Origin of the sequence: Alicyclobacillus sacchari (genome assembly GCF_004366795.1) — a bacterium.
Classification (GTDB): Bacteria; Bacillota; Bacilli; order Alicyclobacillales; family Alicyclobacillaceae; genus Alicyclobacillus; species Alicyclobacillus sacchari.
Genome location: NZ_SORF01000011.1, coordinates 1 through 55,753 on the forward strand (window position 1 = coordinate 1; position 55,753 = coordinate 55,753).

Consider the following 55,753-nt stretch of genomic DNA (forward strand, 5'->3'; position numbering starts at 1 on the left):
CGAGGGCCATGGTTCATGGCGAAGAACCTGAACAACGCCATGGACAAGGCGTACTTTGAGGCACTTGGTCTGAAGAGTCTTCAGGAAAGGTACTTGCAGCTTCGTAGTGTTTCATGAACCGCCGTATGCGGACCCGCATGTACGGTGGTGTGAGAGGTCGGGGGCTAGGCGCCCCCTCCTACTCGATTAGCCGATGATGAAATATCGGTTATTTGCATCCTGCTGATCATGGACGAACCTATTTGACCTGATTGGATTATAGACTTCCAACAATTGAATTGAACGGCGGGGCTGATTGTACCGTCCTTGCATACGAGTGTCGACTCGGCTGCCGCGATGTCGAATGTGGTGAGCATATCAACTATCTGTCGCTCATAGACTGGTTGCGAGATATGCGCCAGTTCTAAGGAGGCGGTGGACGTTGAACGATACGCGCTTTCATCGCAGCTACACACCAACGAGGCCTTCGTCATCTTCGATTTTAGTCCGTGTCGGCGAGCGTAGTTGGCAGACTGCGCCGAGCGGGTCTGAAACTGTCACTGAACATCAAGCGCAGCGCGTGTTAACGATTGAGAAGTCAGCCACCGCGCCGATCACGCTGCGGGCTATGCGCGAGCGGATTGCCAATGCACAGCGGGAACAACAGGACAGAGAGCGTGCGAATCGCTGGCGCCAATTCGTGCATCTGTGCAGGGAATTGCTGTTTCCAGCAGACGAGGGACGCCTGTGGCCTGGACTTCGTGGGGGGCTGTCCATCGGTATGGCTTTGGGCTGCATCTTCATGGTCCTATTTCATCAAGTCCCCGTCTCTGCAGCTTCTGCGGCGGGACAAGCGGTTGGCGCAAATTCGGGCGTTGTGGCAATGCCAACGAGCACCGAAGCATTGCCTACATCGCCCCAAGCACATGCGGGAATGGAAATGCCAGGGTTAGAGCTTGTTCTTGTCGAAGGAAATAGCAAGGAGCGCATTGGAAGTCAGAAGTACGTATCCGTCCATGACAGGCATATCTATGCCATCGCCTTAACCGAAACAGGTGCCGTTTCTTATATCCGGAATGCTGGTCTCGCCTCAAAACATGTTCAAGTTGAAGCCGTACAGCTAAAGGCCAGGATGGTTCCTGTCTTAGGAACAGTTGACAAATCGACACTCCGCCGCACGGAAGAGTGGCTCTCTGCTTCCGGAAGTGCCCTGCGCAGTTTAACCGCGTGGCTGTCGGATGGCGGGCGCCAAGCGGACGCAGCCGCTGCGTTGCACACGGCCCTCGCGCTGTATCCGGGTGACATCAACTTGGTCAAGACGGGTGTCGAGCCGCAATTGCATGCGCTGTATCAATCGCTGGCGGCTGCCGAGAGCGCATTTGCGCATCGCGATCGCGCCGCTGCCATGCGCGATGCCATTCGGGGATTCGACGATTTTATGAGTTTCCGTGGATTAAGTATGTAATTTCCGGGATCAAGCATTGACGAATGGTCGGGAACATGGTCACAATAATACCGACACAGTTCGCCATGTTCCGAGGAATTGGAACGACTCGGCGAGTGCCAGGTCGAGGGTGAAATTGTGTAGAGACGAGGTTGCCATCCGCTCGGCTTGGTGGCGGTGGCTACCGTAGTTGGGACGTTGGCAGACCATCTCATTTCCTCAGACATTCCCATTCTCAAATCGCAGACAAAGGTTTCATGGCACCTCGGATTGGATCTCTGCGTTGTGCGTTCTCGATGAACCTGCAATTTACGATCAACTGAGGAACCCTCGTTGGACTTGTCGCCGGTTTGCTATTGGCCTGCAGGGCGAAATATTTTTCGCGATTCCGTCCGCGACAGTACATATGTTTAATGGATGGGATTTGTATGGACTACCTTTCCTTCGTAATCTATGCGTGAGCAGTTTGAAGGGGTGGTTGATACGATGGACGGAGAAGCTGTGGTGCAGGCGTACCAAATGGAAGATGGTCCACGGGAACGTTTGTTGCGATTAGGTGCATCTGCCCTGCGTATTGACGAATTGTTGGCCTGCATTATGCAATCAGGCAATGGCAGACAAAACGTTTATGCCATCGCGCGGTCGGTGGTCAACCATTTGGGTGGGCTGGATGCACTTGCAGATATCGAAGTTGCAGAACTGCTACAAATTCCCGGGATTGGTCGAGCGAAAGCTGTGCAAATTGCGGCGGCCGTTGAGCTGGGGCGGAGAATTGCACGTAAGCCAGCGACGGAGAAAAGACAAATTCGGACGGCTGATGATGCAGCCAAGTATGTTATGGATAGGATGCGGTATCTTAAAAAGGAACATTTTGTTACACTCCTTTTGGACACGCGGCATCGCGTCCTGGCTGAAGATACGTCGTCCATTGGCAGTCTGGACGCCTCGATTGTGCACCCCCGGGAAATATTTCGGCGTGCGGTGCGGTGCAGCGCCTCGGGAATTTTATGCGTACACAACCATCCAAGTGGAGATCCGTCGCCGAGTCCAGAGGACATTGCGGTGACAAGGCGGCTCGTTGAAGCCGGAAGGTTGCTGGGAATTGACGTTTTAGATCATATTGTCATCGGAGATGGCAAATATGTCAGTCTTCGTGCAGCAGGCTATTTGGATCACGGATGACTATTTGGATCAGGATGAGAGGAGTTTTGAACAGGAATGTTTTCCGTTCGCGATATGGGTGTCGACTTAGGGACAGCGAACACGCTGGTGTACGTAAAAGGGAGGGGCATCGTCGTTCGCGAACCATCTGTCGTCGCAATGCGTACTGACACCGGGGCCATCGAGGCCGTTGGTGCAGAGGCCAAGCAGATGATTGGGCGTACCCCTGGAAATATTGTGGCGGTAAGGCCCATGAAGGACGGCGTCATCGCAGACTTTCAGACGACGTCGACGATGCTCCGCCACTTTATCCGTCAAGCGATGAAGGCCAAGTCGAATTGGTCCGGTCGCCCGCGCGTGATGATCAGTGTTCCATCAGGAATCACTGCCGTTGAACGGCGCGCCGTCGAGGATGCTGCCCTTGAAGCCGGGGCCAAGGACGCTCAGGTTATTGAGGAGCCCATGGCGGCTGCCATCGGCGCAGGCTTGCCGGTGGGTGAACCAACCGGTTCCATGGTCGTCGACATCGGCGGTGGAACAACTGAAGTCGCCATCATATCACTCGGGGGAATCGTCACAGCGAGATCGATTCGCGTTGCAGGAGACGAAATGGACGAGGCAATCATTCAATATGTCAAGAAGACGTATAATTTAATGATTGGCGAACGGACGGCGGAAGAGTTGAAAATCCAAATCGGCGCTGCTGAAGATCTGGAGGTGGAGCGGACACTGGACATTCGCGGGCGTGACTTGCTCACCGGTTTGCCACGGAATTTCACCATTTCTTCGCGGGAGATCAGCGAGGCCCTGTCGGATACGGTCGGTAGCATCGTGGAAGCTGTGAAAGTGACGCTTGAAAAATCTCCTCCGGAGTTGGCTGCAGACATCATGGATCGCGGTATCGTATTGACGGGCGGCGGCGCCTTGCTGCGCAATCTGGACAAGCGGCTTGCCAGGGAAACGGGAATGCCCGTACTGGTCGCGGAAGAGCCGCTCGATTGCGTCGCGATTGGAACGGGTAAGGCCCTAGATAATTACGATGTATATCGCAAGCGCACGGTGGCTTTGCGCAAAGCACAGGGCAGAGGCTAAGATTCGAGGGGAAGAGGGATTCGGGTGTCCCGTTACCTTACCAGCCGCAGGCTGTTTTTGCTCCTTGGGAGCGTCATTGTACTAATGGTCATTGCGGGTCTGACGCTGGCGCAAAGCGGGCGTCGGGCCAGCTTCCCTGAGCGCGTTGTCATGGACGTAGAAAATACGGTGGCTGGATGGATTTATCGACCAGTCAGCAAGATTACCGGATTTTTTGCTGGTTTGAGCGACATGCGCAGCATGTATCAGGAGAACGCTCAGTTAAAACGGGAAATGCAAAAATACCAGGCGTTACGCGCTGAGCTAAGCGACGCTGAAGCGGAAAATCAGCGGCTTGCTACCATGCTCAACTTTTACAATCGAACAAACAACACGTTGCACGAAATTCCGGCAGCGGTAGTTGGTCGTGAGCCATCCGAGTGGAATTCCCAATTGACAATCAATGTCGGAACCGCCGATGGAGTTCAACCCAATATGGCCGTGGTGGCTCCCGATGGCAGCTTGGTCGGTCGTGTGGACACGGTCGCTGCACATAGTGCGAAGGTCATTCTGATCACTGATACTCAGGTTGGAGACGGGGTGGCGGCCTTGGTGGAGGCTGCAAAGTCGCAACCCTTCGCCGTGGTCACTGGTTCTGGCGCGAGTGCCGGGGAATTGGCGCTCGACTTCCTTGGACAGATTGTGCAAATGCCGGCCTCTGAACTTGTCGGAGATGAGGTCATCACTTCTGGGTTAAGCAACGTGTTTCCGCGAGGACTGGTCATCGGTACCATTACAAAGGTTCAATATGGCGCCCACAATACGGTGAAGTCGGCGATTGTCCAACCCGCCGCTCAGATGGACTATCTTCAGGACGTATTTGTCGTGCGGCAATCAGGAAGTGGCACCCCATGAGATGGGTCATGACGTTTATCACCTTGTGGATCGGCTTGATTTTGGAGGCGACGGTGTTCCAAATCCCGCCAATGAATGCGATTCATCCCGATTTTGTTCTTGTGATTCTAGTTCTGGTTGCACTCATGCGCGGGTCGAACACGGCTGTCGTCATGGCCATTCTGATTGGCCTTGTCGATGATGTTTGCTATGGTTCGTTTATTGGTTTGAACGCGTTTGCGTTCGGCATTGTCGCGTATTTTGCGGCAGCGGTATTTGGGCAATTCCTACAGAGAAACTTGGCGATCACGTTTTTTACGACGGTCGCCTTGACATTTTTGCACACTTGGGTGACGTACGGGCTGATGCGATTGTTCCAATTGACGGCCGATCCCGCACATTACGCCTTGTCCCAATCCCTACAGACGATGATTGTCAACGGTGTGCTCGTCCTCCTGTTATATCCTGTCTACGTTAGGTTGCTCCGCGATCGCCGCAGCGGCCGCTATGACACCCGCGGCAGTGTGGATGCAAGTTGAATTTTGCCCTCCTGGGAAATCACTCGCCCAACGGTTTCTTGTGCACATGGAAGGAAAATCGATGTCTGAACGCGAATAGTGCCTGTTGGGCAAGTGCCCACCCTGGAGGGAATTGTCGTTGATTGTCAACAGTGAAACACTATCCGATGCGAAGCCTCCCGTCACGGTCAAAGGGACCCGCGACGGACTTCTTTTTCTACTAGATGAACAAGCAGACATGGATCATCTGTGCGAATATCTGCATTCTTTACTTTTCGGGGAGACGGCCAGCATCTTTGACGGCCCTGTTATCGAAGTCGTGGTCGACTATGGCAAGCGTACGTTGACACCAAAAGAGGTCTGGCGCATTCTCGGTCTCTTTCAAGCGCGCGACAACTTCCTGATCAAAGCATGGGGCGGGGGGACAGAAGCGCGGCAATCGCTGTTTCAACGTAGGCCATCAGCGCGGACCCAACATATTTACCATGGTCTCGTGCGCTCCGGCCGGCCGCTTATGTTTGACGGGGATGTGGTCATTATCGGCGACGTCAATCCAAGTGGCCACGTGCAGGCGACCGGTGATATTTACGTGTTTGGTCGCTTGCTTGGCATTGCGCATGCCGGCATGCACGGAGATACGACGGCAATTATTGCAGCAGCTGAATTTGCCCCGATGCAGTTGCGGATTGCCGACGTGGTAAGCCGTGCACCACAGCTCAAAGCTACCATGGAGTACGCTTACCTCGAGGATCATCAGATGATGGTTGCCGAAATGAAGCAGTTCGTGACGTGGAACAAAGCTCGACGCAGAAACACGAATCAGGAACGAAGGTGATTGGCATGGGGTCGGTAATCGTAGTCACATCGGGCAAAGGTGGCGTCGGCAAAACGACGACCACGGCCAACATGTCGACAGCACTTGCCCTTCTTGGCAAGCGGGTATGCATTGTCGACGCCGATATCGGCCTGCGCAATCTCGATGTCGTAATGGGGTTAGAAAACCGGATTATTTATGACATTGTGGATGTCGCGAACGGCGATTGTCGGTTGGAGCAGGCCTTGATTCGAGACAAGCGTTTCGAACATCTAACTCTGCTTCCGGCGGCTCAGACCAAGGATAAACGAGCTCTCACCGAAGCAAAAATGGTCGATTTGGTGGGGCAATTAATGGCTAATTACGACTATGTCGTGATTGATTGTCCCGCCGGTATCGAGGAAGGATTCAAGGTGGCGGTGGCGCCAGCTGATTCTGCCATCGTGGTGACCACGCCGGAAAACACCGCGGTTCGCGATGCGGACCGGGTCATCGGCCTGCTTGAACGGGACAAGGTTGGGGACCCGCGGCTCATTGTCAATCGGATTCGCCCTGACATGGTCAAGCGCGGCGAAATGCTCGATATCGATGAGATCGTCCAGATGCTTGGCTGTGATCTGTTAGGCGTCGTACCGGATGACGAGGCGGTCATTCGCAATGCAAATCGCGGTGAACCGATTGTCGTGCAACCGAACACACCAGCATCCCTTGCTTATCGCAATATTGCCCGCAGGATTCTGGGGGAATCAGTGCCCCTCATGCAGTTGGAGGAGAAATCCGGCCTATGGGGCCGCGTCCGTAAGTTCATCGGAGGGCGCTGACTCAAGAACGTCATACTTGTCCTCCTCAGCACATAACCATGTGGTGAATGTGAGAGGAGGAAGCCTCATGGCGCGGGTGAAGCGGAAGTGGCCTTGGCACAGCCCCACCCGGGGACAGGGTGATGAGTGGTCGAATGTGCCGAGGAATACGTCTGGTTTCGGTGGAACAGACGCTGGCGAGCCTGCCCCCAGGCGGTGGGTCGTCGAAGCCGATGAGGACGGAGGTCTTCACAATCCTCCGGTTTCGCCGTATGGATTTGCGGATGACGACGGGGGTATGCGCCAGGTAGAGAGCGAAATCTGGCGACGTCCGCCGATGAGTAGTGGCAAACAGAGTCGCGGACGAAGTTTTGTTCCCGCAACTGGCACGGGGCCGCGCGCACGATTCGGCGCGAATTGGGCGTGGCAATTGTTTGGTGCCGTCGTCCTGGTGGCGGTGGGGTACACGATTCAACATGACCCGCGGATACCCGCCTCTGTTGCTGCGCGTGCGGTGAGCGTGTTTGACACCGACTACACGTCTTCCGTACAGCCTTCGATTGATCGCGTCTTTGCCAAGCTACACTTGCGACCACCTTCACTCGAGGCGGTCTCTGGGCCTATGCATGCTCCGGTGTTTGGTTCAATCGTGGCAGACTATGGGCCGGATCATCCTGAGGTGTGGATTGCCGGCGATGCAGGAGATGTCGTGCAGGCGGCAGCCTCGGGCACCGTACTAACCGTTGTGAAAACATCAGGTTCCTATTTGATCAAAATCGATCACGGTGCGCTAGGAACCGCGGTGTATAGTGGATTAGCGAGTGCAAGTGTGCAACCGGACGAATTCGTATCGGCTGGTGAAGCCATTGGCAGATTGCCGTCGACGCCAACACACCCAGTCTTTCGTTTTTCGCTCGTGAAGGATGGCAAATACGAAAATCCACATCAGTACATCTCGTTCCCAGGAGCCTCGTCATGACGGTTCTAGAACGCGTGGAGCGAGTGGTTGGGCGATGGTTCGGCGTATCGCGGGTGCGAGTGCACCCGCTTTTTGTCGCATTGCTTGTGGCAGCCTACTTTGTGGGCATGTTGAAGCAAGCCTTGTTGCTATTTTTGTTCGTGTTCCTTCACGAGTGTGGTCATGCCATCGTCGCCAAGCGCTTGGGCTACGAGATTGAGGAGGTCTCGCTCTTGCCATTTGGCGGCGTCGCACAACTCTCGTATGTTCGCTTGGGTTTTTCCCCGAAATGCGAAGCCTTGGTCGCAATCGCAGGGCCAACCGTCAATTTGCTCTGCTCACTAGTGGCTTTGGCTTTGTACGCCGCGGGCGCGATCGACGATCGCATCTACGCCGAGACCGTAGGCCTGAATAGTTGGATTGCCGTGTTCAATTTGCTGCCTGGTCTTCCGCTTGACGGAGGACGCATTTATCGAGCTGTCCGATCGCGAGAAAAAGGATATGAACCTGCGACGGAGGAGGCGTACCGAATGTCGATCGCGCTTTCTGCAGTTCTCATGTTCGCTGGTTTAGCTGCGCTGTTTGCTGGTAGGCCGCACATCGGCATCGTCGTCCTGGGTTTATTTTTGTTTGTAACAGCATGGCGTGGTCGGCGCGATTTACGTCTCGAGACGATGCGCTTTCTCGATGCCAAGCGGCGGGATGTAGGGTCATCCATGCTGCGTACCCGGGCGCTGGCGGTACCCGCGTCGATTCCGATCCGCGATGTCGTTGTCCGATTTTCACCGGATCGGTATCATATCGTCTATATCTTACACGAGGATGGCACGGTTGCCAGTCTTGTGGAAGAGCCGGAGTTGCTCGATGCTGTCTTTGAAGGCAGATGGCTCGAGCCTGTAGCCAACTTGCGGCTCTAATTTGCTTTGCAAACACTTTTTCTTTGTGATAATATATTGCGGGTATAGCGCTACAACCGCATGGTTCCAGGTTGTAAATGGGTTGCCGCCCATACCTGGAGCAGCGAGTCTGAGTGAAGGAGAAAAGACATGTACGCAATTGTTGAAACAGGTGGAAAGCAATTTAAGGTTAGCCAGGGTGATACGATTTTCGTCGAAAAACTGGAAGGCGAAGTCGGATCGACCATTGTGCTGGACAAGGTGTTTCTCGTGCAGGACAATGGGCAAGTGAAGGTTGGTTCGCCGCTGGTTGCTGGGGCGAAAGTGGTGGCAAAGGTCATTGAACATGGGCGTGGGAAAAAGATCATCGTCTTTAAGTACAAGTCGAAGAAGAACTACCACAAGAAGCAGGGTCACCGTCAACCGTATACGAAACTGACCATCGAATCGATTGAGGCTTGATGATTCAATTTGAGATTGTACAGCGTGGGCGGCATGTCACAGGTTTTCGTGTTCGGGGGCACGCTGGATACGCGGAATCCGGAAATGATATTGTGTGTGCTGCCGTGAGCGCTTTGGTTTACAATGCCATCAATTCATGCGAACGATTTGCTGGCACAACGTTAGATGTTTCGGACGGTGGGGACGTTCTTGCATGTCGCCTTCCGAGCCAGCCGTCTGAAGCGGTGCGGTTACTGATGAACAGTTTGTTTTATGGGATTGAACAGATTGCAGAGCAATACCCTGAATTCGTTCGGTTACGCGCGGTTCAGGCAGAATGATCGAAGAAAGGAATGGATGTCATGTTGTTGATGAATCTACAACGTTTTGCTCATAAGAAGGGCGTGTCATCGACCCGTAACGGCCGTGACAGCATATCGAAGCGCCTTGGTGTCAAGGAGCCGGATGGGAAGGTTGTAACGGCTGGTAGCATTCTCGTTCGTCAGCGCGGTACGAAGATCCATCCTGGCCTCAACGTTGGTATTGGTAAGGACGACACGCTGTTTGCCAAAGTTGAAGGTTGCGTTCGCTTTGAGCGGTTTGGGCAAGGCAAGAAGCGCGTGAGTGTGTATCCAGTTGCTGCAGAAGTTGCAGTTCAGTAATAGAATGAATGCAGAAGGGGCTGTCTCATGGGCGCAATGGCAACGGCGCCTGAGTCAGTCCCTTTTGTGTTGAAAAGGTGACGACCAATGCCAAATGGTGAACCACAACCGAGTCCGGCTGCTCAATTTAGGACGCATCGGCATGACGTATTGAATGAATTGCAGCTGATTCGGGCGTATCTCCAAATGGAGCGCCCGGCACAGGCCGTCGCCGTGGTAGACCGGCTTTCAACTTGGTTGCAGTCATTAACCACATGGCAGATTAGCGCAGGTGCTTTCGGTGAACAATTGATGTGGACGGCTGCAGTCTGTCCCCATGTCCTTTTGGATTCTTTCACATGCCAGATTCCTCCTGTCGATGATGTGGTCGAACAATTTTGCAGGTGGCTGAAGATGTGGAACGACGAGTTATCCATACGTGGGCAACGAGGTCGACTCTGTGTTACTGTGGATCAAAGTGGATTTCGCATTATGTGTTCAGACGAGGAAGTCGTCAAACGGATAGATGAATGGACGGGCGCGTATCCGGACCTTGACTTTGTTGTAAACAGGTGGTGACGACGAGTGTTTTTTGACCACGCCAGCATTTATGTAAAGGGTGGCGACGGTGGCAACGGCATCGTCTCGTATCGGCGTGAAAAGTACGTGCCGCTAGGTGGACCAGCTGGCGGTGATGGCGGGCGCGGCGGCGACGTCGTATTGATTGTCGACGAAGGTTTACGCACGCTCATCGACTTTCGCTATCAACGCCATTTTAAGGCCAAGCCCGGTGAACAAGGCGGTACCAAAAACAAACACGGCGCGGACGCCTCGGATTTGGTGATCAAGGTTCCCCCCGGCACGGTGGTCCGAGATGCGAATTCGGGTCAATTTCTTGGTGATTTGATACAACACGGGGATCGCCTCGTGGTTGCGCGCGGCGGGCGCGGGGGGCGTGGAAATGCCCGTTTTGCCACTGCCGTCAATAAGGCACCCGATATGGCGGAAAAGGGCGAGCCCGGTGAAGAGCGCTGGTTGGAGCTTGAACTTCGCGTATTGGCGGATGTCGGTCTCGTCGGCTTTCCGTCCGTCGGGAAGTCCACATTGCTTGCTGCCGTGACACGCGCACGCCCAAAGGTTGGGGCATATCACTTTACGACGCTCAACCCCGAGCTTGGGGTCGTCGAGACCTCGGACGGCCGAGGATTCGTCATTGCCGATCTCCCAGGCCTCATTGAGGGAGCACACGCCGGGCATGGGTTGGGGCACGAATTTCTTCGGCACATTCAAAGAACACGCGTGATCGTTCACGTCATTGATGCCGCATCCGTCGACGGGCGCGATCCGGTCGAGGATTTCCGGATTATCGAGAATGAGTTGGCTGCCTACGATCCGGTGTTGGCCGAACGGCCACGCATCGTTGCGGCAAATAAGATGGACCTGCCTGGCGCAGCGGCGGGATTGGAGCGTTTTCGGCAGGCGTATCCGAATCTTGAGGTGTTTCCCATCTCAGGCGCGACGCATCAGGGTCTTGAACCTCTTATTCGCAAACTAGCTGATATGTTGGATGCACTGCCGCACGGAGTAGAACCCCAGATCGTCGCTCCAGATGAAGAAGAGCACAAGGTCTACCGCCTTGAGCGCAAGGAGCCGTTTGCGATCCGCCGGGAGGGTGGTGAATTTATCGTCGAAAGCCCAGAGCTTGAGAAGCTTGTAAAAATGACGAATTTCCAGCAGTTTGACGCAGTGAAACGGTTTCAAAGAATTCTCAAGCAGCGCGGAGTTGACGACGCTCTGCGTGAACGCGGCGCGAAGGATGGCGATAGTATTCGCATCGGAGATATGGTGTTCGATTTTGTGGATTGAAGCGAACCACACGTTGCCTAAGGAAGTTCTTCGCGAATTGATATCGCTTGCGATAGCAAGCCATCCGGTTGAATGTGTTGGTTTTGTCGTCTACCGATTTCAGCATTGGATACTGCCTCTGCCTGCCCTGGCATCGCCGCGGTCTGTTTTTGTTGATCCGGCGGTGCTGATCCCCACCCTCTACCTTTTGGAGCAGCATGGCATGACCATCGTCGCGTCCTATCACAGCCATCCGAATGGGCTTACTCATCCTAGTAAACTGGACGATGGATTTCGACTATACGGCGGATCGCACGTTTTACTCGTGCGCGAACAACGGACATTTACTCCACACACCTACATTTGGCGCCATCAAATTTCTCATCCATAAATCCTCATCAACTCTTGTGAATATTTACATAAAGATATGCGCCTGTATTCGTTGAAAACAGGCGTTTTTGGTGCTGGCTCGAATTCTTTGTGCCAAAGGAGGATACGAGTCATGGAACCATTGACAACCGCCAGAATGGTGCAGGATGTTCTCGATGCAGCAATCGAGTTGGGTGCTAGCGATATTCATCTGAAGATGTATGAAGGACAGGTCACCGTCTCCTGCAGGATTGCCGGGGTAGTGCGCCCGTTGATGTCGTTCTCTTGTTTAGGAGAAGAGTTGCTACGACGTTTTAAGGCCTTGGCACGCATGGACGTAACCGTGCGCCAGTCTCCGCAGGAGGGAAGTTTTGTTTGGGACTGTTCCAGCGGCAAGGTATTCATTCGCATGTCTGCCCTGCCCATCTATCGAGGAGAATCACTCGTGATGCGGCTACTGGTGGAGCAAAGGGCGATATTGTCGATGTCAAATTTGGGCTTTACCGATGTACAACTTGGCGAGGTTGAACGCTGGTTGTGCCACAGAAGCGGCCTCATCGTCGTCTCTGGGCGCACGGGCGTTGGGAAAACGACGACGCTGTACAGTTTGATGAACGAATTGGCCAATCGCGGTCGACAGGTGTTTTCGTTGGAAGATCCGGTTGAAATTCCGTTGCCAAATTGCAGGCAAATTGAGATTCACGAGCGTTCGGGTGTAACCTTCCATACCGCCTTGCGCACCCTGCTGCGCCAGGATCCGGATGTGATGATGATCGGTGAAATTCGAGATGAAGAAACCGCACAGGCAGCTTGTCGGGCAGCTTTGAGCGGGCGCTTGGTGTTTGCCACGACACACGCAAGCGGCCTGCCTGGAACGGTGATGCGGCTTGTCGATTTCGGCGTACCGCAGGCTGTGGTTCGCGACGTGTTATCGGGAGTGATCGTCCAACATGCGTTGTCCCGGGATGCGGGCAAAGAACAACGCTATACCCTGGAGGCATTTCAATCGCAGTGTATCGGAACTGTTCAAAAGCACGGTGTACGGAGCGAGATGGGTGATGTATATGAAGCCAAGTCGTTCAAGTTGGAGGATCTTCAATTCGCCTCAAGTATGTAGACGCCTTTGGCGTACCAATGTTGCCAATAAAAAATGGCGCACCACACGGCACATGCGTGCCACGGTGGTTTGGATGGAATGCGTTGGACAGATGCTTGCCGCTGGCCTTGACGTACGCCGCGCGGTTGCGGCGGTAGTGGGCGAGGGCGCGATGGGGAAGGAGCTTGCCGCACGAATGCTGGCCAGGGTGGAATCCGGGGCCAGTTTGACACCCGCCTTTCAGGATTTTTTGGCCCCGGAGCAACTTTTTATCCTGCGCGCCTCCGAGCAGGCGGGGACATTTGCAGATGGGCTACTGTCTGTAGCCAGACGCATTGACGAGCAATTGGAGTGGCGGCGAACGATATCGAAGTCGGTCGCATATCCAGGCGTTTTATTGCTGAGCTGTTATGCTTTGGCGCTGTTTGTGCGTTTAGAAGTCGATCCCATGCTCCGGCGTTTGGTGGCGTCTCTTACGGTTTCTCATGACACGACTCACCCCCTCACGGCCATAGCGGCCAATTTGCCGATCGCGCTCACGACCCTCATGACAGGTGCCGTTTTTGGCCTTCCGTGCCTATGGTGGGTACAGCGACGAACTTCGTTCGCAAATCGACTACCACTACCACTGACTCAACTGATGGTGCGGATACGAAGTGAGCGGCTGGCGTATCAATTGTCGGTTCAGCTTGGGGCGGGCATACCCTTGTTGGACTTGTTGCGAGCGGAGAGCGAGCAGGTGGCCAGCCTGCATGCCGATGAGGCCATGCGGTTGCACCAAGCGCTACTGCGAGGGCGTTCACTCGCGGCGGCTTTACAGGAGGATTGCCGGCCCATTCATTACGATCCGCTTTTACTCGAGCTCGTGCAGGTCGCGGAGGAAACTGGAGATATGGCGAGTTGCATGTCGCGTGCCTGCGAACTATTGCGTCGCCAAATCGTCAATCAACTTGACACCATGGGTCGCTACCTCGAGCCATTCGTGACGGGCATCATGGGGCTCATCGTCGGAAGTGTCGTGTATAGCGTGTTTGGTCCTATGTATACGGCCATTGCGCAACTGAGTTAGAGATTGAAGGACTTGGGGGCTTTCGATGCCGATGTGCACGATTCGAAGAAATCCAACCATGAATGCAGGACAAGAAGGGTTTAGCTTAATCGAATTGATGATTGCCGTCGTGATCGTCGCCATCATGGTTGCCATGATCACACCACAGTTGATGCGGGCGTCGGCGCGGGCAGAGGCAACGGCTTGCTCCGGGAACGTACGGACCATCTCTGCAGCCCTGGCCGAATACCAACTCTTGCATCAGTCCCTGCCGCCGGGAAATTCGACACAGCAAATTCAGGCATTGGTCGGAGACGGTTTGCTATCGAACGACGCGCTGCAAGGAAGTTACGTGATTCAGGATACAGATCCAAACAACATTGCGGTCAGTTGTGCTGCAAATGGGAATGGTGCAGGGGGGATGAATAATGGCTCCGGAGATTAAGCTGCATATCGTGTCTCCAAGGAAGCCGGAGGCTGCTTTTACACTGTTGGAGACGATGATTGCCGTTGCGCTCATGAGTGTTGGTATCTTGTTTGCCTCTGGAGCGGGCGTTGGTTTGATACGCGACAGTGAGTTGGATGCAGGTGCGTATGATCTGCTCGAGCAGATGCGAATGGTGCAAAATCTTGCAGCGACGAGCGGGGTGTTTGCTGCTGTCTGGCTCGATCCTTACGACACACGATATCACCTGACCCATGGCGCTGTCACGCTCGAACAGGACGAGTTCCCACCTGGGATTCATTACGTCGATGGCTATCTGGAGTTTCCCGTTCACGAGATTTCCTATGACGATCTCGGTGATGCACAAGCGGCAGGTGTCATTCGCGTGACGGATGGCCAAGATGAACGCGATATTCACCTGTACATGGGATCAGGGCTACAAGCAGCGGGGTGGGTTTATCCGTGAATGTATGGGAGAGTATTGTCGCCATCTGCGTATTGGCTTGCGTTTTGCCGTTATCCGCCATGGCAGAACAGAATGCCTTACATGCGTATCGCATAGCTCGGGAATTGCAAGGGGCGGAAATCGCATATGGCATGATTGCAGAGTTGACGCTGAACAGCCAGTCCACACCAACAAGCATACAGGAAGGAGGGGTGCGCTATCAAATTGTCCGTGTGCCGTACGATGCAGAGAGTCCGGAAGGGTGCCGTACTGGCTACCAAGTCGGAATCGTTGCAGGAACCAATCTCGTTGCCGACGGTCAGGTACCCGTCTGCGATGATCGCCTTTTCTCTCATTGAAGTCATGATCGGTATGAGTATCGGAACGCTAGCGTTGACATTGGCGACTGCGCTGTTTTTACAGGTCCGTGAGGCCGCTGTCAGACAGGAGATGCTGGCAGAAGAGATGGCGACCCTCGACAGCGTCCACCGCGTGCTCACGCAGGACATTCATGCGGCAACCACCTGTTCTATGCTCGGATCGAGCTTCGTGTTAAACGAACTAAATGGTACGCAGTACACATATTATGTAAATAATGCACGCGAGCTCATTCGGTATCGGACAGGTGGGGGCACTGCTGTTCTCGCTCTCCATATGCAGTCGTTCCAAGTGCAACCAGAAGGACGAGATATGCTTGCGTGCCAATTGACTTTGACAACGGGACAGAGCGATTGGTTTGTGGCTCGTTTGCAAGGAGGCGGCTCTTGATGCGAAACGACGAATCGGATCGCGAGTCAGGGGCGGTTTTGATTTACGTGTTAACCACCGTGACAGCTTTGGGTATTGTCTTGTCGACCCTCGTATACACAGGCCGGATCGTATGGATGGGTCAGGCGAGACAACTCCAGTTTGTTCAGTGCAGTGTAGTCGGGCGCAGTGTCGCAGAGGCAGCACTACGAGATCTTCAGGCCGGACAAAAACTTCCGGCTTCTGATTCCTGGACGATAGCGGGAGACCAGGTTACCATGGGATGTATATTCGATGGGCGAAATGTGTCTGCTCGAATTGATGTCGTGAGCGGGAGTGTTTCCGATACAATCTCGTTTGTCTATGATACAATCGCTCGTACAACACGAGCGTGGCAGGACAATGGTCCTGGGCTGACGGAGTGATGATCATGCAGCGTTTGGCCTTGATTGGATTCATGGCCAGTGGTAAGTCGACGGTCGGAGAGCTCGTCGCGGCAAAATTGGACGTCCCGTTCGTCGATCTCGATCGCTACATCGAAGCGCGAGCGGGCATGACGATACCAGAAATTTTTGCGACTCTCGGCGAACAAAGATTCCGCGTAATGGAAACAGAAGCACTTGGCGACATTGGACGAGACATGAAATGTGTCGTCTTGGCGACAGGCGGTGGAGCCGTCATTCATCCGTCCAATCGGGATTTGTTAAAGGCTTCGTTTACGACCGTGTATTTGCGAGCCGCGCCTGAGACGATTCTCTCCCGTCTGAAACAAGATGCCGCACAGCGCCCGTTACTTCAAACGGACAATCCAGCACAGCGTGTGCGCACTTTGCTCAAGCAGCGTCAAACTTGGTACGAAGATGCAGCGTCATGGATCGTCGATGTCGATCATGGAACCGTTGAGGAGATTGCGCAATTCGTGATCCAAACGGCAATAGGGGAGTAGGTGGCATTGCTGTGAGACACATTGAAAGTCTCTTTCCCAAGCAGTTTTCCGGACATGATAGCGGATATGACGTTGCGTACTTCCGAAGGCAAATACCAGAGCTCAATGAACTAAACGTTTCAGACGCGTTCATTCACCGACATCGCGCTGCGTTGCTTGAGTATCTGCGACAGTCGTCCATATGCCGGACATGCCGTGGCTATGCAACTTGCGCAAAGCACGGTGACATGAAGGGGTTTGTCCAAGTTCTCGAACCGAGTCCTGCAGGGGTTTCATTTGGTGTAAGACGTTGTCAGCCATTTCATGAGTTCATGGCGAAGTTAAAGGTTGATCGGTTCGCGAGAGTCGCTGGCGTGACGGAAATGGATGACTCATTTCAGTTCTCAAATTATCCACCGGAGCAGATCAAACGTTATCCAAACGTCATTAAGTATGCTCGTGAGTTTGCACGTGACTTTCATCCGTCGTCTCATGCCGATAAGCCAGGTTTGTATATTTTTGGGCCGCCCGGCGTGGGCAAGACACATCTGATGTTCGCCGTGTTTCATCAGTTGCGTGAGCGAGGCGTGCCGTCGCTCATTGTTCGATCTGACTCGCTCTTTGATCACATGCGTCATCTCATCGCAGATGGACAAGATCTCGAGCCTTTTCTTGAAGCACTTTCGACTGTGCCAGTACTTGGCATCGATGAATTCGCACAGGAGCGGGCAAACGACTTCAGCATGGAGAAGCTGTTCCGCATTATCAATCATCGCTTCCATGCAAAGCTCTCCACATGGTTTACGAGCAACTACAGTCCCCCTGATGCGTACCGCAAAGGGGCAGACGATATCAACGATGCGGTTGCTCCTTTGCGATCGCGAGTGATGAATATGGCGATACTCGTCAAAATGGACGGACCTGATGCACGGCAGCGCCATTTAAAGACCTTGGTGTGACGCCCCGCTGATCCTTACGCATGTGCCCGGAGCGGGAGTCCGACGAGTGCAAGCTGCGTTACTTCGATTTCGACCCGGGGGGTACTTTTTTCGATGAGGGCCTGACGCTTCTTGGCGTGCTCTTGCTGAAGCACGTTCCGCTCCTCGGGAGGGTATTCGACCTCGATGCTCTGATAATAAGCATCGAGTTGGGCGAGATCGTCCGCCAAGCGCAGGCGGGCTTCTTCCGCCCAGTTCAAATCGCCTTCTGCAACAAGGTGCGAGAGGTACGCCTGCAAGGCCTCTGCCGCTTCCAGCAATGAATGCTTGGCTTGGCGCACTATGACTTCCGGTGAGGTGCCCGCCATCTCCAGGTGCGCTATCCGATCGTAGAACGATTCGACGATTTGCAAATTCGCAAGGCAGACGCCTTTCGACCACCAGGTCTCGCTTACGGAATCCGTCACGTATCGCGTCAGGCCGTTGATCATCAGCCAAGGGATATATTGCGCATGCGGATGTGCGCCATGCGGCACGACGCAGACTGTTTGCCCGCGGCGGCGTGCACTCTCTATTATTTTGTCGAGACGGAAGCTGCCGAGATCGACGAGTTCGGTCTGTTTAGGCCTCCGGTATAAGATATCGAAACCGCTTAAGGGTTGCGCCTGCGCAAGAGCCTGCTGGTGCAGTTCTGCCAGGCGCTCGTCTTCTCGCAACTTCGCATCTTGATCAAAAGCCAGCCGGAGCGTGGTCGGTTCTACGGTTTGATTGGTTTTTTCTACCCACATCCAATAGAACGGACGATCTGTCAACTCTTTGTCGACGTCTACAGGTAAAATGTATTCTCGATACATCGGGCGCTCGCATATGACGTCTGCGCCAACTGCCTGAAAATATCGATCGCAAAAAGTCAGACGCTCCTCGCTCGTTCGCAATGGATGCCTGTTTGTCAATTGCTTCACCGCCCTTTCTTGAGTGATAGTTGCCTTGGATCAAGCGCGCGCAATTTGGCTGCAAGTTCTTCGTGGGACGAACTTGTCATCGTTGCTTCGAACACTCGATTTTCCCATGCGTTCAATCGGGTATCGCTGACGATATCGTCAAGCGTTCCGATCACGCTCTCAAACATGCGAACCTTTTCATACAAGATCTGCACGATATGCTGTTCGATGGTATCGCGTGTCGCAAGATTAAAGACATGGCACTCTTCTGATTGTCCAAGACGATGTATACGCCCGATCCGCTGCTCAAGGCGCATCGGATTCCACGGTAAGTCATAGTTAATCATATAATGGCAAAACTGCAGGTTGATTCCTTCCCCACCAGACTCGGTTGCAACCAAAACGCGCACTTTGCGGGAAAATAGTTCGGTCATCCAATCCTTTTTCCCGCGTTTGAAACCGCCGCGAAACGGAACTGCCGAGATGCCGCGTTTCTTTAACATGTACATGATGAAATCTTGGGTTGCCCGGTACTCCGTAAAAATAATGCATTTGTCATCGAACTCATCGACAAGTTCCAATACTTTCTTGATCTTTGTGTACTCGGGGATTGCGGTACCCATTTCGATCAGTTTCTGTAGGCGTTGTTGTCGGGTCGGATGGCTTGTCTTTTTCAGCATCTTCTCCAGAGAGATGAGCGCTGCGTAAGATGAACTGCAGATTTCGCGCTGTAAAGTAAGCAGTGGCAGCATGGAGGCGCGAACCGATAATCTGGCTTGATATTCATCCCGCAAAAAATGCTGGACCTCTTCATAGAATGACCTTTCTGCGGCGGATAGCTCGAGGTCCATAACCTGCACATGGCGCTTAGGCAAGCGCGTGCCACCGTCCTGGCGGCGATTGCGGATCATGATATCGGCAATCGTCTCGCGCAACTTGTCGGGGTCCTTCGGTGTTCGCTTGTCCGCGACGTATTGGACCGAGAATTGATTGGCGCTGCCCAGATGTCCAGGTTTCAGAAGCGTTACAAGGGTATGAAGTTCCTTCAGTTGGTTCTGTACAGGTGTCGCTGTTAGTAACAAAAGATACTTGTTCGGGATTTGATTCGCCATCTGCCAATTTTTCGTCTTCTGATTCTTTAACTTATGAGCCTCGTCGATAATGACGATGTCCCAAGGTTGTTGCAGAACGATATCTCGGTGTGGCGGGCGTTTCGCCGTATCCAGCGATCCGACAACAATGTCGTCCTGTTCCCAGGTCCACTCGTTGCGTTGAGGTGTCGCGTTGATTCGAAACTTGTCATGTAATTCCTTTGTCCACTGCAGAACCAACGAGGCCGGAACAAGGATCAAAGCCTTTTTGACGAGTCCTCGCAATAAATACTCTTTTAAGACAAGCCCTGCTTCAATCGTTTTGCCAAGCCCCACTTCGTCCGCCAGAATAGCTCGTCCGCGCAATTCGCGAACAACCCGTTTGGCAGTTTCAATCTGATGTGGCAGGGGCGTGAAGCCGCGAACGTGTTCCAACGCCAACAATTCTTCAAAGGTCGGGGCTATATTTGCCTGTGCCGCGATAGCAGCCAGTTGAAACAACTCCCACTGCCGATGGTCAGAGTGCTGGCCGAGATGCAGTAAGGCGTTGAGTTCCTGTGCAAGCGACAGGCCTGTCCACTGGATCGGCACATTGGTTGTATGTTTCCGTGCCGTTGCGTTTCGCCAATCTGCTTGCAGCGTCGTATGCAAGGGGATCCCCTCCCAATGGCTTGTTTCTCTCTTATCGCGTCATGTAGTATGTGACAAGTGGTGTGTATTCTTTCATGAATGCGCTACACATGATGCACAAGTGCTTGCTCGATTCTGCGGGTTGTTTGTTTTGCCATCGTAACTTCGGATACCCGTAAAGGCAGGGATAGCAATGGGAAAGCGAACGTCGCTATATGACGCCCATTTGCGGTTGGGCGCAAAAGTGATCGATTTTCACGGCTTCGAGATGCCAGTGCAGTATCGCGGTATCCGGGAGGAGCATACGTCTGTTCGTTCATCGGTGGGCATCTTTGACGTATCACACATGGGTGAAATTGAGGTTCAGGGGGAGGGGGCTCGCCTATTTTTGCAGCACCTGGTGACCAACGACGTCGAGCGCCTACGGGTGGGGCGTGCCATGTATACGCTGATGCTTGATGAAACAGGCGGCGTGATCGATGATTTACTGGTGTATCAATTGGCGGAGGATATGTACTGGCTCGTCGTCAATGCGAGTAACATTGCGGACGACTTCGCTTGGATTCGCCAGCATGCGGATGGATACGCAGTGACGGTTCAGGATCGCTCGGACGAAGTGGCACTCGTTGCTGTGCAAGGTCCGGAGGCTGCAACGTTGCTAAGTTCCGTTGCGGAGGTGGACGTGACATCATTGCGGCCATTCTCGTTTCTGCGCGCAGATTTGTACGGCGGGTCAAGCATCATCTCCCGCACGGGGTACACCGGCGAGGACGGCTTTGAAGTCTATGCAAGCCCGGATGTCGTACAGCGCCTGTTTACAAGTCTGATCGATCGCGGCGCTCTCCCTTGCGGTCTTGGTGCCCGCGATACATTGCGGCTTGAGGCGTGCTTACCTTTATACGGGAACGAGCTGAATCGTGACATCACACCGCTGGAAGCGGGGTTGGACCCATTTGTGAAGCTGGAGAAAGGGCCGTTCATTGGGCGCGACGCGCTTGCGCAACAGCGCCAGGCAGGTCTTTTGCGGAAACTGGTCGGGCTGCAAATGGATGATCGCGCAATTGCCCGTGGCGGTTATCCGGTATGGCATGGCGAGAAGGTGGTGGGGCACATCACCTCGGGTACGCTTTCGCCGACATTAGGGGTTCCCATCGCGCTTGCACTTGTAGATGCCAGCTATGCGGAAATCGGCCAACCGCTTGACGTCGAGATTCGCAACAAGCGTTATCCTGCGCATGTCGTGCAAACGCCGTTTTACAAACGACCGCGAGGCAATCGCCCCTCGTAACATCGGGTTGCACATCTGGGAAGAGAGGAGTTTGTGTCTTGAATCGATACGGGTACGTCCCCCATACGCGAGAGGATCGCGAAGAAATGCTTGCCGCACTTGGCCTGGACAGCACCGATGCCCTCTTTGCAGACATCCCTGAATCCCTGCGCTTGCAGCAACCGCTTGCGATCCCGCCGGCGATGTCGGAACTGACACTTTCGCGGCATCTGGAGCGACTCGCGGGGCGCAATCAGCATTTGGGCGCAGTGGTTAGCTTCTTGGGTGCCGGTGCGTATGAACATTATCAGCCAAGCGTCGTCGACGCGATTGTCAGCCGGTCCGAGTTTTACACCTCGTATACGCCGTATCAACCGGAAATGAGTCAAGGCCTGTTGCAAGCTATCTTTGAATACCAAACCATGGTCGCCGAGTGGACAGGCATGGATTTGGCGAATGCAAGTATGTATGACGGCCCGACCGCATTTGCGGAGGCGGGATTGGTCGCTTGCGCTCACACGCGCCGCAACCGGCTTCTGGTGGCTGACAATATCCACCCGGAGTATCGCCGCGTGTTGGAAACGTACGCTTTCGGGCAAGGTGTAGAGATTCTTTATGTGCGTGAGGTTGGCGGCCAAATCGCGATCGACGCGTTTCGTGAACTCTGTGATGAGACTGTGGCTGGCGTCATGATTCAATATCCAAATTTCTTCGGTGTTGTCGAAGATGTGCGATCCATTGCTGAACAAGCGCACGAGGCGGGCGCACTCCTGGTTGTCAACACGTATCCTATCGCCCTTGGCCTCTTGGAGGCTCCGGGTCACTTGGGCGCTGACATCGTCGTCGCCGAAGGCCAGTCCCTTGGTAACAGCCTTTCCTATGGTGGTCCCTATCTTGGCATCATGGCCGTCAAGAACCCCCTGATGCGCCGCATCCCGGGTCGCGTCGTCGGGCAGACGACGGATGCCGAAGGGCGAAGGGGATTCGTCTTGACCCTGCAGGCGCGCGAACAACATATCCGCAGGGAGAAGGCCACGTCCAATATCTGCTCAAATCAGTCACTTTGTGCGCTAGCTGCTACAGTCTTCTTGTCGTACATGGGCAAGGAAGGAATGCAGGAGCTCGCGCTGCAGAATTTTCATAAGGCACATTATCTGCATGACCGACTTTTGACCGTCGACGGCGTCAAGTCCCTGTTTGCGGCGCCGTTTTTCAACGAGTTTGCTATCGAACTGTCCAAGCCCGTGGCAGAGGTACAGGCTGCGATGCTCGAGGCAGGGTACCTGTTCGGCTATGACTTATCGCACGATTACCCACAGTATGGTTCCAGCGTATTGCTGACTGTGACCGAAATGCGCACCCGCGAGGAAATGGACGAGCTGGTGCAAACACTGAGGGAGGTGCTCGCATCGTGACCATTCAGCGAGATGGACAGGAGCCGTTAATTTTCGAACTAAGTCGTCCAGGCCGACGTGCCTACGCACTTCCTCAACTCGACGTACCAGCAGCGGATTTGGGGAGTCTCCAGTCTTTCGTGCGAAGTGAAGCGGCACCTTTGCCGGAGGTTGGTGAACTGGATGTTGTTCGCCATTACACAGCGCTTTCGCAAAAGAACCATGGCGTGGATAGTGGCTTTTATCCGCTTGGCTCGTGCACGATGAAATACAACCCAAAGCGCAATGAGCGAGCTGCGCGCTTGGACGGCTTTGCTCGCATTCACCCGCTTGCGCCAGCCCAGACCGTGCAAGGGGCACTTCAATTGATGTACGAGCTGCAGAACGATCTCGCTGCCATCACGGGCATGGACGCTGTCAGTTTGCAGCCAGCCGCAGGCGCGCACGGCGAGTGGACAGGTCTGATGATGATTCGCGAGTACCATCGCCGCCGCGGTGATGCGGGCCGGGATAAAGTCATCGTGCCTGATTCGGCGCATGGAACGAATCCAGCCAGTGTGAGCATGGCGGGGTTGCGTGTAGTCACGGTTCCTTCACGGGCGGATGGTCGCGTCGATCTCGATGTGTTGCGCCGGACGGTTGGCGCAGACACGGCTGCCCTCATGCTGACCAATCCAAGTACGTTGGGCTTGTTTGAGTCAGACATTCTTGAAATTGCCGAGATCGTACACGAAGCAGGAGGACTGCTCTATTACGACGGAGCCAACATGAATGCCATTCTCGGTTATGCGCGGCCGGGCGACATGGGATTTGATGTGGTGCACCTGAATCTGCACAAGACCTTTTCGACACCGCATGGCGGCGGTGGTCCAGGTGCTGGACCTGTGGGTGTAAAACAGTTTCTGGAACCGTACTTGCCAAAACCGGTGATTGTTCAAAATAACAACCGCTATGATTGGAACTGGGATCGACCGTTGTCAATCGGCAAGGTAAAAGGCTTCTTTGGCAACTTCGGCATTTTGGTGCGCGCATATGCGTATATTCGCACGCTTGGACCGGATGGGCTGAAGTTGGTATCCGAGTCAGCCGTACTTGCGGCAAATTATTTGTTGCAGCAGCTGGCGGATGTTTATGAAGCTCCTTATGGTGGACCTTGTAAGCATGAGTTTGTACTCTCGGGCGTGCGTCAGAAGCAGCAAGGTGTGCGCACTTTGGACCTCGCGAAGCGGCTGATCGACTTCGGCATTCATCCACCCACCATTTATTTTCCGCTCATCGTTGATGAATGCTTGATGATTGAGCCGACTGAGTGTGAAAGCAAGGAAACTCTTGATCGCTTTATTGCAGCCATGCGCCAAGTGGCAGAGGAAGCGGCGACCGATCCGGAATTGGTGAAGACAGCGCCTCACCGCACGATTGTCGGCCGCCTTGACGAGGTGACGGCAGCGCGTTCACCGGTGCTGCGATATCAGTTCAACCGCTGATCCGCCGTCTAAATGGGGCGTTTCATTGACGCCCAGGATGTCAAAGCCATCAGCATGTACGTGTAAACGAGTGATGCTCGTGTTGGTGATGGGCGGATGACTGTATCCGAGCCAGCTGAGAATGGCGCGAATGACGCCGCCGTGGGTCGCGACGAGAATGCGACCTGCGGCGTGCCGGCTCACAATGTCTTGCAGGCACTGTGTAACGCGGGACCGCAATGCCTCTGGTGGTTCGCGATCCGGCGCGCCGTTTGGGAATCTGCGGTCGCTTTCTTGCCGCAGCAAGCCTTCGGCTTGGCCAAACCGGTGTTCGCGCAAGCAAGCGAGCGGGGTGACAGGCGCGCCTACCGCGTCGGCGACAATTCGTGCCGTATCCAACGCGCGGCTTAAGTCACTCGCGTAGATATGTTCAAATGAAATCGATTTGAGGCACTGAGCCAACAGGGATGCCTGTCGTCGACCCTCGGCATTGAGCGGAACGTCTGTCCAGCCTTGCACGCGGCCTTGAGCATTCCAATCGGTTTCGCCGTGGCGAACGAGCCAAATTTCCATGTGGTTTCCTCCTTCGCGAGACCAGTATAGCAAGGATTTATAGGCCTGTGATACAATGAGTGCGGTTTTCGCGCTGGAAGGGTTGGGACATAAGGGAGGATGCGCCAATGACGGAGCCATATCTGCTGCTGGTTCACGGACCAAACCTAAATCGTCTTGGGGTTCGCAAGCCGGAAACCTACGGCAGCCAGACCTTGGCGGATGTCGTGCAAATGGTTCGCGATACGGCGGCATCATACGGTTATGGCGTTGTCGATAAACAGTCGAACCACGAGGGTGAACTGATCGACTTTCTGCAGTCGCATGGGCCGAACGCTCACGGCATCATCATCAATCCTGGAGCGTTTGGGCACTATAGCTACGCTTTGCGGGACTGCTTGGAGGATATTGACCGCCCAACCATCGAAGTGCATATCTCGAACGTGCACCGACGGGAGGCGTTTCGACACCATCTCGTGTTGAGCGATGTGGTCCGCGGCCAGGTTGTTGGTCTGGGGACAGAAGGGTATCGCTACGCGACGCTCGCTCTTTGTCAGCCGAGGCCGTGATTTTGCCTATTGATTTGGAGGTTACCAACATATGATTTCAAGCAATGATTTTCGAACCGGTACCACGATTGAATATGACGGTGCCATTTGGCGCGTGATCGAATTTATGCACGTGAAACCGGGTAAAGGTGCGGCTTTTGTGCGCACCAAGTTGAAAAACGTCAAAACGGGCGCCGTGAAAGAACAAACGTTCCGAGCTGGTGAAAAGGTGCCGCGCGCACATATCGAGACGCGCGAAATGCAATATCTGTACAACGATGGCGAGAACTACACCTTTATGGATACGGAAACGTATGAACAGATCAACATCAGCAGGGCACAGCTGGAGTATGAGCTCAATTTCTTGAAAGAGAACATGAACTGCTATATCGTCATGCACCAGGGTGAGACCATCGGCATTGACCTGCCGAACACTGTCGAACTGGAAGTCGTCGAGACCGAGCCAGGTATTCGCGGCGATACGGCGACGGGTGGCAGCAAACCGGCGACAGTAGAAACCGGTTATACACTACAGGTTCCCTTTTTCGTCAACGTTGGAGACAAGCTGATCATTGACACACGGTCAGGTGAATACGTATCGCGGGCGTAATCGATGCGCCGTCGCCGCACGGGGAGACTTCATGGGTCTCCCCATGCGGCTTTTTGTTTGGTTATCGCGTTGACCACGCATAGACATGCTTACCCGATCCGACGCATATGTACAGGCAAAGGAGGCATGTTCAGATGTTTGGCAACTTTGGAGATATCGAAAAGTGGGTCTACCCGATGGCCGCCCTGCGCTGTTTGTCCGGCCTTTGCGAACTGGCCGGCTGCTTTGTCATGCTCTGGTATGGCACGGTCGGACGGGCCTTGCAAGTGAATGGATTACTGGCCCTGGTTGGGCCTTTTATTCTCGTATCCGTGACGGCTCTCGGGCTGACCGGGCTCGCGGGCGAGGTGAGACTGTGGCGCGTGGCCCTCGTTGTTGTCGGAGTGGGTTTGGTCTTATACGGCTCGCGTCCCTGAACCACCTCGCGGCAAGCAGGTGTGACGGTCATGCTTTCTTTTTGAGCAAGCTGAAAACGAGCGCCATCAACAAGACGAAAATAATCAGAAAGACGACAATCCATCGGATCATGATTGAGACATCCACGGCGCTACCTCCCCAACCTTCTCCCTTTAGTCAATGCAGCTTGGCGGGAAACCGTGCTTGTTTCCGGCGATTGTTCGCATATGCTTGTACCCCTGTCCATATATATTGCAGTAGATGGGAGGTGGACAACGATGTCGATCCCGCCGCCATTCCGGCCTCGAGAAACGGCTGGTTGGAGTCAGGCCCTTGCGGTTCTCCCGATCGATCTCCAACGCTTGCTTCTCGCCCTCGACGACGCGATCCTGGCTGAACTCGAAGAAGTTCGCTTACGGGTTGGCCAGCCAATTGAGCTACGGTTCGGAACGGATAGTCAGTACTTGAAACAAGGCGGTGGACTTACGATGATGCCGCCAACTGCGGCCGTGTTGTCGCAAGCGGCACTCGATCACGCCATGCAACAGGTGACACAGTTTTCCTTGTACGCGGTCGAAGATGAGTTGCGCAAGGGATTCATCACCCTTCCTGGCGGCCATCGCATCGGCGTTGCCGGCCGTATCGTGACGGATGGCGGGCACATCCGCTCGATTCGGAGCATCTCATCGCTCAATATTCGTATTGCCCGCGCCTATCCCGGTATGGCGACACCTCTTCGGTCGTGGCTGGCGGATCGTGCGGATGGGCACCCGTTGTCGACCTTGGTCATTTCACCGCCGCAATGTGGAAAGACCACTCTCGTTCGTGACATTGCTCGCCAGTGGAGTGAAAATCTCGTCACACGGCGCAGATCTCCAGCCAAAGTCGTCGTCATTGACGAGCGTTCTGAAATTGCAGGAATGTTTGAAGGACGTCCGCAGTTTGCGCTCGGTCCGCGCACCGACGTGTTGGACGGGTGCCCGAAGGCCGAAGGGTTGCTGATGGCGATTCGCAGCCTCTCGCCTGACATTGTCGTCACAGACGAGATCGGCAAGCAAGGCGACGTCGAGGCCGTGCTTGAGGCGGCGAATGCGGGAGTTGCGGTCATTACCACCGCTCATGCCTCGTCCCTTGAGGGGTGGCGCAGGCGTCCACACATGGAAGAACTGTTCCAGGCCCACGCGTTTGCACGCTATGTCATCCTCAGTCGGCGGCGCGGCCCAGGTACAATCGAATGCGTGCTGGACGGCGACGGCCGTTCGTTGGTTTAGGGGGCACATCGCGTGTTGAAACTGGTTGGGTCCGTGATCATTGTCTTCGCGACCACGCTCATAGGGTTTCGCATGGCGCACGCGTATCGGGAACGCCCGCGCGAACTGCGACGCCTCTTGCAAGCGGTCCAGCAGTTGCAAGCGGAAGTGGAGTATCATGCCAAGCCGTTGCCAAGGGCACTTGTCGACGTTGGCCAGAACAGCGGGGGCGCGTGTGGCAAGTGGTTTGTTGCGGCTGCGAAACACCTGCAGGAAGACGGGCGAGGTGTCGCCGACTCGTTTGTCGCCGCAGCGCAGAGCATCGTAGCGGAGAGTGCGTATCGCTTGTCTGATTTCGATCCGTTGGATGGGGTGGCCGCCTCCTTGGCCACGATGGATACGGCACATTTGCATGGGCAGTTTCAAATTGCGGCACAGGCGCTTGAGCAGGCGGAGGTGCGGGCACGGGAAGAGGCAGAGCGAAGTGCTCGCCTTTGGCAATATCTCGGCGTTCTCGCCGGCGTTCTGATCGTCATCCTGCTTTATTAATACATTCATACGTTTTAGGGATTTGGTCGGCGAACGGGGAGATGGGGGGGCGACACGGTGTCACCGGAGATTCGGGACATCTTTCGGATTTTTGCAGTCGGCTTTATCGCAGCCATTTTTCATACGGTGCTCAAGCAAAGCGGCAAAGAGGACTTCGCGCACTGGGCAACGTTAGCTGGGCTTGTGGCTGTGTTTGCAATCGTCATTGGCTACGTCGATCACCTGTACCATGAGATTACCAGTGTATTCTTGCTGCAGTAGGTGAGGCCATGCACATTTTTCAACTCGTTGGCATCGGCTTGACCGCAACGGTTTTCGCGACGATTCTGCGGCCACACTCCCCACAGTTCGCGACACTCATCAGCATCTTTGCAGGTGCTGTCTTACTGTGGATGGTCGTTCATTCCTTGACGGGCGTCGTGCAGGAATTACAAGGTATGGCGACGGATGCCAAGATAAGCCAGACGTTTCTTGCTACAGTTCTCAAAATCATTGGTATCGCCTATATCGTTGAATTCGCAGCGCAGGTAGCCAGGGATGCGGGTGAGTCAGCGCTTGGTGGGCGAATCGAACTGGCGGGCAAAGTGGGTATTGTGGTGCTTGCGCTTCCGATTTTCACGGATGTCGTTCAGACCATCGTCCACTTGTTGCCGTGACGAGGGGGGAGCGGGGTGCGGCGGATTGTCGTGATGCTGTGCGCGTGCGTTGTCTGCTGTCTCCTAACATGGATTGTCCCTGCTACCAACGCTTCGGCAGACACGGCCGCGCCTTCTTTGACCCAGGCGGAAGCTCAAGCGCAAAACGCGATTCAGCAGGCGGCGCAGACTCAACTTGATCACCTGCCGACGCAAACGATCGACGAATATTGGCAAGATCTCTTGAATGAGTACGGTGGCTATTTGCCAAATGTTTCAGGTCCTGGTTTGGTGAAATCGGTTCTGCAGAATGGGCCGCCAAACTTTGCATCTGTTACACATGGTCTCATACGTTACTTCTTTCAGGAACTTGTGGATGACGCCGGGCTGTTGGGCAGCATTCTCATTCTGTGCGTTGCGGGCGCTGTCCTCAAGACCTTGCAGACATCGTTTGAGCAGGAGTCCATTAGTGAATTGGCCGATATGGTCGTTTGCTTTGTACTCATTGCATTGGTCGCGCACTCGTTTGTCGAGACGATTGGTGCAGCTCGCCATGCTATCGAAACGATGAATCACTTTATGCTGGCAACGGTTCCGCTCACCGTGACACTGCTCGCTGCTTCTGGGTCGATTGCGTCTGCCGCCTTCTTTCAACCGATGCTGCTGTTCACAGTACATTTTGTCAGCAACATGGTGTTTTATGTCGTCTTTCCGTTGATCTTCTTTGCTGCTGTCCTCGACCTGACTAGCGCATTATCGATTCGCTATACATTAACCCGCTTGGCAGGATTGATCCGAACCGTCAGTGTCGCGATCCTCAGTTTTGGACTGGCCGTGTTCATCGGTATCTCGACAGTACAGGGGGCCGGTAAGGGCATTGTCGACGGTGTCGTGCTGCGGACGATGAAACTTGGGGTCAGTACATTCGTACCGGTGGTCGGTAAGGCGATATCGGATGCGGCCGAGACGGTGCTCAGCGCTTCGTTGTTGGTGAAGAACGCAGTTGGCGTGGCAGGGCTGGTTGTCATCACGCTGATCGCCGTCTTCCCGGCGTTAAAGATTCTCGCGGTAGCCACGATGTACGGTGGCAGTGCCGCGTTCATGCAACCGCTTGGCGAGACACCCATCGTCGCCTGTCTGGGCTCCTTAGGCAAGACGATGGTTCTTGTATTTGCCTGTGTCGCGGGCGTGGCGTTGATGTTCTTCTTCGCTATTTGCATTCTCCTGGCATCGGCGAACCTGGCGGTGATGACGGCGTGACAGCGATCGGGGAGTGGTTGAAACAAATCGTGGTGGTGGCGATGTTGGCCGGGATTGCCGAAATGCTGCTTCCGACACGAGCGCTTGTCAAATATGTTCGGAGCGTCTTGGGTGTCGCGATGATCGCCGCTATGCTCAGTCCGTTGGTGCCAATGCTGCGATCAAATTGGTCATCCCAATTGGCTGCGCAGGCTTCGGCGGCGCTGTTTGGCAACACATTGGCGACGCAAGGTTCTGGTGTGGACGACAACTCCGCAGCGGTTCGTGGGTACGCCGCGGCACTCAATCAGGAGGAGAGCTTGGATGCGGACCAATATCTTGCACAGGAAGCGAAGTCAGCGTTGCCGGAAAACCTCGCAAAGTATGTGACGAGCGTGCACGTAGACAACGCGATGAATCCTGCGGAGCTTCGTGTCACCGTCGGAATCGACGCAAACGGGACGGCGTGGGGTGGCGAGATCGAGCAGACAATCGCAGAAGCACTTGGTGTTGAAGCGGATCAGGTGCTTGTCGTGGACGATGGAGGGCGATGAGAGTGGACTGGCAACAACTGTGGAAACAAAAATGGTTGCTCTTTGTGGCTGCCGTTGGCGTGCTGATGCTGATTGTCGGATCGATGGTACAAGCCCATCCGGCCAAGTCGTCCAGTGCCCTGCCGGTCTCTACGACTGATGCATTCACCAGCTCGCTGGGTACATCGAATGCATCCGACTCATTGCCAACAGCGCCGACAGAGCGGCATTACGACGATGAACTCGATGCCATGCTCGCAAAAATCCAAGGAGTGCGCGCAGTGAATGTGATGGTCGTCTTGACCAACGGTGGCAACCTCGCCGGGAGCGGCAGCACCGGCGTCGGCGTCGCGGGCGTGCTGGTCACGCTCGACGCGGACAATTTTTTTACCGCCAAAACAGAAATCGTGGACGCAATTACGAATGTGTTGGACGTGCCTGCATATAAGATTAGTGTGGAACCTCAAAAGGGAGACTAGACGCTAGATTAGGAGGATGTATAGCATGGTAAAGCGGCAAACAGTATGGTTGTCCACAATGATGGTCCTATCTTTGATGCTCATCGGGTATTACACGATGAATAATCAAGCCAGCCCGACGACGACGACGCCAACCGCCTCGAACTCAACGACCGTCGTGACGACACCGGACAACGGCAACAGCACTCAGACGCAGAGTGGGGACAGCCAGCAAAGCAACAGCTCGGGTGAGACCGGGATGAGCTCGACGGGCAATTGGTACAACTCTCTGCAGACCCTGGTTAACAATCAGATCAGTCAGCGAATCAGCAACTATCAGTCGGTGATTGCAAATAACAATGCCTCCCAGACACAGATTGCAGAGGCACAAAAGGCGCTTGGCAATGAAGAATCCCTGTACAACAGCCTGCAACAGGCGACACAAGCGGTTCTTGCAGAAGGTTATACGAACGCCGTGATTGAACCGGACAAGGATCAGAAGACCTTTACGGTGTATGTCCAAGCGAAGGACATTTCGCGAGCGGACGCGGTCAAAATCATGAATGTGGTTAGCCAACAGCTCGACGTGTCCATTCTGAACATCTCTGTCAAGCCGCACGCGTAAAGTGGACTTGACGCCGCCAGCATCGACAGCCGATGCGGCGGCTGTTTTCATATGCAGGGAACCTAGAGGTACGACCAAAGCTATGGTATACTTGGACGAGCATTTACGAGATATGGATCGGGGAGAGAACACATTGCTGAAATTGGAAGACATCCACGAGCTGATTCGTCTTTTGGATGAAAGTAGTTTGAGTGAAATTCATATTGAATTTGAAGATGGAAAGTTGCAGCTTAAGAAAGCGACGCCGGAGGCCGTAGCCTATATGCCGGTGCAAACAACGCCCGGTATAGCCGCTTCTGTTTCGCCACAGACGGCCCCAGTTGCTGTACAAACGGCGAACGCGCCGGCACAGGTGTTAAACGATATTGATGTTCATGTGATCACCTCGCCGATGGTCGGCACCTTTTATCGCGCTCCATCGCCCGAGTCGGCGCCATTCGTGGAAGTTGGTGCACAGGTGACGAGCAAGACTGTCGTCTGCATCATTGAGGCGATGAAGCTGATGAACGAGATTGAGGCGGAAGTGTCCGGAGAAGTGATCGAGGTTTTGGCCGAGAACGGCCAACTGGTCGAGTATGGGCAGCCGCTGTTCAAAGTTCGGCGCGCTTGACCAGTTATCGTGAGAGGCACGGCCTGATCAACATCATTTACGTTCGACAAGGGGCAACGCGGTTATGTTTAAACGTGTACTTGTGGCTAATCGGGGCGAGATCGCCGTCCGTGTCATTCGCGCTTGCCGCGAGTTGGGGATTGAGACGGTCGCCGTTTATTCGATGGCAGATAAGGACGCTTTGCACGTTCGTCTCGCCGATGAGGCGTACTGCATCGGGCCGGCGGCGCCAAAACTTAGCTACCTACATATTCCGAGCCTAATTTCCGTGGCGACGCTGCGGGGGGTTGATGCTGTACATCCGGGGTACGGCTTTTTATCGGAGAACAGCGACTTTGCCGAAGCGTGCGAGGCTTGCGGCATCACTTTTATAGGGCCCAGTCCGAAGGCCATTGAGCAGATGGGTGACAAGTCCGCCGCGAAGGAAACGATGCGCAAGGCAGGGGTGCCGACGGTTCCAGGAAGCGACGGCCTGGTGGATAATTTGCAGGAAGCTCTGGATATCGCGAATGCAATCGGGTATCCGCTCATCATCAAGGCGACGGCCGGCGGCGGTGGCCGCGGTATTCGCGTCGTGCGCGATGAACAGGCGTTGCGGCAAGCGGTTGATGCGGCGCGGCGCGAGGCAGAGGCTTCGTTTGGTAACGGTGGTATCTACATTGAGAAATACATCGAGCGAATGCGGCATGTAGAGATTCAAATCTTGGCGGATCGTCACGGAAACGTCGTCCACCTCGGGGAACGCGATTGTTCGGTGCAGCGTCGCCTGCAAAAGTTGGTGGAGGAATCTCCTTGCCCGGTGTTGAGCGATGACGTGCGCGATCGAATGGGGCGAGCTGCCGTTGCGGCCGCGCGTGCGGTTGACTATGTCGGTGCAGGCACCATCGAGTTTATTTATACAGACGATGGCGATTTTTACTTCATGGAGATGAACACGCGCATTCAAGTTGAGCATCCTGTTACTGAGTGGGTAACCGGTGTGGATCTTGTGCGGGACATGATCCTCGCTGCCGCCGGTGAACCTTTGTCCGTGCGCCAGGAGGATATTCAATTGCGGGGGCATGCGATTGAGTGTCGAATCAATGCCGAAGATCCACTGCGTCAGTTCGCGCCGTCTCCCGGCACCATCACGACGTATTTACCGCCGTCGGGACCAGGTGTTCGCGTTGATTCAGCTTGTTATCAAGGCTATACGATTCCGCCGTTCTACGATTCTATGGTGGCAAAGCTCATCGTTTGGGCGCCTACGCGCGAACAAGCCATCGCTCGCATGTTGGCAGCCTTGGACGAATATGAAATCGACGGAGTTCGCACAACCATTCCGTTTCACATTGCCCTGATGCAGAACGACAAGTTTCGGAACGCCGATGTGACGACTCGCTTTTTGGAGGAGAATCACATACTTTAAGCGAAGCTTGTCATAGGATGAAGGGACAACGATAATCAGGAGTGTGATAAGCGTGGCTGACATGGAGTACGAACTGACTGACCGTGGTTCTGTGCATATCGCGGACGAAGTTGTGCAGATCATTGCCGGTGTAGCAACCAGTGAGGTCGAGGGTGTCGCGGGCATGAGCGGATCGTTTGCGGGCGGTTTGACGGAATCTTTGACAGGCCGTAAAAATCTGTCGAAGGGCGTGAAGGTTCAGTTCGTAGAAAATGAACGGGCGTGTTCGATAGACGTCTCGGTTTCGCTACGATTTGGTGTAAACATTCCTGATACAGGGTATCAAATTCAAGAACGGGTAAAAGCTGCGGTGGAAGGGATGACTGGTCTGAAGGTTGTCGCGGTTCACGTTCACGTCGTGGGCGTCGCCTTCCAGTCAGATGTTGATCCGAAAGCGGTCGATGCGGATCAGATTCTTAGTACCGAACGAAGTCCGGGCCTCTGACCCGCTGGGGGGATAGCATGAGCCTATTGGATCGTTTGTTGTTGTTTTTACTTGCCGTGATCGGTTTGGTTGTTGGCGTCGTACTTGCTCTGGTTGGCGCCAATGTCATCTCCGTCGCGTGGGTAAGTACAGAGTTGTTGACGGTGCCCTATAACATGGCGGCCATTGTCGTTGGAGCCGTTGCCGCCCTTTTATCGCTCCGGTTTTTGTTTTATCGCATATCTCGCATGCAAACGGCGGAGTACGTTGCTCTGACGGGTGACCACGGGCAGATTCGGATATCCTATGACACCTTGCGCCAGTTGGCCAATCGCCGGGGTTCGCAACTGAAGGGCGCCGAATCGTTCGACTCGCGAATTCGCCAGGGGCAGGAGGGAATCCTGATTCTGGTTCGCATGCAGGTATTGCCTGATGTGGATATCGCGCAGTTGAGCCGAGATGCACAGACGGCCGTTAAAGAGTACGTCGAGGGTGCCACGGGAGTTGTGGTGGAGCGCGTGCTTGTGCATGTGACCGAACTGGCAGCTGGTGCGCGTTCGAGTAAGGCGTGGAGTGGCGTATGAGCGCGTTGCGTCGCGCAATTGCGGCATTTTTGGCCTGGCCTCGGCGCTATCATGGCTTGCTCGCAGGGGTCGTGCTTTGGGCGCTGTGGTTGCTGGTTGGTTTCTGGCGCACGCTGTTGCTGGCGGTACTTGCCGCCACTGGTTACACGATTGGTCGTGTGCTCGAGGAGAATCAATCATGGCGGGAGCTTTTGGATAAACTACTTTCAGATCGATATACGGAGTGACGTGCTTGACTCGACATGAAGCTAGAGAGTGTGCCTTGCAGGCTTTGTATCAAATTGACCTGAGCGATAGCGGCGTGATCGACGCCGTTTCGTTCGTTTTGGAGGACAAGTTATATACAGACGCCGATGTAGACTACATGACAAGGCTTGTGCGAGGTGTCATGGAGCATTTGGCGGAGATCGACGCCGTGCTTGCTGGAAGCATGGATCGCTGGTCGCCGGAGCGGATCGGACGGGTGGAGAAAAACGTGCTGCGCTTGGCTGTGTTTGAATTGATGTACGAGCCGGACATTCCGATGGCAAGTGCCATCAATGAGGCGGTCCGCCTGGCGAAAACGTATGCAACTGAGCAATCGGGGAAGTTTGTCAATGGCGTTCTCGCCAAGGTTTTACCGGCGATTGCTCGCAACAACGGAGTGGCGACAGCGGATGTATCGCGTGTGGAGGTCGAACCGCCAGATGGCGAGCCGACGTGAAGTAAGTTGCGTTCTTGGGATCGATACAAGCAATTACACAACGTCCCTTTGTGCCGTCGACGCCAGTGATGGGAACATGCTCGCCGAAGCCAGGACGATTTTGCATGTCGTCCATGGTGAGAAGGGACTACGCCAGTCCGAGGCCACATTTCAGCACGTGCAAAATATTCCTAGGGTGATGGCGTCGATACAGGATCAACTCGCACGGGACGGCATACAGCCGCGTTGGGTGCATATCGCTGCCAGCGTCCGGCCACGGCCATGGTCAAATTCATACATGCCGGCGTTTCAGGCGGGTGCCTCGTTTGGACTTGCGATTGCCCAGATGCTGTCCATTCCCATGACGCGGACGTCCCACCAGGAGGGTCATCTGGCGGCGGCCGAGTATTTCGAGCCGATGCCATCCGCTCCATTTGTGGCCGTTCATATTTCTGGTGGAACGTGTGATGTCATGGTCGCCAGGCGCACCCCGTTTGGCTATCGAATTTCACGTGTCGGCGAAGGGGCAGATCTGCACGTGGGACAGTTTGTCGATCGCGTCGGTGTTGCGTTAGGTTTGCCGTTCCCAGCAGGGCCGCATCTCGAGGCGTTGAGTAAGGTCGACCTGGAGTTGCCAGAGCAGCTCGAGTTGCCCGCACCTGTGCGCGGTGCCAGGATGAGCTTTTCCGGGCCGTTGACCAAGGCGCTTACCGCGATTGAACAAGGCGTACCCGGCCCCGTCGTCGCTCGCGCCGTGCAATCGTGTATTGCACGTGCGATTGCGAAATCCGTGGAATACGTGGTGCGTACCTATCGTGATCGCGATCCGCTGGATCATGTGCTCATTGCCGGTGGGGTCGCCTCCAACCAAGTGATTCAACAGGATGTTGTCGCTCGTCTACACAGACGTTTACGGGCCGTTCGGATAGCATTTGCTCCGCCTCAGTTTGCACGAGACAACGCGCTCGGTGTAGCGCGGATCGGTTATTGGCGAGCGCATGCGTAAAAACCGGGTAAACAAGTTGGCAAAGGTTGAATTGTCGACAAAACACATAGGTTTTCGTAGTCTTTTTTTTCTGTCTCTTGTATAATGAGCGCAAGTGTGTTTTTACGTTGACTAAGGAGGTTTCACGTTGTCAAATCAGGCTCTCGTCCAGGAAAACGTCACAGACATGCTGATTATCGGCGGCGGCCCAACAGGATTGTTTGCGGCATTTTATTGCGGTATGCGCAATTGTTCCTGCAAAATTATCGATAGCCTACCGGAACTGGGTGGGCAGTTGGCTACGTTGTATCCCGAGAAATTTATTTATGATGTCGCTGGATTTCCGAAAATTCGCGCTCGCCAACTTGTCGACCAGCTGGTTGAGCAAGCGATGGAACGCAATCCGGGCATCCACCTGAACGAATCGGTTCAAACTTTGGTTCGTCGCGAAGATGGCCTGTTCGAACTGCATACGGATAAATCGGTGCATATCGGTCGTGCAGTCATCATTTGTGCGGGCATTGGCGCTTTTTCGCCTCGGCCGTTGCCGGCACCGTCCGCTAAAGATTTCGAGGGGCGCGGTGTTGTCTATTACATTGATAAAGTCGAAAATTATCGAGGCAAGAACGTACTGGTCATTGGTGGCGGCGATTCTGCTGTCGATTACGCTTTGATGCTCGAGGAAGTGGCCGCCTCTGTGACATTGATTCACCGCCGGGATCAGTTCCGCGCACACGAAGAAAGCGTGCGCCAACTGTACGAATCCAGCATCCAGATCAAGACGTTTTACGAACTGTCTGACGTGCAAGGCGGAAATTGGGTAGAGCGTGCCGTCATCGTCAACAACCAGACGAAGCAGACAGAGACCATCGAAGTTGATGCGATTGTCAGCGGCCTCGGGTTCACGGCTTCACTCGGACCAATTAAGGAGTGGGGGCTCGAGATCGAGAAAAACGACATCGTCGTCAATTCGAAGATGGAGACCAACATACCCGGTGTGTACGCGGCTGGCGACGTCGTTACCTATCCAGGCAAACTGAAGCTGATAGCGACAGGATTTGGAGAGGCGCCGACGGCAGTCAACAATGCGAAGACATTCATCGACCCGCAGGCCAAGTTGTTCCCGGGTCACAGCACAAGCATGAGCCGCTAAAGGGACAGTGGGCTGTCTTGTTCGGATCCGAAATCGGAGCGAGACGGCCCCTGTTCTTTTAGGAAGTTGTACATGCCAGGATTGAAACGGAAGGTGAGGCACGTGGCTCAAATCATCGATGGCAAGCAAGTCGCGGCTGAAGTGAAGCGAGACGTGACAGAGCGCGTACAGCGTTTGCGCGAGCGGGGCATTGTACCCGGGCTGGCACTTGTTCTCGTCGGTGACGATCCATCTTCTGCGTCCTATGTACGCAGTAAGCGCAGGTTGGCTACGGATTTGGGATTGAACGCGATGGTGCACGAACTGCCTGTTGCGATTCAGGAATTGGACTTGGTGCAGTTTATCGGGCGGTTGAACGAGGATGACAGCGTGGATGCCGTTCTCGTTCAACTGCCGTTGCCGTCGCATCTGCATGCGGATCGCGTGCTTGCCGCCATATCGCCGGAAAAGGACGTGGACGGCCTGCACCCTGCCAATCTAGGGCGAGCGAGTCAGGGCAAACCGCCAGTTTGGCCGTGTACGGCCGCGGGAATTGTGCGCCTTCTGGATTTTGCCAATGTGCCGATTGCGGGTCAAACTGCTGTCGTCGTCGGCCGCAGCCGCCTGGTTGGTTGGCCGACCGCGCAATTGCTCTTGTCGCGTGGAGCCACCGTGGTACAATGCCATCGTCAGACCGTCAATCTATCATCCTACACCAGACAAGCCGATGTTCTTGTTGTGGCGGCAGGTGTGCCACATCTGATTGGCAGGGAGCACGTCAGGCCGGCAACGGTCGTCATCGATGTCGGCATGAACCGCGTCGATGGCCGTTTGCTTGGCGATGTCGACTTCGAGCAAGTGGCGCCCCTTGTTAGTGCCATTACGCCGGTTCCAGGTGGGGTCGGGCCGATGACGGTGGCCATGCTTGTCGCCAATGCCGTTTCTCTCTGCGAACAGAGGCGTGGAAAGAGGGGGTGACATCGATGAGTGAAGCCGCGCTCTCTCCCTCGGCAGCGACTGTTTTCACGGTCACCGAGCTCAACTTGCGGATTAAGCGCCGGATTGAAGCGGACCCAAGTCTCACCCAATGTTATGTGGCAGGGGAAATTTCGAACTTCAAACATCACTCCAGCGGCCATATGTACTTTACTTTAAAGGACGAAACCAGCCGCATACGGGCGGTGATGTTTGCAGGCCGGAATCGCAGGTTGCGGTTTAAGCCCGAAGACGGCATGCGGGTCATCGCGCTCGGGACGGTCAGCGTTTTCGATCGCGATGGCCAGTATCAATTGTATGTCGACGATCTGCAGCCTGATGGCGTCGGTGCCCTGTATGTCCGGTTTGAGCAGTTGAGGAATCAACTGCAGGCGGAAGGACTGTTTGCCGCTGAGAGAAAGCGAAAGCTGCCGATGTATCCGAAGCGAATCGGCGTCGTGACGTCTGCAACGGGGGCGGTCATACGCGATATTTGTACGACGCTGGAGCGCCGCTATCCGTTGGCTCGTGTTGTTCTTGCCCCCGCCCAGGTGCAGGGTGTTGCCGCATCCCGAACGATTGTCGCAGCCTTGGAACGGCTGTGGCGATTATCAGAGCCGGTGGATGTCATCATTGTGGGGCGTGGCGGCGGATCGCTCGAGGAACTGTGGCCGTTTAACGAAGAAGAGGTGGCGCGTGCCGTCGCCCGTTCGCCGATTCCTATTGTCTCGGCGGTTGGGCATGAGACGGATGTCACCATTTGCGACTATGTCGCGGACGTGCGCGCGGCGACGCCGACCGCGGCGGCCGAATTGGTGGCACCGCATTACCGCGACCTACAATTGCAGTTGTCGCAGACATTGGCGCGCTCACAGGCGGCTGTTGCGGCAAAGGTGCAACTGTATCGGAAAACGTTGCAGCAAATCGAAAATCGTCCACTTTTTCGCTTCCCCGAGCGCCTGTTAATGCCCCAACGGCAAGCCGTGGACTTTTTGGAAGGCAGGTTGCGCGAATCGTTCAGGCGGCCAACGGTGCAAGCGAGGAGACGTCTCGATGATCTCGAACGCCGCCTGCTTCGAACCGATTTGCGGCATTTCCTCGGTGATTACCGCCATTGCATCGAGCGCTTGGAAAGTCGGCTGGGACAGGTTTTGCAGGCGCGTATTGGGCGATCACAGGCCGATCTCGACCGGACGATTGCGGCGCTTGAGGCGTTAAATCCGTTGGCGGTATTGCGGCGCGGTTACAGTTTGGTGCTCGATCAAGCTGGTGACCAGGTATTGGCGAGCGTCGAACAATTCACGCCGGGCAGGCGCATTCAGATCCAGGTGGTCGATGGAATGGTCGAAGCGGAGGTGAAACGACATGGTGACGGGCGAGAACGAAGCGAGCAAATCAGACTTGACATTTGAGCAAGCCATGCAACGACTTGATGAAATTGTGCGCAAGCTAGAGGCCGGCGATTTGCCACTCGACGCCTCGATACGTGCCTACGAGGAGTCGATGCGGTTGGTTGCGTTCTGCCGTGAACAGTTGGACAAAGCAGAGTTCCAGTTGGAGCAGCTTACCCTCGATGCGGTGGAAGAAGGACCGGCAGGCGAGGAAAGGGCGTGATCGGTATGGGCTCTTATTTAGAGACCTGCAAGGTAGAGTTAAACGCATATTTGAAGCAGCTGCTTCACACCGAAGGTCTGGCGACGCGTCTATATGAAGCGATGAATTACAGCTTAATGGCGGATGGCAAGCGTCTGCGCCCGGCGTTGCTGATGGCGACCGCTCAGACGTTTGGCGTCGGTCGTGAGCGAGTGTTGCCGGCGGCGGCCGCGTTGGAGATGATCCACTGCTACTCCTTGATTCACGATGATTTGCCTTGTATGGACGATGATAGCTTGCGTCGCGGACAGCCCACCAACCACGTGGTGTTTGGCGAGGCCATGGCATTGCTCGCCGGCGACGGACTCCTGACCGAGGCGTTCGCCTTACTGTCGCAACCGATTCCGGAAGTCCCGCCTGCACGGCAATTGCGCATGGTTCAAATCCTGGCTTCCCGTGCGGGCGCAAACGGCATGGTCGGTGGACAGGCGGTGGACGTCGAGCGAACAGGCGGGCAGGGAACATTGGCAGACGTTCAGTTTATTCACCTTCACAAGACGGCGCGGTTGATTCAAGCTGCAGTAGAGATTGGCAGTCTCTTTCCGGAACTGGATCAGGAAGCGCAGGAAGCTCTCTCGACCTATGGCGAGGCTTTGGGGCTGGCCTTTCAAATGGTTGACGATGTCTTGGACGTAGTTGGTTCGACTGCCGAGTTGGGAAAGACGGCGGGCAAGGACGAGGCAGAAGGCAAGCTGACCTATCCGCGCTTTATCGGGATCGATGAGACCCGGCGTCTTGCTGAGGAAACGATCGCGCGTGGGCAAGAAGCGTTGCGCAGGTGCGGGATCTATTCCTCCTACTTGGATGAATTACAGTCGCTCGTACTCGTTCGTTCCCATTGACGTCGCAATGCGCCAAAAGTTGCTGTGACATCACTTCTTTGCAAAGTTGTCCAGCAAACGACTACGGGTATTGGGCCTCATCATGTGATATAATACGAAGATGTAAAGTCGTTTTTCGGGTAATGGTCATACACTGACGATTGTCAATGGGTGGCGCAGTATTCTAGTCAGCCGTCCGCGCCTGAAGGCGGGGCTAAAAATCCGTCAAAGGGCACATCGATGAAGTTCCTGGTGTTGGCTTGGGGCGCCCAGCCCTGGGCTTATGCTGGGAGTTAAGAAAGTTGGGTAGCCCGCAATGGCATGCGGAGACTAACCCAGCTTTCGCGGAGGCCCAAGTGCGTAGCTCGCAATCCATGGGGAAGGGTTATGGCTTGGGGTATGAACCTGCATGCGGAGGCAATCTGTGTGCAGTGTAGCCTGCCTTGAAGTGGTGCTGAAGGATCCCAGGAATTCAGGTGGCGTCCCGCGGCCACGGAGACGCCGCCGGTGCTGGGTGAAATCCGTACTGCAAAAGAGGCTAGGGCGCGTTCGCGGCTGTTGCGGAAAACGCCTAGACTGTTCGCTACAAGGCGAGGTTTTCTGAGGATTATAGTGTGGACTAAGTGGTAATCCAGTCTGACAGTCGGTGACGCTGTCAAGGCGTTCATAATGGGAAACCACCGTGACGGCGACGTCTCGGTGAACGCTTGGGAAAACCTACTGGACCTAAGCCACAGCGTTTACTCAGGAAACTGCCACCCTTTGATTTTCATTACATACCTGCGTGAGAACCCTGCATTGAGTGAGGTTTCAATGAAGAAGAACGGTTCGAGGTCAGCCAATTTCAAATTTGTTTGGACTATCGCCGCACTGACTTTGCCTATCAGTGCGGTTTTCGATACATCTACCATTTTTTTAAATCAGACCAGTTGGTACATTGGCGCCGTGATCGTGCTCCTCATCGTTTGTATCGGTGCGCTGTTCGACATGCTTGGCATGGCGGCTGCGGCTGCGCGGGAGACACCGTTTCACGCGATGGCCTCCAAGCGTGTTTATGGTGCCCGTCGGGCGATAGCCATTGTTCGCAATGCCGAAAAGGTATCGAGTGTTTGCAGTGATGTCATCGGTGATATTGCGGGTGTCTTAAGCGGAGCTGGTGCGCTTGCTGTGAGCGTGCAGGTATTGCTTGCCGTGCACGCCCAGGGGTGGTCGCAGGAGGCGTGGAAAATCGGCATCACAGCTGTCATCACCGCGTTGACCGTCGGAGGCAAGGCTGTCGGAAAGACAGTCGCGATTCATTCGCCGACACCCATCATCCTGTTTGCCGCACGGGTATGGGAGACAGTTGCTCTTGTCGGGCGCAATCCGGCACGGTTGCGGCGGACAAATCGGATGTGAGGCAAGAAAGGAAGACAGCATGGCCAAAGTTCGATTGGACGTGTTTTTACATGAACGGGGTGACTTTCCAAGCCGGGAGGCGGCGCGGCGGGCCGTGATGGCTGGCCTGGTCGATGTCGATGGGGTGCGCGTTGAGAAACCTGGGACACAAATCAACCCGGAACGGCAGGTTACGGTAAAGCGTCCGCCGCATCAATTTGTGTCACGTGGCGGTCTGAAGTTGGAACGGGCGTTAACGATGTTCGGCGTCCCCGTGGCGGATCGCGTGGCCATCGATGTCGGAGCATCGACGGGTGGCTTCACCGATTGTCTGCTGCAGCACGGAGCGCGCTTGGTCTATGCGGTCGATGTGGGATATGGCCAGTTGGCGTGGTCGTTACGGCAGGACGAGCGGGTACGTGTGATGGAGCGGTTCAATTTCCGCCATGCCGATCCGAAATGGTTTGATCCGACTCCGGAACTGGCTGTCATGGACGTTTCATTCATCTCCACAAAATTGCTGTTTCCCAAGCTGGCGGAGGTGTGTCACCCCGCTTCGGATATTGTCAGTCTGATTAAGCCTCAGTTTGAAGCGGGACGAGGGAAAGTCGGGAAGGGCGGCATCGTTCGCGACAAACAGGTTCATCTGGACGTGTTGTTGGACATGCTGGATCATGTCACGACACTCGGCTGGTCCTGTTGGGGGCTTGATTACTCTCCGATTTCGGGCGGCGACGGCAATATTGAGTTTCTCGCTTGGTGGAGGATGTTTGGGAGCCCAGAACAAACGGCCGTATGGCGATCGCGCTGTTCCGACGTTGTCCAGTCTGCATGGCAAGCTGTGGGAGGCAACGGGAAGGAACCCGGTTGACCAGCCGTGTATTCGGGTGACGGTCGGGAGTTGGGTTAGTGCTGACGGGCTTGGTTTTGCTGGCGGCGTGTATTTGTGTTGGCCTCGTCATTCGCTCGTTGTGTCGCGAGTGGCTGTATCGGGATCGTGAGAATCGCGTCGATGGTTTGAAATCGGTTGCGCGCAAATGGCTTGAAGAGAACGGGTACGATATTCTGCGGATCGAAGGCAAGGCGGAATATGTGGGTCGCGTCGACGATTCGCAATGGAGCTATTCGATGAGCGCCGACTTTATTGCGCGCAAAAATGGACGCGAGTATGCTGTTTTTGTAACGATCCATAAGGTACCGGAAACCGAAGTGAATGAACGGTATTTTCCGCTCGCCGTGATCCTCGGTGTGCACGGTGTGCTCTTTGTCGATGTCCTGAATGAGCGTATTCAACGTGCTGAATTTTTGATTGCCAAACCGCGGCGTCAACAAATGCGACACTGGTTGCACAATTTGGCTTGGCTTGGTGGGGGTGCACTGGTCGTATTCGCTTGGCTTCACCGCATGTAGGGATGGGGGAGGACATTTGCGCCAGATTGCTCTCTTGTACAATCCGCAAAAAGCAGAGGCTTGTTCGGTCCGCAACGATGTTACAGAGCAATTGGAACGAGCAGGCATCGGCGTGATCGACGTCTCGGTCAATCACGATACCGACATTATGGCGAGCCATGCGCAGGTTAAAACGGCGGAGCTGGCCATTGTTCTTGGCGGCGATGGGACATTGCTCGGGGTTGCTCGTCAACTTGCTCCGCACCGCATTCCTCTTCTTGGCATAAATGTAGGTCACCTCGGGTTTCTAACAGAATCTGAACCTTCACAGCTAGAACCTGCCATCCGTCGGATCGTTGCCGGGGACTACCATTTAGAGGAGCGTTTGATGCTTGAAGCCCTTGTGTATCGCGATTTGAAAGAGGTAGCGAAATTTACAGCATTGAATGATGCGGGTATCGGCAAAGGATCGTTTGCTCGCATGGTAACTCTCGACGTTCACGTCGATGATGTTTACGTCGATACCTATACAGGGGATGGTGTCATCATTTCGACGCCCACCGGGTCGACCGCCTATTCTCTGTCCTGTGGCGGGCCCATCGTCAGCCCGCACCTACAAGTGATGCTGATTACTCCGGTTTGTCCACACACGCTGTTTTCGCGTCCGTGTGTCATCGATGCGTCGTCTGTGGTGCGTCTTACGGTACATGCACGGCATCGCGATGTCGCGCTCGCGGTCGATGGGCAAGAGGGCGTATGGTTGCAAGAAGGCGATGAAGTGTTGATTCGTCAGGCACCGTACGATGCGACGCTGGTCAGGTGGCCGGATCGCGAGTTTTTTGATGTTCTTCGCAACAAGCTTCACAACGATCCGTCCTCTGGTGTGTGAGGAGGAAAGGTATTGCTTATCGAGTTGTACGTTCGCAATTTTGTCCTCATTGATGAATTACGGCTCGCATTTGGCAAGGGACTACATGTTTTCACAGGTGAAACGGGCGCTGGCAAATCTCTGCTGCTCGACGCGACAAGAGCTGTGCTCGGTGCGCGAGTGTCTTCACAGATCGTGCAGATTGGCGCGGATCACGCGCTCATCGAAGCTGTGTTTGCCGTCGCGGATAGCCCGGCATCTTTGCAACTGTTGGAGCAATGGGGGATCGATCGCGATGACGTACTTGTCGTCTCGCGCACGGTGTACGCGAACGGGCGGTCCCAGTGCCGTATCAACGGCCGCGCGGCAACCGTGCAAATGTTGCGTCAGCTTGGCGAGACGTTGGTCGAGATGCAAGATCAGCATGAATCGGTCGCGTTGGTAACACCTATGTACCAACGGCGCTTATTGGATCTTTATGGCCGTCATCGAGAGTTGCTGGATGCGACGGCTTCTACATATATGCAGTGGCAATCGCTTGTACGTGAATTGGCGGCTACGCAAGTGAGCGAACGGGAGCGGGCACAACAGATTGATGTGTGTCGTTTTCAGATCGAGGAAATCGAACGAGTGAACATGGCTGTCGGTGAAGACGAAAGCCTTCGCGAAGAACGGCAACGCCTGCTGGTTGCGCAAAAGCTTCGTGGGCATGTCGATGCCTTAGCCACCAGTCTTGACGATCCTCGGGTTGGCGCAATAGTCCAGTTGGCTACGGCTGAGCACGAGGCCGCTGAGTTGGCTGAACGTGTGCAAGGGTTTGCTGAAATTCACGAGTTGATTGCGGCTGCCAAGATCCACGTCGAAGAGGCTGCGTTTGCGGTGAGTCGCTATGCTGGGCGCTTGGATGTCAATCCGGCCCGTTTGGCGCAAATTGAGGACAGGTTGGCCGAATTGCGGGGATTGATGCGTAAATATGGTTCTACGGCAGCCGAGATCGACGACTACTTACAGCGAGCAAAGACGAAACTTGCTGAGTTGGAGTCATACGAACAACGTGTCGCTGACCTCGAGCAAGATGTCAACACCACGGAAGGACGGTATATCGAATTTGCGCGGCGACTGCATGATGCTCGAGTCGAAACAGCTAGGCGTCTGCAAGCGAAAATTACGGAAGCGTTACGCCGATTGCAGATGATGGATGCTGAGTGTGAAATCACCGTTCATTGGCAGGATGACATGAGGTCAGAGGAAGGCATGGACGACGTTCAATTCCTTTTCCGGGCAAATCGCGGTCAGCCGTTGCTTCCCCTGCAAAAAGTTGCATCGGGCGGAGAGCTTTCGCGCACTCTATTGGCTGTCAAGGTCGTTGTCGCTGATCTCGAACACGTCGAGACGCTTGTTTTTGACGAAATTGACGCTGGCGTCAGCGGTGAAGCTGCCCAGCGAGTCGCAGAACTTTTGCGAGAACTGGGTTCGGATAAGCAAGTCTTATGTGTGACGCACTCCCCACAAGTAGCTGCGGCGGGGCATGTGCATTTTGAAATCCTCAAAGAGGTTGCGGGAGATACGACTTCAACACGGGTCCGGAATCTCAATGATCGAGATCGGGCTATGGAGATTGGTCGGCTGCTTGGGGCCGGGGTCTCGGACGACACAGCTTTGCGCCATGCATGCGCACTGCTGGAAAGCTTCCGAAGAGGGACCACGATTGCGAATTAGGTGGGAGCTTTTTTACGTTATAGATCAGCCCGCCGCGGGCACCTTAGGATTACGCTGCACGAGGTGTCATGTCCAAGGGGAGGGAACGAACCATGGCGGGTTGGTTACGTGCGCTGAAGTTTGCCAGTTTGATTGCGGTTACACTTGCTTGCTTTGCGCCACCGGTTCGGCACCTAGAAACCTTGCCGACCAATATCGATATGACGACTGACGATGAGGTCGCGGTTCCTCGCACAGGTGGTTTTCGTATCATTAATTCCCCACAGCAAATGCATTCTGATTTCTCTCATCCGGCATTTGTCGATCTCTCATCGCAGCAGCCTGGTGACGTCGAGATTCAGAACCGCGTGTTCGGACTTATTCCTTGGCACACACATGTTCATGTTCAGCAAGCGGAGCGGGTGATGGTCGGCGGCCAGGCGGTAGGGATTCGCCTGTCATCCACGGGACCCATTGTGGTCGGTTTTCACCGAACATCCGATGGCTCGTCGCCGGCAGCCAACGCACACGTGGAAATTGGCGACATGATCCTTTCGGTCGATAAGCATCCCGTGCGTTCGGCGATCGAACTGCAGCAAGTGATACGCGATAAGCGGGGTTCTATCCTTCTGACAATTCAGCGAGGCGAACACAAAAAGGACGTCGTCGTGCATTGTCCAGCTACTGCCGCCGGATCGCAGTTGGGCGTATATGTTCGGGACAAGACGGTCGGCGTTGGCACCTTAACCTTTTATAATCCCGAAACAGGAGCTTTTGCAGCGCTAGGACACATGATTAGCGACGTCGACACCGGGCGGCCTATTATTGGTGAGGGCTTGATGTATCCTGCTGTCATCACTGGGGTACAAGCGGGAAAAATCGGCGAACCAGGCGAAAAGAAAGGAATGTTTGTTCATTCGAGTCGTGAACTAGGCCACATCGCTGAAAATACTCCGTATGGAATATTTGGAAAGTTAGACGTCTCCGCTTGTCATGCCACTGGAGGCTTGCGCGAAGCCATACCTGTTGCACTGCCGACACAGGTTCATCCGGGACCGGCTGTCATTTACACCGTTCTGCACGGGCAAAAGGTAGAGCCATTTCAGGTGCGAATTGAAAATACATCACGGCAGCGAACGCCTTCGACAAAAAGCTTGATTCTGCGAGTGACAGATCCTCGCTTGTTGTCGGCCGCTGGCGGTATTGTTCAGGGTATGAGCGGCAGCCCAATCGTACAGGATGGCAAGCTTGTCGGAGCGGTAACGCATGTGTTTGTTTCAGACCCTACGCGCGGATACGGAGTCTATGCGTATTGGATGCTTCATCACAACGCCCGTGATGGCGAGTCCGCTTCTGCGGCGTTTGCGAATGGCCCGGCGAAGGCTGTATAAACGTCGACGGTCCATTTACATCAATGACTCCATAAGACATAGGACTCCATAAGACAAGGGCCACCTCGTTGGAGATGGTCCTTGTCGAACGTTGTCGAAAAGCCATACATCAACACGAAAAGTATTACATAGATTTGGCAGGAGTGTACGCTTTGCCGTCGAATCCTTAGAATGACAGATAAGCAGGGAGGGTGTTCATTCGTGTCTTCTCGGATGAAGGTGTTGATTGCGGACGATAATCATGAGTTCGCCGAACTTTTGGGCGAATTCATTTCGGCCCAGCCGGATATGCAGGTTTGTGGAATTGCGTATAACGGAAGTGACGTCTTAAATCTCATTCGCGATGCAGAACCAGATGTATTGGTGTTAGACATTATTATGCCAGTTCTTGACGGAATCGGAGCGTTAGAACGTCTCTCTGAAGTGACGAGACGTCCTCCGAAGGTGATCATGCTAACTGCATTTGGCCAAGAGACCGTTACCCGACGCGCTGTTGAGTTGGGCGTGTCATACTTCATTCTCAAGCCCTTCGACATGCCTCTTTTGGCTGAACGAATCCGCCAGGTGATGAACGGCAATGCCGCGCCTGTCGCCGCTACCCAGCAAGTCGCGGCCTATAATCACACCAGTACATATGCGCCAGCGCCGCCATCCCGCCGTTCCGTCGATGCACAGATCACCCAAATTATTCATGAAATTGGCGTGCCGGCACATATCAAAGGCTACCATTACTTGCGGGAAGCGATAGGGATTGTGTACGAAGACGTCGAGATTCTGGGATCCATCACAAAGATTTTGTATCCCAAAATTGCCGACCGATACAAGACCACACCATCCCGTGTGGAACGAGCCATTCGCCATTCCATTGAAGTTGCTTGGGGGCGTGGCAATATCGACGCCATTCGGAAAGTGTTCGGATATACCGTCAGTGCTTCCAAGACGAAACCGACAAATTCGGAGTTCATCGCCATGATCGCCGATAAATTGCGGATGGAACATCGAGTCGGATAACCAAACGCGAGGGATGTGTGAGCCGACGCAAGTTTACGGACTGTTGCTCAACGAGGGCATGTGATACTTGCGTTGGCGCCATCCTGCGAACACTGACACACCGCAATGGATGGCTGCGACACCGCACCACAGCCAGACGGTGACGTCGCCATAAGCTGCCGCCACAGCACTACACCACAGCATATTCAGTCCATGAACAACAGCAGCAACCCATAACCTCCAAATCGCAAGGAAACTTGCCATGCAAAAAATGAGACCGGCGATGGTCTCGGCAGCACCTGCCGCTGCAAGTTGGTCAATGCCGTTTATGGTTCCCGCGCGAGCGACGACGAGTGCTGAACCAGTGCTATACACAGCCATGGCAAATGAAGTTGCAAAGACGGTCCATTTCACTGCACGAACCACGATTCATCCCCTGCCTGTCCAAGGATATAGAACGAGACTATGCCTTGTGTCGTTGAAACATGCCTGTAACGCCTTTGGGGCCCGTCCAATACCTTGTTATAATTGGACACAGTAAAGGAGGAAGGTCGTTATGAGTGCCCCGAAAACATTAGATGGATGGTATGTTTATCACGACTTTCGAAAAGTTCGTTATGATCTTTGGAAGGGGATGTCTCAGCCTGCGGCCAATGCGTTGCTGCGTGCCTATGCCGGGTTTGCTGAAAGCCAATACGAGATTCAGCAAGATCGGAAAGGCAGCTTTGGGCAATTTGTGATCGCTGGTAACAAGGCGGACATCCTGTTTCTCTATATGCGACCTTCGTTGGAAGAATTGAACGAGGTAAAAGCGGCGTTTGCTGCCACTCCGATGGCAGACTTTACGGAGTCCACGTATTCCTATATCTCTGTCGTCGAATTGGGTGGTTACTTGGCGAAGCCCGGCGTCGATATTGAGCAGGATGAAGCCATTCAAGCCCGCCTCAAACCAGCCATGCCGTCACACCGCCACATCTGTTTCTACCCAATGAACAAACGGCGGATTCATCCAGATAACTGGTATATGCTCGACGAGGAAGAACGCCGCAAATTCTTGCTGGCGCATGGCGCCATTGGGCGGCGTTACGCGGGGATCGTCAAACAAATTATCTGTGGGTCCATCGGCCTTGACGACTGGGAATGGGGTGTGACGCTGTTCGCCGACGATCCGCTCCAGTTTAAGAAATTGGTTCACGAGATGCGCTTTGATGAGTCCAGCGCGCGATTCGCGGAATTTGGTCCGTTTTACGTGGGACATCAGGTCGATACGGATGAACTGTGGCGGTGGCTCATGCGATCACGCGCGTCATTTACGCACGAGAGGGGAGCGGGGATACATGACAGAGATCGAACAATGGGTCAAGGCAATTGAGTCCGATTTGGTGCGTTGGCGGCGGCATCTTCATGCCAATCCTGAACTCTCTTTTGAAGAGGTACAGACTTCCCAATTTGTGTTTGACACGCTCTCTCAATTGCCTGGGCTTGAAATCTCCCGTCCCACTGAGACGAGCGTTGTGGCCCGTCTGCGCACCGGAAGGCCGGGGAAAGTACTCGCGTTGCGAGCCGACATGGATGCGCTTCCGATAACCGAGGAAACGGGCCTCTCATTCGCGTCGAAACACCCAGGCATCATGCATGCCTGCGGCCATGACGGCCACACCGCCATGTTGCTCGGGGCGGCCAAAATTCTACACGAACAGCGGGCGCTGCTGACGGGCGAAGTTCGTTTTGTCTTTCAACACGCCGAAGAGCTGAATCCTGGTGGAGCGCAGGAACTTGTCGATCAAGGTGTTTTGGAGGGCGTGGACGCGGTTATCGGGCAACATTTGTGGCAAGAGCTCGAAAGCTGCCGCGTCGGAGTGCGCGAAGGCGCTTTGATGGCGTCACCAGATACGTTCCACATCACCATTGTCGGGCGTGGTGGCCATGCGGCTCAACCGCATCTGAATGTCGATCCCATCGCGATTGCTGCGCAAGTTGTCGTCAATCTGCAGCACATTGCAAGCCGTATGGTCGATCCGCTCGAACCCTTCGTCTTGAGCGTGACCAAGTTCGTTGGAGGCACGGCTGACAATGTGATCCCAAATTCTGTGGAATTGTGCGGAACGGTGCGTACCTTTCAAGAGGAACGGCGTGATCTCGCCGCGCGTTGGATGGAAGATATCATCCGCGGCATCACATCGGCGCATGGCGCCACATACACGTTTCACTACGACAAAGGCTACCGCCCGGTGCATAATGACCCACAACTTACTCGCTTTGTCCGCGATGTACTGCAAAGCGAATTGGGCGAGTTGGTTACCGAAGCCGTGCCGACCATGGGCGGGGAGGACTTCTCAGCTTACCAAACGGTGGCGCCTGGGACATTCTTTTTCACCGGGATTCGTCCCCTTGCCAGCGACGCATTTCCTCACCACCACCCGCGTTTTGATATCGACGAGCAAGCCCTTGCCGTCGGTTGCCGAGCGTTTGTCGCCATTGCATTGGAGTTTCTCAAATAAGACAAAGGGTAAGAATATGCAGGCCGTCCAGGTTGGGCCCACGAGGGATGAATTTGACAGGGGCAGCTGTCACTTGCGAGCCAATCAGGGCCCTCATACACTACACCAGAACTGAGCGAGGGGGTGTAGTGATGTACGGAGTGTTTGGCGGTTACACCCGCTGGGCGGTTGTGTTCCTCATCATCTTCGTCCTGTTCATTTTGCTGGTTCCTTATGCCACCACCACAACCTGCACCACAACCCCGGTGTATTGATGCATGGTGGCTCAGAAAGCGGTTCGACCCTTTGGGCGGACCGCTTTCCGCCTGTGCTATGCCTCTTAGGATTGCACCCAGCCGTCTTCTCGCAACCGAAACAATTCGTTTCCATGGTGCTTTAACCAGGCGCGCCTTTGCCGCCAATCTGGGATGATGGTTTCGACGATGGACCAAAAGCGTTGACTATGGTTCATTTCCCGCAAATGCGCCAGTTCATGGATGATCACATAGTCGACGATCCGATCCGGCGCCTGGATGAGCCGCCAGTTCAACTGAATGTTGCGCTTGGTTGAACAACTCCCCCATCTGCTCCTCTGTTCCCTGACGCGTACGATCTCCGGAAATAAGCCATGCTCAGTCGCCAGCGCCCACGTGCGCTTCGGCAAAACATCGGCCGCTAGCTGCCTGATGAGAGCATATAGCACCTGATGTTGAATCGCAGGTTGCGCCTCCGGTACGAAAATACATCTTTGATCCGGGTACATCCCAACGGTTGTCTCGGCCAGGTGAATGGACCAAGGCGTACCGCGCAGGCTGATGGTATCCCCCGGAACAAGAGGGAGAACGTCCAAGGCGGGCGACGTTTGTTGCTGTGCCAACACCCATTCGCGGTTACGTTCGATCGCGCCTTGAATCGCGGCCATAGGTGTTCTTCGCGGTGCACTGACCCGCAACATTCCATTGTCCCAGCGCAAAATGATACGCACCTGGTTGGGACGCGGTGCTGCCACCGTATACGGGATGATCACACCGTTTAACGCGATCTGATAGATTGGGTCCATGTCTTGATGTTTACGCTTGTCCATAGATTCATTGTAGCGCATGGGCATAACCGTGTCGCTGGGAAGCAGACTACACGATAGTCCATCCAGTCCAAGATTGGAGGTTTCGCCATGCATCGGTTAACACCTGTGGCTGTCGCTGTCCTGTCTGCCACCTTGCTTCTTGCTGGCTGTGGCGATGGAAATCGGCCAGCGAATCAAGCTGCGCTCGCCCAACAAGCTCTTCCCAGCGCGATCGCCGATCCGCCAAGCAAAGTGGATCTCCCGCACTATCAAGCACGCAATCCGCATTTTGATGTCATGACAAAAGATGGCAACATCGTGGTCCGCTCGGACGATCACGGCTGGAACGGACGCTCGATCGACATCTATTACGCGCCGCCAGAAGCCGTCATGATTCACGACGGTGATTATGTGTTGCGCGACGCGACGCACTTACAGCGCATCGCGTCGGTTCCCCTTAAAGGAAATCAAACCTGGATCGCCGTGTGGAACGTGAAGGGCCACACCTTGCCGCGAGAGTTTTATTTATTGGCTAAGACGAATGTCGGACAGGCGAACATTGAACATGTGCTTTGGATGAATCAAGGATATATCGAAGGAGGGGCCGAGTCGCGCGTGCAATGACGGCGGTTCGAGGGGCATTCGCCGTCAGCGAAGCCGCTGCCAGTGCCCCCAAAGCCCTTGAAACGCAACGCCGCCTGCGATTGCCATCAGCAATGAAACTGCCGTTTTAAGGGCGGTATAGCGTATCCCGAAAAACGGCAGTTCCGCTGGCAGGCGGGTGAGCGATATCAACTGCCATGACGTCATGAAGGCAAAAACGGCCCCTGGTGCCGCATCTGCCGCCAAAAGTCCAGCTGCGAGCGGATAGACCGCAAAGCGGGAGCCAGTGCCGACAAGTCCCATCAAGGCCGCCAACGTGATGCCGATCACGCCTGATTGGGGTCCGAGCCAGAGCGCGATGGCAGCCGAATCGAATAATTGCGCCGCCAGCCCTGCGGCAAACATCGAAACCAAAATCCAAGGTATTGCGTTCACCAGCATGTCGATGGCCTCGTTCCAACCTTCGGCCGCAACTTCTGGGCGCGCCCCCGCGCATATGGCGTACCCTGCAGCTGTAACAGCCGCTAGGCCTATCAGCGTCTTATCCATACACATCCCTCTTTCCTATCAACCGGCAACGTGGATGGTCTGAGCGTTCCCTGCGCGCAAGGATTGAACGGTCGTTGTCCAGGTGTTTGGATCAGACCAGGCGAGCGACCAAACCGCGACCCCCGCAAGTCCGTTCTGCGTCACGAGCGACAAGGTATCTTGATACGTGTTGGCCGTCGGGTACCATACTTCTGTGTAGCCGTCGGCATCTGGAAATTTGGTGTACATGAGATCAAGCGACGGACTCCACGCGCCAACGGGGGCTTTGTCTTGACGCAAAATGTCGGTGACAGCTCCTGCGCTCACGGGTGAACTGGTGACGCTCCCATCGCTGTGGACGTACCAAAAACGAGTATAAAACGGCATGCCAAGAATGAGCTTGTCGGTCGGTACGCCAGTGTTCAGCAAATCGTTGACACCAGCTGTCACCCACGGCAAATCGGCGACCGGACCGGGATCGGGATCTGTCCCCCAGTGTTCGTCATATGCCATTAAGACGATTTCGTCTGCGTTATCGGCCAAGCCAGCATGGAAAAAGGCGAGACTATCGTCCAATGGGACGATATCCGGCGAGATGTCGACCGATAGATTGGCGTGGATGGGGGCGAGGGCTCGATGTAAATTCGCGATGAATTGTGTAAACAGATTTCGATCCGCAGCCGCCAGATTTTCAAAATCGATGTTGACGCCGTCCAAGTGATAGAGCTTGGACTGATAAACCAGTTCGTCGATCAGATTCGACTCCGCCTTTGGATTGGCGAGAACTTCGTGTGTCAAGGTCGCTGAGAACTGATTGTCAACCATGACCCATACCTTGATGTCATGCTGATGGGCGTAATCGACCACGGACGGTAATACGCTGCCGCTTAGATTTCCAGACGCATCCTGTAGGTGCAGCCACCCTGGGCTGACGACGTTCATGCCAGGATTATCCGCCATCAGTTGGATTGAGGAACTGGCTGACGTGGAAGGCAGCCAGCCAAGGACAATGTCCTGATTGTTGTTGGCAATCGTCGTGATCGACTGAAACAACGACGTCTGTGCGCCACTATTCTGGACGGCTTGTGCACTGGTCTCGGGCAGGAGAGAGGTCAACATTTTGAGTGGATCGGAAAACGGCAGCCGGACGTGAGCCGCCACGGCAGACGCGATGGACTCTGTCGGTGCCGTGGATTGTCCTTGATAGTCTGCCGTTCCGTAAAGTTGATTAAGTTCGATATTCGCTAGCTCGTCCGCTTCAGAGGTGGCAATTTGCTGCATTCCCGACTTGCCGAGGAATGCCCACACCGTGCATGCACAACCGACCAAGAGAAGCAGGAGTGCGGCGGAAGCGGCGATGAATTGTGAGACGACGTTGCGAAGCGTGGTACGATCCATGGCCACACACCTCTCTGTTGGAATTCCTACGAGAGTCTATGACCGGATTGCCCCGTTTAGAAGAATAACCGCAACGTGCTAGAATGACAGTGGACTAGGATGATGGATTGGCTCGCCAAGCTGTGGAGCCATCTGCAAAGTACTCTTTCTTCCAAATGGCAGCTTCACGTTTCAGTCGTTCAATCAGCGTGTTTGCCGCCTCAAATGCAGCGGCTCGGTGTGGCGAGGACGCTCCACAGATGACGGCGATATCGGTCGGTAGGAGTTTGCCAATTCGGTGCCATTGCAACGTCTTCATGCCTGGGTAACGTCGCTCCACTTCGGCTTGAATGGTCGCTAGTTGTTTGTACACCATCTCCGGATACGCTTCGTACACCAGGTGATCGGTATGCCGCTGGCCAGTCCACTCGCGAACGGTGCCAACGAACAATACGGTTCCGCCATGGTTGGGATCTTCCAACAGCTGATATGCTTCCTCGACGGCGAGAGGCTTTTCGGTAACGCGCAGCCACGGCGCGACACTTTCCATTTCGCCGCCCCCGACGGGCGGAATGAATGCGATCTCGTCAGTTGGGCGCAACGTATCAGCCGGCCTTGCCAGCGCATGGTTTTTCGCGACAAGCACGTTCGCCAACGCATCCTCAAGCTGCGGATAGCGGCTTGCTACCAGACTAGGCAGCTCACCTGCTGGCAGTGCGTCTGGCACATCGATGCTGATTTTGTCTTGTCCCATGATTTCCTTTAAATTTGCAAACAGGCGAATTTCGATCTGCATGTCGGATCACCTCGTGCCAGTCGGTACAAATGGACAACAGGAGCGATGTCAAGTGTCTGAGCAAAGTTTGAACCATTTTACACAGGATGGCCGACCTCACATGGTCGACGTCAGCGAAAAAGCTATCACCAAGCGTACAGCTGTCGCCGAATCGCTGGTGCGCATGCAAAGAGCGACGCGCGACGCTATTGTACACCAAGCGATGCGCAAAGGCGATGTCCTCA

The 55,753-nt window shown here is 54.7% G+C and carries 70 protein-coding genes and 1 other annotated feature (1 of these 71 cut by a window edge); of the genes, 62 read left to right on the forward strand and 8 right to left on the reverse strand.

Translation table 11 applies throughout. The annotated features are described in order from the left end of the window. The first annotated feature begins 421 nt into the window (after window positions 1-421). The 24 genes from C7445_RS10765 to zapE all read left to right on the forward strand — a co-directional run bounded on the left by C7445_RS10765 (window position 422) and on the right by zapE (window position 17,496). Window positions 422-1,444: a ferredoxin reductase domain-containing protein gene (locus C7445_RS10765; RefSeq protein WP_134160220.1), complete on the forward strand. Its 1,023-nt coding sequence runs from the start codon at window positions 422-424 to the stop codon at window positions 1,442-1,444. 465 nt (window positions 1,445-1,909) lie between these two features. After that, complete coding sequence (gene radC, locus C7445_RS10770; RefSeq protein WP_134160222.1) at window positions 1,910-2,605, forward strand: RadC family protein; 696 nt, start codon at window positions 1,910-1,912, stop codon at window positions 2,603-2,605. 36 nt (window positions 2,606-2,641) lie between these two features. Next, on the forward strand, window positions 2,642-3,676 hold the full coding sequence (locus C7445_RS10775; protein ID WP_040289252.1) for a rod shape-determining protein: 1,035 nt from the start codon (window positions 2,642-2,644) through the stop codon (window positions 3,674-3,676). A gap of 24 nt (window positions 3,677-3,700) precedes the next feature. Further along, window positions 3,701-4,570 carry a rod shape-determining protein MreC gene (mreC, locus tag C7445_RS10780; protein WP_134160224.1) on the forward strand — a complete coding sequence of 290 codons (870 nt, stop codon included), beginning with the start codon at window positions 3,701-3,703 and terminating at the stop codon, window positions 4,568-4,570. Then, entirely contained in the window at window positions 4,567-5,088 is a 522-nt protein-coding gene (mreD, locus tag C7445_RS10785) for a rod shape-determining protein MreD (protein WP_134160226.1), read from the forward strand. Before mreC ends, mreD begins: the two co-directional genes overlap by 4 nt. Before the next feature lie 118 nt (window positions 5,089-5,206). Then, window positions 5,207-5,902, forward strand: a complete 696-nt coding sequence (locus C7445_RS10790) for a septum site-determining protein MinC (protein ID WP_134160228.1) — start codon at window positions 5,207-5,209, stop codon at window positions 5,900-5,902. Window positions 5,903-5,907: 5 nt separating this feature from the next. After that, window positions 5,908-6,702, forward strand: a complete 795-nt coding sequence (minD, locus tag C7445_RS10795; protein ID WP_134160402.1) for a septum site-determining protein MinD — start codon at window positions 5,908-5,910, stop codon at window positions 6,700-6,702. Window positions 6,703-6,769: 67 nt separating this feature from the next. Further along, window positions 6,770-7,660, forward strand: coding sequence for a murein hydrolase activator EnvC family protein (locus tag C7445_RS10800; RefSeq protein WP_134160230.1), 891 nt, complete (start codon window positions 6,770-6,772; stop codon window positions 7,658-7,660). Further along, the gene (locus tag C7445_RS10805) at window positions 7,657-8,556 is read left to right on the forward strand and encodes a M50 family metallopeptidase (protein WP_134160232.1); all 900 of its coding nucleotides are present in this window, start codon (window positions 7,657-7,659) and stop codon (window positions 8,554-8,556) included. The genes C7445_RS10800 and C7445_RS10805 overlap by 4 nt, the downstream gene beginning before the upstream one ends. A gap of 44 nt (window positions 8,557-8,600) precedes the next feature. Next, window positions 8,601-8,677 (forward strand) — a sequence feature (ribosomal protein L21 leader region). A gap of 8 nt (window positions 8,678-8,685) precedes the next feature. Then, window positions 8,686-8,997, forward strand: coding sequence for a 50S ribosomal protein L21 (gene rplU / locus C7445_RS10810; RefSeq protein WP_134160234.1), 312 nt, complete (start codon window positions 8,686-8,688; stop codon window positions 8,995-8,997). Then, window positions 8,997-9,317 (forward strand): ribosomal-processing cysteine protease Prp, encoded by a 321-nt coding sequence (locus C7445_RS10815; RefSeq protein ID WP_134160404.1) that lies wholly within the window; start codon window positions 8,997-8,999, stop codon window positions 9,315-9,317. Before rplU ends, C7445_RS10815 begins: the two co-directional genes overlap by 1 nt. A 21-nt stretch (window positions 9,318-9,338) precedes the next feature. Next, window positions 9,339-9,638, forward strand: a complete 300-nt coding sequence (rpmA, locus tag C7445_RS10820; protein WP_134160236.1) for a 50S ribosomal protein L27 — start codon at window positions 9,339-9,341, stop codon at window positions 9,636-9,638. A gap of 87 nt (window positions 9,639-9,725) precedes the next feature. Next, the gene (locus tag C7445_RS10825; RefSeq protein WP_134160238.1) at window positions 9,726-10,196 is read left to right on the forward strand and encodes a Spo0B domain-containing protein; all 471 of its coding nucleotides are present in this window, start codon (window positions 9,726-9,728) and stop codon (window positions 10,194-10,196) included. 6 nt (window positions 10,197-10,202) lie between these two features. Then, entirely contained in the window at window positions 10,203-11,483 is a 1,281-nt protein-coding gene (obgE, locus tag C7445_RS10830; RefSeq protein ID WP_134160240.1) for a GTPase ObgE, read from the forward strand. Then, window positions 11,473-11,853 carry a M67 family metallopeptidase gene (locus C7445_RS10835; protein ID WP_208320902.1) on the forward strand — a complete coding sequence of 127 codons (381 nt, stop codon included), beginning with the start codon at window positions 11,473-11,475 and terminating at the stop codon, window positions 11,851-11,853. The genes obgE and C7445_RS10835 overlap by 11 nt, the downstream gene beginning before the upstream one ends. 111 nt (window positions 11,854-11,964) lie before the next feature. Next, entirely contained in the window at window positions 11,965-12,948 is a 984-nt protein-coding gene (locus tag C7445_RS10840) for an ATPase, T2SS/T4P/T4SS family (protein ID WP_166669107.1), read from the forward strand. Between the two features lie 73 nt (window positions 12,949-13,021). Continuing rightward, the gene (locus C7445_RS10845) at window positions 13,022-13,996 is read left to right on the forward strand and encodes a type II secretion system F family protein (protein ID WP_208320903.1); all 975 of its coding nucleotides are present in this window, start codon (window positions 13,022-13,024) and stop codon (window positions 13,994-13,996) included. 25 nt (window positions 13,997-14,021) lie between these two features. Continuing rightward, a complete protein-coding gene (locus C7445_RS10850) occupies window positions 14,022-14,420 on the forward strand; it encodes a type II secretion system protein (protein ID WP_134160248.1) in 399 nt (132 codons plus the stop codon). Beyond that, a complete protein-coding gene (locus tag C7445_RS10855; RefSeq protein ID WP_134160250.1) occupies window positions 14,404-14,886 on the forward strand; it encodes a pilus assembly FimT family protein in 483 nt (160 codons plus the stop codon). The genes C7445_RS10850 and C7445_RS10855 overlap by 17 nt, the downstream gene beginning before the upstream one ends. Further along, complete coding sequence (locus tag C7445_RS10860; RefSeq protein WP_134160251.1) at window positions 14,883-15,224, forward strand: hypothetical protein; 342 nt, start codon at window positions 14,883-14,885, stop codon at window positions 15,222-15,224. Before C7445_RS10855 ends, C7445_RS10860 begins: the two co-directional genes overlap by 4 nt. Continuing rightward, a complete protein-coding gene (locus tag C7445_RS10865) occupies window positions 15,175-15,633 on the forward strand; it encodes a hypothetical protein (protein WP_134160253.1) in 459 nt (152 codons plus the stop codon). The genes C7445_RS10860 and C7445_RS10865 overlap by 50 nt, the downstream gene beginning before the upstream one ends. Next, entirely contained in the window at window positions 15,633-16,037 is a 405-nt protein-coding gene (locus tag C7445_RS10870) for a hypothetical protein (RefSeq protein ID WP_134160255.1), read from the forward strand. The genes C7445_RS10865 and C7445_RS10870 overlap by 1 nt, the downstream gene beginning before the upstream one ends. A gap of 5 nt (window positions 16,038-16,042) precedes the next feature. Next, window positions 16,043-16,558: a shikimate kinase gene (locus tag C7445_RS10875; protein ID WP_166669110.1), complete on the forward strand. Its 516-nt coding sequence runs from the start codon at window positions 16,043-16,045 to the stop codon at window positions 16,556-16,558. A gap of 11 nt (window positions 16,559-16,569) precedes the next feature. Beyond that, window positions 16,570-17,496 (forward strand): AFG1/ZapE family ATPase, encoded by a 927-nt coding sequence (zapE, locus tag C7445_RS10880; RefSeq protein ID WP_208320904.1) that lies wholly within the window; start codon window positions 16,570-16,572, stop codon window positions 17,494-17,496. Between the two features lie 14 nt (window positions 17,497-17,510). Here the strand turns inward: zapE and C7445_RS10885 are convergent, their stop codons facing one another. Together C7445_RS10885 and C7445_RS10890 are read right to left on the reverse strand one after the other, a co-directional pair. Next, a complete protein-coding gene (locus C7445_RS10885; protein ID WP_243835138.1) occupies window positions 17,511-18,428 on the reverse strand; it encodes a YqhG family protein in 918 nt (305 codons plus the stop codon). Window positions 18,429-18,433: 5 nt separating this feature from the next. Then, window positions 18,434-20,158, reverse strand: a complete 1,725-nt coding sequence (locus C7445_RS10890; RefSeq protein ID WP_243835139.1) for a DEAD/DEAH box helicase — start codon at window positions 20,156-20,158, stop codon at window positions 18,434-18,436. 172 nt (window positions 20,159-20,330) lie between these two features. Here C7445_RS10890 and gcvT point away from each other — a divergent pair, with 172 nt between their 5' ends. From gcvT to gcvPB, 3 genes are read left to right on the forward strand one after another with little or no spacing between them, the layout of a single operon-like run. Continuing rightward, complete coding sequence (gene gcvT / locus C7445_RS10895) at window positions 20,331-21,425, forward strand: glycine cleavage system aminomethyltransferase GcvT (RefSeq protein WP_134160259.1); 1,095 nt, start codon at window positions 20,331-20,333, stop codon at window positions 21,423-21,425. A 38-nt stretch (window positions 21,426-21,463) separates the two neighbouring features. Beyond that, window positions 21,464-22,819, forward strand: coding sequence for an aminomethyl-transferring glycine dehydrogenase subunit GcvPA (gene gcvPA / locus C7445_RS10900; protein WP_134160261.1), 1,356 nt, complete (start codon window positions 21,464-21,466; stop codon window positions 22,817-22,819). Next, window positions 22,816-24,282 (forward strand): aminomethyl-transferring glycine dehydrogenase subunit GcvPB, encoded by a 1,467-nt coding sequence (gene gcvPB / locus C7445_RS10905; protein WP_134160262.1) that lies wholly within the window; start codon window positions 22,816-22,818, stop codon window positions 24,280-24,282. The genes gcvPA and gcvPB overlap by 4 nt, the downstream gene beginning before the upstream one ends. Here gcvPB and C7445_RS10910 read toward each other — a convergent pair. Continuing rightward, window positions 24,250-24,834 carry a histidine phosphatase family protein gene (locus C7445_RS10910; protein ID WP_134160264.1) on the reverse strand — a complete coding sequence of 195 codons (585 nt, stop codon included), beginning with the start codon at window positions 24,832-24,834 and terminating at the stop codon, window positions 24,250-24,252. The two genes, gcvPB and C7445_RS10910, sit on opposite strands and share 33 nt — an antisense overlap. Before the next feature lie 107 nt (window positions 24,835-24,941). On the opposite strand from C7445_RS10910, the gene aroQ reads away from it, so the two are divergent. The 30 genes from aroQ to spo0A all read left to right on the forward strand — a co-directional run bounded on the left by aroQ (window position 24,942) and on the right by spo0A (window position 48,703). Then, window positions 24,942-25,382: a type II 3-dehydroquinate dehydratase gene (gene aroQ, locus C7445_RS10915; protein WP_134160266.1), complete on the forward strand. Its 441-nt coding sequence runs from the start codon at window positions 24,942-24,944 to the stop codon at window positions 25,380-25,382. Window positions 25,383-25,413: 31 nt separating this feature from the next. Next, window positions 25,414-25,971: an elongation factor P gene (gene efp / locus C7445_RS10920; protein WP_134160268.1), complete on the forward strand. Its 558-nt coding sequence runs from the start codon at window positions 25,414-25,416 to the stop codon at window positions 25,969-25,971. 134 nt (window positions 25,972-26,105) lie between these two features. Then, on the forward strand, window positions 26,106-26,387 hold the full coding sequence (locus tag C7445_RS10925) for a DUF2619 domain-containing protein (protein ID WP_134160270.1): 282 nt from the start codon (window positions 26,106-26,108) through the stop codon (window positions 26,385-26,387). 258 nt (window positions 26,388-26,645) lie between these two features. Beyond that, a complete protein-coding gene (gene spoIIIAA / locus C7445_RS10930) occupies window positions 26,646-27,638 on the forward strand; it encodes a stage III sporulation protein AA (protein ID WP_243835140.1) in 993 nt (330 codons plus the stop codon). A 12-nt stretch (window positions 27,639-27,650) separates the two neighbouring features. Beyond that, complete coding sequence (locus C7445_RS10935) at window positions 27,651-28,166, forward strand: stage III sporulation protein AB (RefSeq protein ID WP_243835141.1); 516 nt, start codon at window positions 27,651-27,653, stop codon at window positions 28,164-28,166. 57 nt (window positions 28,167-28,223) lie between these two features. Then, window positions 28,224-28,427 carry a stage III sporulation protein AC gene (gene spoIIIAC, locus C7445_RS10940; protein WP_040289238.1) on the forward strand — a complete coding sequence of 68 codons (204 nt, stop codon included), beginning with the start codon at window positions 28,224-28,226 and terminating at the stop codon, window positions 28,425-28,427. Between the two features lie 8 nt (window positions 28,428-28,435). After that, window positions 28,436-28,822 (forward strand): stage III sporulation protein AD, encoded by a 387-nt coding sequence (gene spoIIIAD, locus C7445_RS10945; RefSeq protein ID WP_134160275.1) that lies wholly within the window; start codon window positions 28,436-28,438, stop codon window positions 28,820-28,822. 15 nt (window positions 28,823-28,837) lie between these two features. Then, window positions 28,838-30,061, forward strand: a complete 1,224-nt coding sequence (gene spoIIIAE, locus C7445_RS10950; RefSeq protein ID WP_243835142.1) for a stage III sporulation protein AE — start codon at window positions 28,838-28,840, stop codon at window positions 30,059-30,061. Beyond that, window positions 30,058-30,594, forward strand: coding sequence for a stage III sporulation protein AF (locus C7445_RS10955; protein WP_134160277.1), 537 nt, complete (start codon window positions 30,058-30,060; stop codon window positions 30,592-30,594). The genes spoIIIAE and C7445_RS10955 overlap by 4 nt, the downstream gene beginning before the upstream one ends. 2 nt (window positions 30,595-30,596) lie before the next feature. Then, complete coding sequence (locus C7445_RS10960) at window positions 30,597-31,052, forward strand: hypothetical protein (RefSeq protein WP_134160279.1); 456 nt, start codon at window positions 30,597-30,599, stop codon at window positions 31,050-31,052. A 25-nt stretch (window positions 31,053-31,077) separates the two neighbouring features. Then, window positions 31,078-31,656 carry a SpoIIIAH-like family protein gene (locus tag C7445_RS10965; RefSeq protein ID WP_134160281.1) on the forward strand — a complete coding sequence of 193 codons (579 nt, stop codon included), beginning with the start codon at window positions 31,078-31,080 and terminating at the stop codon, window positions 31,654-31,656. Window positions 31,657-31,789: 133 nt separating this feature from the next. Further along, on the forward strand, window positions 31,790-32,266 hold the full coding sequence (accB, locus tag C7445_RS10970; protein ID WP_134160283.1) for an acetyl-CoA carboxylase biotin carboxyl carrier protein: 477 nt from the start codon (window positions 31,790-31,792) through the stop codon (window positions 32,264-32,266). Between the two features lie 64 nt (window positions 32,267-32,330). Then, on the forward strand, window positions 32,331-33,674 hold the full coding sequence (accC, locus tag C7445_RS10975) for an acetyl-CoA carboxylase biotin carboxylase subunit (RefSeq protein ID WP_134160285.1): 1,344 nt from the start codon (window positions 32,331-32,333) through the stop codon (window positions 33,672-33,674). Between the two features lie 52 nt (window positions 33,675-33,726). After that, window positions 33,727-34,158 (forward strand): Asp23/Gls24 family envelope stress response protein, encoded by a 432-nt coding sequence (locus tag C7445_RS10980; protein WP_134160287.1) that lies wholly within the window; start codon window positions 33,727-33,729, stop codon window positions 34,156-34,158. A 17-nt stretch (window positions 34,159-34,175) separates the two neighbouring features. Next, entirely contained in the window at window positions 34,176-34,721 is a 546-nt protein-coding gene (gene amaP / locus C7445_RS10985) for an alkaline shock response membrane anchor protein AmaP (protein ID WP_134160289.1), read from the forward strand. After that, window positions 34,718-34,948, forward strand: coding sequence for a DUF2273 domain-containing protein (locus C7445_RS10990; RefSeq protein ID WP_134160290.1), 231 nt, complete (start codon window positions 34,718-34,720; stop codon window positions 34,946-34,948). Before amaP ends, C7445_RS10990 begins: the two co-directional genes overlap by 4 nt. 5 nt (window positions 34,949-34,953) lie before the next feature. Further along, entirely contained in the window at window positions 34,954-35,424 is a 471-nt protein-coding gene (gene nusB / locus C7445_RS10995) for a transcription antitermination factor NusB (RefSeq protein ID WP_134160292.1), read from the forward strand. Then, entirely contained in the window at window positions 35,408-36,409 is a 1,002-nt protein-coding gene (locus C7445_RS11000; RefSeq protein ID WP_134160294.1) for a peptidase M22, read from the forward strand. The genes nusB and C7445_RS11000 overlap by 17 nt, the downstream gene beginning before the upstream one ends. Before the next feature lie 166 nt (window positions 36,410-36,575). Further along, the gene (locus C7445_RS11005) at window positions 36,576-37,541 is read left to right on the forward strand and encodes an NAD(P)/FAD-dependent oxidoreductase (protein WP_134160414.1); all 966 of its coding nucleotides are present in this window, start codon (window positions 36,576-36,578) and stop codon (window positions 37,539-37,541) included. A gap of 102 nt (window positions 37,542-37,643) precedes the next feature. Continuing rightward, window positions 37,644-38,498, forward strand: coding sequence for a bifunctional 5,10-methylenetetrahydrofolate dehydrogenase/5,10-methenyltetrahydrofolate cyclohydrolase (locus C7445_RS11010; RefSeq protein WP_134160296.1), 855 nt, complete (start codon window positions 37,644-37,646; stop codon window positions 38,496-38,498). 5 nt (window positions 38,499-38,503) lie between these two features. Further along, a complete protein-coding gene (xseA, locus tag C7445_RS11015; RefSeq protein WP_134160298.1) occupies window positions 38,504-39,907 on the forward strand; it encodes an exodeoxyribonuclease VII large subunit in 1,404 nt (467 codons plus the stop codon). Further along, complete coding sequence (xseB, locus tag C7445_RS11020; RefSeq protein ID WP_134160299.1) at window positions 39,861-40,109, forward strand: exodeoxyribonuclease VII small subunit; 249 nt, start codon at window positions 39,861-39,863, stop codon at window positions 40,107-40,109. The genes xseA and xseB overlap by 47 nt, the downstream gene beginning before the upstream one ends. Before the next feature lie 5 nt (window positions 40,110-40,114). Further along, window positions 40,115-40,990, forward strand: coding sequence for a polyprenyl synthetase family protein (locus C7445_RS11025; RefSeq protein ID WP_134160301.1), 876 nt, complete (start codon window positions 40,115-40,117; stop codon window positions 40,988-40,990). Between the two features lie 792 nt (window positions 40,991-41,782). Then, entirely contained in the window at window positions 41,783-42,367 is a 585-nt protein-coding gene (locus C7445_RS11035) for a CNNM metal transporter family protein (RefSeq protein WP_134160303.1), read from the forward strand. Window positions 42,368-42,386: 19 nt separating this feature from the next. Further along, window positions 42,387-43,217, forward strand: a complete 831-nt coding sequence (locus C7445_RS11040; protein WP_134160305.1) for a TlyA family RNA methyltransferase — start codon at window positions 42,387-42,389, stop codon at window positions 43,215-43,217. A gap of 38 nt (window positions 43,218-43,255) precedes the next feature. Continuing rightward, the gene (locus tag C7445_RS11045; protein WP_134160307.1) at window positions 43,256-43,756 is read left to right on the forward strand and encodes a hypothetical protein; all 501 of its coding nucleotides are present in this window, start codon (window positions 43,256-43,258) and stop codon (window positions 43,754-43,756) included. 16 nt (window positions 43,757-43,772) lie between these two features. Beyond that, complete coding sequence (locus C7445_RS11050) at window positions 43,773-44,624, forward strand: NAD(+)/NADH kinase (RefSeq protein ID WP_134160309.1); 852 nt, start codon at window positions 43,773-43,775, stop codon at window positions 44,622-44,624. A 12-nt stretch (window positions 44,625-44,636) separates the two neighbouring features. Next, window positions 44,637-46,322 (forward strand): DNA repair protein RecN, encoded by a 1,686-nt coding sequence (gene recN, locus C7445_RS11055; protein ID WP_134160311.1) that lies wholly within the window; start codon window positions 44,637-44,639, stop codon window positions 46,320-46,322. A gap of 92 nt (window positions 46,323-46,414) precedes the next feature. Next, window positions 46,415-47,692: a SpoIVB peptidase gene (spoIVB, locus tag C7445_RS11060; protein WP_243835143.1), complete on the forward strand. Its 1,278-nt coding sequence runs from the start codon at window positions 46,415-46,417 to the stop codon at window positions 47,690-47,692. Between the two features lie 213 nt (window positions 47,693-47,905). Then, window positions 47,906-48,703 (forward strand): sporulation transcription factor Spo0A, encoded by a 798-nt coding sequence (gene spo0A, locus C7445_RS11065; RefSeq protein WP_208320908.1) that lies wholly within the window; start codon window positions 47,906-47,908, stop codon window positions 48,701-48,703. A gap of 33 nt (window positions 48,704-48,736) precedes the next feature. Here the strand turns inward: spo0A and C7445_RS11070 are convergent, their stop codons facing one another. Beyond that, window positions 48,737-49,108 (reverse strand): hypothetical protein, encoded by a 372-nt coding sequence (locus C7445_RS11070; protein WP_134160317.1) that lies wholly within the window; start codon window positions 49,106-49,108, stop codon window positions 48,737-48,739. Window positions 49,109-49,238: 130 nt separating this feature from the next. Between C7445_RS11070 and hemQ the strand changes: the two genes are divergently transcribed. The 3 genes from hemQ (at window position 49,239) to C7445_RS14890 (ending at window position 51,437) form a co-directional block, all read left to right on the forward strand. Beyond that, window positions 49,239-50,054, forward strand: a complete 816-nt coding sequence (hemQ, locus tag C7445_RS11075) for a hydrogen peroxide-dependent heme synthase (protein WP_243835144.1) — start codon at window positions 49,239-49,241, stop codon at window positions 50,052-50,054. Next, a complete protein-coding gene (locus tag C7445_RS11080) occupies window positions 50,020-51,183 on the forward strand; it encodes an amidohydrolase (RefSeq protein ID WP_134160319.1) in 1,164 nt (387 codons plus the stop codon). The genes hemQ and C7445_RS11080 overlap by 35 nt, the downstream gene beginning before the upstream one ends. A gap of 131 nt (window positions 51,184-51,314) precedes the next feature. Next, window positions 51,315-51,437 carry a hypothetical protein gene (locus C7445_RS14890; RefSeq protein ID WP_279586214.1) on the forward strand — a complete coding sequence of 41 codons (123 nt, stop codon included), beginning with the start codon at window positions 51,315-51,317 and terminating at the stop codon, window positions 51,435-51,437. A 65-nt stretch (window positions 51,438-51,502) separates the two neighbouring features. Here C7445_RS14890 and C7445_RS11085 read toward each other — a convergent pair whose 3' ends face one another. Continuing rightward, entirely contained in the window at window positions 51,503-52,339 is an 837-nt protein-coding gene (locus C7445_RS11085; protein ID WP_134160321.1) for a M48 family metallopeptidase, read from the reverse strand. Here C7445_RS11085 and C7445_RS11090 point away from each other — a divergent pair. Then, a complete protein-coding gene (locus tag C7445_RS11090; protein WP_134160323.1) occupies window positions 52,334-52,849 on the forward strand; it encodes a hypothetical protein in 516 nt (171 codons plus the stop codon). The genes C7445_RS11085 and C7445_RS11090 overlap by 6 nt on opposite strands. Window positions 52,850-52,873: 24 nt before the next feature. On the opposite strand, the gene C7445_RS11095 is transcribed toward C7445_RS11090, so the two are convergent. The 3 genes from C7445_RS11095 to C7445_RS11105 all read right to left on the reverse strand — a co-directional run bounded on the left by C7445_RS11095 (window position 52,874) and on the right by C7445_RS11105 (window position 55,529). Beyond that, entirely contained in the window at window positions 52,874-53,377 is a 504-nt protein-coding gene (locus tag C7445_RS11095) for a hypothetical protein (protein WP_134160325.1), read from the reverse strand. A gap of 18 nt (window positions 53,378-53,395) precedes the next feature. After that, window positions 53,396-54,754: a glycosyl hydrolase family 18 protein gene (locus C7445_RS11100; RefSeq protein ID WP_134160327.1), complete on the reverse strand. Its 1,359-nt coding sequence runs from the start codon at window positions 54,752-54,754 to the stop codon at window positions 53,396-53,398. A 94-nt stretch (window positions 54,755-54,848) separates the two neighbouring features. Continuing rightward, on the reverse strand, window positions 54,849-55,529 hold the full coding sequence (locus tag C7445_RS11105; protein ID WP_134160329.1) for a molybdenum cofactor biosynthesis protein: 681 nt from the start codon (window positions 55,527-55,529) through the stop codon (window positions 54,849-54,851). A 52-nt stretch (window positions 55,530-55,581) separates the two neighbouring features. Between C7445_RS11105 and moaC the strand changes: the two genes are divergently transcribed. After that, window positions 55,582-55,753 carry the beginning of a cyclic pyranopterin monophosphate synthase MoaC gene (gene moaC, locus C7445_RS11110; protein WP_134160331.1) on the forward strand. 323 nt of this gene lie beyond the right edge of the window, so 172 of the gene's 495 nt are visible here — the first part of the coding sequence; it begins with the start codon at window positions 55,582-55,584; its stop codon lies beyond the right edge, outside the window.

Bases quoted from the DNA above. Each gene is read 5' to 3' on its own strand.
- mreD (WP_134160226.1), top strand. From the start codon at position 4,567: ATGAGATGGGTCATGACGTTTATCACCTTGTGGATCGGCTTGATTTTG.
- amaP (WP_134160289.1), top strand. From the start codon at position 34,176: ATGAGCCTATTGGATCGTTTGTTGTTGTTTTTACTTGCCGTGATCGGT.
- rpmA (WP_134160236.1), top strand. From the start codon at position 9,339: ATGTTGTTGATGAATCTACAACGTTTTGCTCATAAGAAGGGCGTGTCA.
- C7445_RS10805 (WP_134160232.1), top strand. From the start codon at position 7,657: ATGACGGTTCTAGAACGCGTGGAGCGAGTGGTTGGGCGATGGTTCGGC.
- C7445_RS11000 (WP_134160294.1), top strand. From the start codon at position 35,408: ATGGCGAGCCGACGTGAAGTAAGTTGCGTTCTTGGGATCGATACAAGC.
- efp (WP_134160268.1), top strand. From the start codon at position 25,414: ATGATTTCAAGCAATGATTTTCGAACCGGTACCACGATTGAATATGAC.
- C7445_RS11105 (WP_134160329.1), bottom strand. From the start codon at position 55,529: ATGCAGATCGAAATTCGCCTGTTTGCAAATTTAAAGGAAATCATGGGA.
- C7445_RS11085 (WP_134160321.1), bottom strand. From the start codon at position 52,339: ATGCATGGCGAAACCTCCAATCTTGGACTGGATGGACTATCGTGTAGT.
- C7445_RS11005 (WP_134160414.1), top strand. From the start codon at position 36,576: ATGCTGATTATCGGCGGCGGCCCAACAGGATTGTTTGCGGCATTTTAT.
- C7445_RS10910 (WP_134160264.1), bottom strand. From the start codon at position 24,834: ATGGAAATTTGGCTCGTTCGCCACGGCGAAACCGATTGGAATGCTCAA.
- C7445_RS11040 (WP_134160305.1), top strand. From the start codon at position 42,387: ATGGCCAAAGTTCGATTGGACGTGTTTTTACATGAACGGGGTGACTTT.
- C7445_RS11080 (WP_134160319.1), top strand. From the start codon at position 50,020: ATGACAGAGATCGAACAATGGGTCAAGGCAATTGAGTCCGATTTGGTG.
- C7445_RS10815 (WP_134160404.1), top strand. From the start codon at position 8,997: ATGATTCAATTTGAGATTGTACAGCGTGGGCGGCATGTCACAGGTTTT.
- C7445_RS10870 (WP_134160255.1), top strand. From the start codon at position 15,633: ATGCGAAACGACGAATCGGATCGCGAGTCAGGGGCGGTTTTGATTTAC.
- aroQ (WP_134160266.1), top strand. From the start codon at position 24,942: ATGACGGAGCCATATCTGCTGCTGGTTCACGGACCAAACCTAAATCGT.
- rplU (WP_134160234.1), top strand. From the start codon at position 8,686: ATGTACGCAATTGTTGAAACAGGTGGAAAGCAATTTAAGGTTAGCCAG.
- C7445_RS10850 (WP_134160248.1), top strand. From the start codon at position 14,022: ATGCCGATGTGCACGATTCGAAGAAATCCAACCATGAATGCAGGACAA.
- C7445_RS10965 (WP_134160281.1), top strand. From the start codon at position 31,078: ATGGTAAAGCGGCAAACAGTATGGTTGTCCACAATGATGGTCCTATCT.
- gcvT (WP_134160259.1), top strand. From the start codon at position 20,331: ATGGGAAAGCGAACGTCGCTATATGACGCCCATTTGCGGTTGGGCGCA.
- C7445_RS10845 (WP_208320903.1), top strand. From the start codon at position 13,022: ATGGAATGCGTTGGACAGATGCTTGCCGCTGGCCTTGACGTACGCCGC.
- xseB (WP_134160299.1), top strand. From the start codon at position 39,861: ATGGTGACGGGCGAGAACGAAGCGAGCAAATCAGACTTGACATTTGAG.
- C7445_RS10925 (WP_134160270.1), top strand. From the start codon at position 26,106: ATGTTTGGCAACTTTGGAGATATCGAAAAGTGGGTCTACCCGATGGCC.
- accC (WP_134160285.1), top strand. From the start codon at position 32,331: ATGTTTAAACGTGTACTTGTGGCTAATCGGGGCGAGATCGCCGTCCGT.
- radC (WP_134160222.1), top strand. From the start codon at position 1,910: ATGGACGGAGAAGCTGTGGTGCAGGCGTACCAAATGGAAGATGGTCCA.
- spoIIIAD (WP_134160275.1), top strand. From the start codon at position 28,436: ATGCACATTTTTCAACTCGTTGGCATCGGCTTGACCGCAACGGTTTTC.
- C7445_RS11100 (WP_134160327.1), bottom strand. From the start codon at position 54,754: ATGGATCGTACCACGCTTCGCAACGTCGTCTCACAATTCATCGCCGCT.
- spoIIIAA (WP_243835140.1), top strand. From the start codon at position 26,646: ATGTCGATCCCGCCGCCATTCCGGCCTCGAGAAACGGCTGGTTGGAGT.
- C7445_RS10990 (WP_134160290.1), top strand. From the start codon at position 34,718: ATGAGCGCGTTGCGTCGCGCAATTGCGGCATTTTTGGCCTGGCCTCGG.
- C7445_RS10855 (WP_134160250.1), top strand. From the start codon at position 14,404: ATGGCTCCGGAGATTAAGCTGCATATCGTGTCTCCAAGGAAGCCGGAG.
- C7445_RS10840 (WP_166669107.1), top strand. From the start codon at position 11,965: ATGGAACCATTGACAACCGCCAGAATGGTGCAGGATGTTCTCGATGCA.
- C7445_RS11025 (WP_134160301.1), top strand. From the start codon at position 40,115: ATGGGCTCTTATTTAGAGACCTGCAAGGTAGAGTTAAACGCATATTTG.
- xseA (WP_134160298.1), top strand. From the start codon at position 38,504: ATGAGTGAAGCCGCGCTCTCTCCCTCGGCAGCGACTGTTTTCACGGTC.
- C7445_RS11035 (WP_134160303.1), top strand. From the start codon at position 41,783: ATGAAGAAGAACGGTTCGAGGTCAGCCAATTTCAAATTTGTTTGGACT.
- C7445_RS11095 (WP_134160325.1), bottom strand. From the start codon at position 53,377: ATGGATAAGACGCTGATAGGCCTAGCGGCTGTTACAGCTGCAGGGTAC.
- C7445_RS10775 (WP_040289252.1), top strand. From the start codon at position 2,642: ATGTTTTCCGTTCGCGATATGGGTGTCGACTTAGGGACAGCGAACACG.
- spo0A (WP_208320908.1), top strand. From the start codon at position 47,906: ATGAAGGTGTTGATTGCGGACGATAATCATGAGTTCGCCGAACTTTTG.
- hemQ (WP_243835144.1), top strand. From the start codon at position 49,239: ATGAGTGCCCCGAAAACATTAGATGGATGGTATGTTTATCACGACTTT.
- C7445_RS10875 (WP_166669110.1), top strand. From the start codon at position 16,043: ATGCAGCGTTTGGCCTTGATTGGATTCATGGCCAGTGGTAAGTCGACG.
- C7445_RS10800 (WP_134160230.1), top strand. From the start codon at position 6,770: ATGGCGCGGGTGAAGCGGAAGTGGCCTTGGCACAGCCCCACCCGGGGA.
- C7445_RS10825 (WP_134160238.1), top strand. From the start codon at position 9,726: ATGCCAAATGGTGAACCACAACCGAGTCCGGCTGCTCAATTTAGGACG.
- spoIVB (WP_243835143.1), top strand. From the start codon at position 46,415: ATGGCGGGTTGGTTACGTGCGCTGAAGTTTGCCAGTTTGATTGCGGTT.
- C7445_RS14890 (WP_279586214.1), top strand. From the start codon at position 51,315: ATGTACGGAGTGTTTGGCGGTTACACCCGCTGGGCGGTTGTGTTCCTC.
- minD (WP_134160402.1), top strand. From the start codon at position 5,908: ATGGGGTCGGTAATCGTAGTCACATCGGGCAAAGGTGGCGTCGGCAAA.
- C7445_RS11090 (WP_134160323.1), top strand. From the start codon at position 52,334: ATGCATCGGTTAACACCTGTGGCTGTCGCTGTCCTGTCTGCCACCTTG.